The 57671-nt window shown below is 71.2% G+C and carries 48 protein-coding genes and 2 tRNA genes (1 of these 50 only partly in view); 41 read left to right on the forward strand and 9 right to left on the reverse strand.

The features are described from left to right. The first annotated feature begins 363 nt into the window (after positions 1–363). Positions 364–1515 (forward strand): acyltransferase family protein, encoded by a 1152-nt coding sequence (locus ACFVYK_RS03410; protein WP_389767965.1) that lies wholly within the window; start codon positions 364–366, stop codon positions 1513–1515. Positions 1516–1623: 108 nt separating this feature from the next. On the opposite strand, the gene ACFVYK_RS03415 is transcribed toward ACFVYK_RS03410, so the two are convergent. Then, on the reverse strand, positions 1624–2223 hold the full coding sequence (locus tag ACFVYK_RS03415) for an acyltransferase (RefSeq protein ID WP_389767967.1): 600 nt from the start codon (positions 2221–2223) through the stop codon (positions 1624–1626). A 136-nt stretch (positions 2224–2359) separates the two neighbouring features. Between ACFVYK_RS03415 and ACFVYK_RS03420 the strand changes: the two genes are divergently transcribed. From ACFVYK_RS03420 to ACFVYK_RS03450, 7 genes are all read left to right on the forward strand, one after another. Further along, positions 2360–2593: a hypothetical protein gene (locus ACFVYK_RS03420; protein ID WP_389767969.1), complete on the forward strand. Its 234-nt coding sequence runs from the start codon at positions 2360–2362 to the stop codon at positions 2591–2593. A 255-nt stretch (positions 2594–2848) separates the two neighbouring features. Continuing rightward, positions 2849–3169, forward strand: a complete 321-nt coding sequence (rplU, locus tag ACFVYK_RS03425) for a 50S ribosomal protein L21 (RefSeq protein WP_007381993.1) — start codon at positions 2849–2851, stop codon at positions 3167–3169. A 14-nt stretch (positions 3170–3183) separates the two neighbouring features. After that, positions 3184–3438, forward strand: coding sequence for a 50S ribosomal protein L27 (gene rpmA, locus ACFVYK_RS03430; protein WP_003990207.1), 255 nt, complete (start codon positions 3184–3186; stop codon positions 3436–3438). Positions 3439–3622: 184 nt separating this feature from the next. Next, positions 3623–5059, forward strand: coding sequence for a GTPase ObgE (obgE, locus tag ACFVYK_RS03435; RefSeq protein WP_389767971.1), 1437 nt, complete (start codon positions 3623–3625; stop codon positions 5057–5059). Between the two features lie 731 nt (positions 5060–5790). Beyond that, positions 5791–7290 carry an SDR family NAD(P)-dependent oxidoreductase gene (locus ACFVYK_RS03440; protein ID WP_389767973.1) on the forward strand — a complete coding sequence of 500 codons (1500 nt, stop codon included), beginning with the start codon at positions 5791–5793 and terminating at the stop codon, positions 7288–7290. 158 nt (positions 7291–7448) lie between these two features. Next, on the forward strand, positions 7449–9551 hold the full coding sequence (locus tag ACFVYK_RS03445; RefSeq protein WP_389767975.1) for a hypothetical protein: 2103 nt from the start codon (positions 7449–7451) through the stop codon (positions 9549–9551). Positions 9552–9729: 178 nt separating this feature from the next. Then, positions 9730–10953 carry a glycosyltransferase family 2 protein gene (locus ACFVYK_RS03450; protein ID WP_389767977.1) on the forward strand — a complete coding sequence of 408 codons (1224 nt, stop codon included), beginning with the start codon at positions 9730–9732 and terminating at the stop codon, positions 10951–10953. Between the two features lie 95 nt (positions 10954–11048). Here ACFVYK_RS03450 and ACFVYK_RS03455 read toward each other — a convergent pair whose 3' ends face one another. Further along, positions 11049–12437, reverse strand: coding sequence for a polysaccharide pyruvyl transferase family protein (locus tag ACFVYK_RS03455; RefSeq protein ID WP_389767979.1), 1389 nt, complete (start codon positions 12435–12437; stop codon positions 11049–11051). Positions 12438–12674: 237 nt separating this feature from the next. Between ACFVYK_RS03455 and proB the strand changes: the two genes are divergently transcribed. From proB to ACFVYK_RS03480, 5 genes are all read left to right on the forward strand, one after another. After that, complete coding sequence (gene proB, locus ACFVYK_RS03460) at positions 12675–13781, forward strand: glutamate 5-kinase (protein ID WP_389768105.1); 1107 nt, start codon at positions 12675–12677, stop codon at positions 13779–13781. Positions 13782–13937: 156 nt separating this feature from the next. Beyond that, positions 13938–14492, forward strand: a complete 555-nt coding sequence (locus ACFVYK_RS03465; protein ID WP_389767981.1) for a hypothetical protein — start codon at positions 13938–13940, stop codon at positions 14490–14492. A 104-nt stretch (positions 14493–14596) separates the two neighbouring features. Then, a complete protein-coding gene (locus ACFVYK_RS03470) occupies positions 14597–15883 on the forward strand; it encodes a glutamate-5-semialdehyde dehydrogenase (RefSeq protein WP_389767983.1) in 1287 nt (428 codons plus the stop codon). A 130-nt stretch (positions 15884–16013) separates the two neighbouring features. Next, a complete protein-coding gene (locus ACFVYK_RS03475; RefSeq protein ID WP_389767985.1) occupies positions 16014–16589 on the forward strand; it encodes a hypothetical protein in 576 nt (191 codons plus the stop codon). Between the two features lie 123 nt (positions 16590–16712). Beyond that, positions 16713–17783 (forward strand): hypothetical protein, encoded by a 1071-nt coding sequence (locus ACFVYK_RS03480; RefSeq protein ID WP_389767987.1) that lies wholly within the window; start codon positions 16713–16715, stop codon positions 17781–17783. Positions 17784–17968: 185 nt separating this feature from the next. Here ACFVYK_RS03480 and ACFVYK_RS03485 read toward each other — a convergent pair whose 3' ends face one another. Then, the gene (locus tag ACFVYK_RS03485) at positions 17969–19120 is read right to left on the reverse strand and encodes a M48 family metallopeptidase (protein ID WP_389767989.1); all 1152 of its coding nucleotides are present in this window, start codon (positions 19118–19120) and stop codon (positions 17969–17971) included. Positions 19121–19257: 137 nt separating this feature from the next. Here ACFVYK_RS03485 and ACFVYK_RS03490 point away from each other — a divergent pair, with 137 nt between their 5' ends. The 7 genes from ACFVYK_RS03490 (at position 19258) to ACFVYK_RS03520 (ending at position 23745) form a co-directional block, all read left to right on the forward strand. Next, positions 19258–19410: a hypothetical protein gene (locus tag ACFVYK_RS03490; RefSeq protein ID WP_389767991.1), complete on the forward strand. Its 153-nt coding sequence runs from the start codon at positions 19258–19260 to the stop codon at positions 19408–19410. A gap of 143 nt (positions 19411–19553) precedes the next feature. Continuing rightward, a complete protein-coding gene (locus ACFVYK_RS03495) occupies positions 19554–19718 on the forward strand; it encodes a hypothetical protein (protein WP_389767993.1) in 165 nt (54 codons plus the stop codon). Between the two features lie 97 nt (positions 19719–19815). Then, positions 19816–20442, forward strand: a complete 627-nt coding sequence (gene nadD / locus ACFVYK_RS03500; protein WP_389767995.1) for a nicotinate-nucleotide adenylyltransferase — start codon at positions 19816–19818, stop codon at positions 20440–20442. 16 nt (positions 20443–20458) lie between these two features. Beyond that, positions 20459–22297: an LCP family protein gene (locus ACFVYK_RS03505; protein ID WP_389767997.1), complete on the forward strand. Its 1839-nt coding sequence runs from the start codon at positions 20459–20461 to the stop codon at positions 22295–22297. A 163-nt stretch (positions 22298–22460) separates the two neighbouring features. Beyond that, positions 22461–22907, forward strand: a complete 447-nt coding sequence (gene rsfS / locus ACFVYK_RS03510; protein WP_389767999.1) for a ribosome silencing factor — start codon at positions 22461–22463, stop codon at positions 22905–22907. Next, positions 22904–23578 (forward strand): histidine phosphatase family protein, encoded by a 675-nt coding sequence (locus tag ACFVYK_RS03515; protein WP_389768001.1) that lies wholly within the window; start codon positions 22904–22906, stop codon positions 23576–23578. The genes rsfS and ACFVYK_RS03515 overlap by 4 nt, the downstream gene beginning before the upstream one ends. Before the next feature lie 94 nt (positions 23579–23672). Continuing rightward, positions 23673–23745 (forward strand) — tRNA-Ala (locus ACFVYK_RS03520). Between the two features lie 103 nt (positions 23746–23848). Here ACFVYK_RS03520 and ACFVYK_RS03525 read toward each other — a convergent pair. Continuing rightward, on the reverse strand, positions 23849–24808 hold the full coding sequence (locus ACFVYK_RS03525) for a helix-turn-helix transcriptional regulator (protein WP_389768003.1): 960 nt from the start codon (positions 24806–24808) through the stop codon (positions 23849–23851). 208 nt (positions 24809–25016) lie between these two features. On the opposite strand from ACFVYK_RS03525, the gene ACFVYK_RS03530 reads away from it, so the two are divergent. From ACFVYK_RS03530 to ACFVYK_RS03545, 4 genes are all read left to right on the forward strand, one after another. Then, entirely contained in the window at positions 25017–26417 is a 1401-nt protein-coding gene (locus tag ACFVYK_RS03530; protein ID WP_389768005.1) for an MFS transporter, read from the forward strand. Positions 26418–26486: 69 nt separating this feature from the next. Beyond that, positions 26487–26660, forward strand: coding sequence for a hypothetical protein (locus ACFVYK_RS03535; protein ID WP_389768007.1), 174 nt, complete (start codon positions 26487–26489; stop codon positions 26658–26660). Between the two features lie 3 nt (positions 26661–26663). Continuing rightward, positions 26664–26897 (forward strand): hypothetical protein, encoded by a 234-nt coding sequence (locus ACFVYK_RS03540; protein ID WP_389768009.1) that lies wholly within the window; start codon positions 26664–26666, stop codon positions 26895–26897. Positions 26898–27057: 160 nt separating this feature from the next. Beyond that, positions 27058–27130: transfer RNA gene (locus ACFVYK_RS03545), tRNA-Ala, on the forward strand. Between the two features lie 181 nt (positions 27131–27311). On the opposite strand, the gene ACFVYK_RS03550 is transcribed toward ACFVYK_RS03545, so the two are convergent. Next, positions 27312–28922: an NADH-ubiquinone oxidoreductase-F iron-sulfur binding region domain-containing protein gene (locus ACFVYK_RS03550; RefSeq protein WP_389768011.1), complete on the reverse strand. Its 1611-nt coding sequence runs from the start codon at positions 28920–28922 to the stop codon at positions 27312–27314. After that, positions 28919–30232, reverse strand: coding sequence for a ferric reductase-like transmembrane domain-containing protein (locus tag ACFVYK_RS03555; protein ID WP_389768013.1), 1314 nt, complete (start codon positions 30230–30232; stop codon positions 28919–28921). Before ACFVYK_RS03555 ends, ACFVYK_RS03550 begins: the two co-directional genes overlap by 4 nt. Before the next feature lie 427 nt (positions 30233–30659). On the opposite strand from ACFVYK_RS03555, the gene leuS reads away from it, so the two are divergent. The 9 genes from leuS to ACFVYK_RS03600 all read left to right on the forward strand — a co-directional run bounded on the left by leuS (position 30660) and on the right by ACFVYK_RS03600 (position 43184). After that, on the forward strand, positions 30660–33539 hold the full coding sequence (leuS, locus tag ACFVYK_RS03560; RefSeq protein ID WP_389768015.1) for a leucine--tRNA ligase: 2880 nt from the start codon (positions 30660–30662) through the stop codon (positions 33537–33539). A 257-nt stretch (positions 33540–33796) separates the two neighbouring features. Beyond that, the gene (locus tag ACFVYK_RS03565; RefSeq protein ID WP_389768017.1) at positions 33797–34534 is read left to right on the forward strand and encodes a hypothetical protein; all 738 of its coding nucleotides are present in this window, start codon (positions 33797–33799) and stop codon (positions 34532–34534) included. Between the two features lie 111 nt (positions 34535–34645). Then, positions 34646–35491 (forward strand): DegV family protein, encoded by an 846-nt coding sequence (locus ACFVYK_RS03570; protein ID WP_389768019.1) that lies wholly within the window; start codon positions 34646–34648, stop codon positions 35489–35491. A 124-nt stretch (positions 35492–35615) separates the two neighbouring features. Continuing rightward, entirely contained in the window at positions 35616–36791 is a 1176-nt protein-coding gene (locus tag ACFVYK_RS03575) for a helix-hairpin-helix domain-containing protein (protein ID WP_389768020.1), read from the forward strand. Further along, positions 36788–39586, forward strand: coding sequence for a ComEC/Rec2 family competence protein (locus tag ACFVYK_RS03580; RefSeq protein WP_389768022.1), 2799 nt, complete (start codon positions 36788–36790; stop codon positions 39584–39586). Before ACFVYK_RS03575 ends, ACFVYK_RS03580 begins: the two co-directional genes overlap by 4 nt. Positions 39587–39944: 358 nt before the next feature. Next, on the forward strand, positions 39945–40832 hold the full coding sequence (locus ACFVYK_RS03585) for an arylamine N-acetyltransferase (protein ID WP_389768107.1): 888 nt from the start codon (positions 39945–39947) through the stop codon (positions 40830–40832). 239 nt (positions 40833–41071) lie between these two features. Next, the gene (locus tag ACFVYK_RS03590; RefSeq protein ID WP_389768024.1) at positions 41072–41317 is read left to right on the forward strand and encodes a hypothetical protein; all 246 of its coding nucleotides are present in this window, start codon (positions 41072–41074) and stop codon (positions 41315–41317) included. Positions 41318–41557: 240 nt separating this feature from the next. After that, positions 41558–42547, forward strand: a complete 990-nt coding sequence (gene holA, locus ACFVYK_RS03595; protein ID WP_389768026.1) for a DNA polymerase III subunit delta — start codon at positions 41558–41560, stop codon at positions 42545–42547. 241 nt (positions 42548–42788) lie between these two features. Continuing rightward, positions 42789–43184, forward strand: a complete 396-nt coding sequence (locus ACFVYK_RS03600; protein WP_389768028.1) for a nuclear transport factor 2 family protein — start codon at positions 42789–42791, stop codon at positions 43182–43184. A 283-nt stretch (positions 43185–43467) separates the two neighbouring features. On the opposite strand, the gene rpsT is transcribed toward ACFVYK_RS03600, so the two are convergent. Beyond that, positions 43468–43734, reverse strand: a complete 267-nt coding sequence (gene rpsT / locus ACFVYK_RS03605) for a 30S ribosomal protein S20 (RefSeq protein ID WP_053750780.1) — start codon at positions 43732–43734, stop codon at positions 43468–43470. Between the two features lie 221 nt (positions 43735–43955). Between rpsT and lepA the strand changes: the two genes are divergently transcribed. The 5 genes from lepA (at position 43956) to hemW (ending at position 52964) form a co-directional block, all read left to right on the forward strand. After that, the gene (gene lepA / locus ACFVYK_RS03610; RefSeq protein ID WP_389768030.1) at positions 43956–45824 is read left to right on the forward strand and encodes a translation elongation factor 4; all 1869 of its coding nucleotides are present in this window, start codon (positions 43956–43958) and stop codon (positions 45822–45824) included. 231 nt (positions 45825–46055) lie between these two features. Further along, entirely contained in the window at positions 46056–47930 is a 1875-nt protein-coding gene (locus ACFVYK_RS03615; RefSeq protein WP_389768032.1) for an AMP-dependent synthetase/ligase, read from the forward strand. A 184-nt stretch (positions 47931–48114) separates the two neighbouring features. After that, complete coding sequence (locus ACFVYK_RS03620) at positions 48115–50298, forward strand: SpoIIE family protein phosphatase (protein ID WP_389768034.1); 2184 nt, start codon at positions 48115–48117, stop codon at positions 50296–50298. 73 nt (positions 50299–50371) lie between these two features. Next, a complete protein-coding gene (locus tag ACFVYK_RS03625; protein WP_389768036.1) occupies positions 50372–51508 on the forward strand; it encodes a Dyp-type peroxidase in 1137 nt (378 codons plus the stop codon). Between the two features lie 223 nt (positions 51509–51731). Continuing rightward, positions 51732–52964 carry a radical SAM family heme chaperone HemW gene (gene hemW, locus ACFVYK_RS03630; protein WP_389768038.1) on the forward strand — a complete coding sequence of 411 codons (1233 nt, stop codon included), beginning with the start codon at positions 51732–51734 and terminating at the stop codon, positions 52962–52964. A gap of 341 nt (positions 52965–53305) precedes the next feature. Here hemW and ACFVYK_RS03635 read toward each other — a convergent pair whose 3' ends face one another. Both ACFVYK_RS03635 and ACFVYK_RS03640 read right to left on the reverse strand, forming a co-directional pair. After that, on the reverse strand, positions 53306–54172 hold the full coding sequence (locus tag ACFVYK_RS03635) for a DUF3097 domain-containing protein (RefSeq protein WP_389768040.1): 867 nt from the start codon (positions 54170–54172) through the stop codon (positions 53306–53308). A gap of 42 nt (positions 54173–54214) precedes the next feature. Beyond that, a complete protein-coding gene (locus ACFVYK_RS03640; RefSeq protein ID WP_389768042.1) occupies positions 54215–54940 on the reverse strand; it encodes an MBL fold metallo-hydrolase in 726 nt (241 codons plus the stop codon). 160 nt (positions 54941–55100) lie between these two features. Here ACFVYK_RS03640 and hrcA point away from each other — a divergent pair, with 160 nt between their 5' ends. From hrcA to ACFVYK_RS03655, 3 genes are all read left to right on the forward strand, one after another. Next, entirely contained in the window at positions 55101–56117 is a 1017-nt protein-coding gene (gene hrcA / locus ACFVYK_RS03645; RefSeq protein ID WP_389768044.1) for a heat-inducible transcriptional repressor HrcA, read from the forward strand. After that, the gene (gene dnaJ, locus ACFVYK_RS03650) at positions 56118–57251 is read left to right on the forward strand and encodes a molecular chaperone DnaJ (RefSeq protein WP_389768046.1); all 1134 of its coding nucleotides are present in this window, start codon (positions 56118–56120) and stop codon (positions 57249–57251) included. 87 nt (positions 57252–57338) lie between these two features. After that, on the forward strand, positions 57339–57671 hold the start of the coding sequence (locus ACFVYK_RS03655; RefSeq protein WP_389768047.1) for a nitronate monooxygenase. It continues 801 nt past the right edge of the window; the window shows 333 of its 1134 coding nt (coding positions 1–333); its start codon is at positions 57339–57341; its stop codon lies beyond the right edge, outside the window.

Consider the following 57671-nt stretch of genomic DNA (forward strand, 5'->3'; position numbering starts at 1 on the left):
TATTTTTTTTTTTTTCGTGTGGGAGCTGGTCTTCCGCTGTTCTTTACATTTGGTGGGGGGGGGGTGCGGCCGCCGGGGGGTGCGGTGGGCGGGGGGGGGGCCCCCAGGGCTCCGGGACCCGTCCGGGAGCCGTGAGCGGCTCGCTCGACGAGTGCGGTGTCACCGCCTCGGCTGCCGGGGCGGTCCGGCCCTGAGCCGCTGCCGTCGCTGCCAGGGGTTGCCCCTGTGGTCCCTCCGGGTCTCCCGTATGCTCGCCGGGCGGACCGGCGCGCCAGAGCGAGCGAGCGGGGATCCGCAAGGGGGCGGGCGCAGGAATCGAGCTGTCGGTCCCACATCCGTACGGACACACAGCGAGGACGACGAATGTCCCAGACCGATGTCAAGGTCTCGGCTCAGCCGGGCGTGCCCGACGCACGCGGTACCGTGCCGCCACCACAGAGCCGGGGCAACCGGCTCTACGCCCTGGACGCCCTGCGCGTGATAGCCGCGCTCTCGGTGTTGATGTTCCACTTCACCGGTGTGGACGCGGCGACCAAGGCGAACTGGGGCGTGAACCCCAAGGCGCTGTTCCCGTCGATCTTCCCGTACACCTCGTACGGCTCCTACGGCGTGCAGCTGTTCTTCATCATCAGCGGCTTCGTCATCTGCCTGTCCGCCTGGAACCGGACGCCGGGCCAGTTCGTGCAGGCCCGTTTCCTGCGGCTCTTCCCCGCCTACTGGTTCTCGGTCGTCGTCGCCGTCCTCGTGTGGAGGGCGCTGCCCGACGGAGCCCGCAAGGCGCCGAGCGTCAGCGAGTCGCTCACCAACCTCACGATGTTCCAGGTGCCGCTCTCGGCCCGCCATCTCGTCGGCGCGTACTGGACGCTGTGGGTGGAGCTGACCTTCTACATGATCTTCCTGGTCGTGCTCTGGAAGGGGCTCGACTACGTCCGCGTCTCCGTCTTCTGCTGGCTGTGGCTGCTGGCGAGCATCCTGGTCCAGCAGGAGCACGTTCCGCTGCTCGGTGTGTTCGCCCAGCCGCTCAACACCGCGCTGTTCGTGTCCGGCATCGCGATGTACCTGATGTACCGCTTCGGCCCGGATCTCAAACTGTGGGGGCTGCTGGGCGCGAGCTGGCTGGTGATGCAGAGCGACCTCGTCCAGCACGCCGATCACCTGCGCCACGACAAGGGCATGGACCGCCAGCCGTACGTCGCCCTCGCCCTGGTCACCGTGTTCTACCTGCTGGTGCTCGCGGTCGCGCTGCACAAGCTCGACCGGATCGGCTGGAAGTGGCTGTCCACGGCGGGCGCGCTGGTCTATCCGCTGTACCTGCTCCACGAGGAGCTGGGCTGGGCGATGATCCGCACCCTGTACGGGCACGTCGGGGCGTGGCCCACGCTGGGCATCACCACGGTCGCGCTGATCGTGCTGGCGTGGCTCGTCCACCGGTTCGTCGAGAAGCCGACCCAGCGATGGCTGCGCGGCCGCCTGGACCAGGAGGCCCGCAGGCGCACGGCGGCAGCCGAGGGATGAGAACGGCGATCCCCGGGCCGGACGGCTGACCGGTCCCGCTCGGCTCGGGCGGCGCTGCCGGGACGAGAGGCGCTCGGCCGGACTTCCCGGCCGAGCGTTCCGCGTGGACTAAGCGCGCTCGGTGAGCACGCCGTCCTTCTCGTCGTGGAGGGCGCCGGTCTGCGGGCACTCCCACACGCCCGGCTCGCCCTCGCGCTCGATCAGGCGGACACCGGCCCGGCCGACCCAGCCGATGCGGCGGGCCGGGACGCCGACGACCAGGCCGAAGTCCGGGACGTCCTTGGTGACCACCGCGCCGGCGGCGACCATGGCCCAGCGGCCGATGGCGATCGGCGCGACGCACACCGAGCGGGCGCCGATCGAGGCGCCGTCGGCGATCTTCACGCCGACGGCCTCCCAGTCGCCGCCGCGCTTCTGCTTGCCGTCGGGGTCCACGGAACGCGGGTTGTGGTCGTTGGTGAGCACCACGGCGGGGCCGATGAAGACACCGTCACCGAGCTCGGCCGGTTCGTAGACGAGCGCGTAGTTCTGCAGCTTGCAGTTGTCGCCCATCCGCACACCGGAGCCGACGTACGCCCCGCGGCCGATCACGCAGCCCTCACCGAGGCGGGCGCCGTCACGGATCTGCGCGAGGTCCCAGACGCTGCTGCCGGCGCCGATCTCGGCGCTCTCGTCGACCTGCGCACTGGGCTGGACCCTGTAGTTCACTTCTTCGCCTTCCGCGTGTCTGGCATCACCCGGCGAGCATACGGGCCCGGGGTCCGCGGGCTCCGGGGCGGCCTTTCCACCGGTGACGCGGGAGATCGGACGTGACCTGGGCGCGACGCGGAGGCAGGAGACGGCGATGACCATTCCGGAGGAACTTCGCAGCGCTCTGCGTGACTTCAGGGCGGTGCGTGCTCGGAAGCCGCCCGGATCCGCAGGTGCCGCGGATCCGGTCGACTGGCACGAGGCGATGGCGGCCGCTCTGGACACCCTGGCGGCACACCTGGTCCACGAGTCCGACCGGATCCGGGCGAGGGACTCCGCGACCGGACACAGGGAGGAAGCGGCAAGGCTCAGGCGTCCGCAGGCCTGAGTCCTTCCCCTGAGTCCTTCCCCTGAGTCCTTCCCCGGGAGTCGGGCCCGGTGCGGTGCCCACGGGGCCCGGTTTGACCCCTCAAGCCGGGCCCCGTAGCCTGGTCCCTCGGCGTGTCGGTTGACGTGCCACATCTCCGTAAACCCTCTTCCTCCCGGGTACCGGTACCTAGGTGGCCGGGAGAGGCCGTCCGTGTTCGTTCCCGGGCGGCTGGACTGCGGGGATGCCGTCCCAGAGCGAGAGAGTGAGATCCGCGTGTACGCCATCGTGCGCAGCGGTGGTCGCCAGCACAAGGTTGCTGTCGGCGACATCGTTGAGGTTGACAAGATTTCCACTGCCAAGGTTGGCGACACGGTCGAGCTCTCGACCCTGCTCGTTGTCGACGGCGACGCTGTGACCAGCGACCCGTGGGTGCTGGCCGGCATCAAGGTCCAGGCCGAGGTCGTGGACCACCACAAGGGTGTGAAGATCGACATCCTTCGTTACAAGAACAAGACCGGCTACCGCCGTCGTCAGGGCCACCGCCAGCAGTACACGGCGATCAAGGTCACTGAGATCCCCGCGGCTGCGAAGTAAGGGACTGAGGAGACATGGCACACAAGAAGGGCGCATCGTCCACCCGGAACGGTCGCGACTCCAATGCCCAGCGGCTCGGCGTGAAGCGCTTCGGCGGTCAGGTCGTCAACGCGGGTGAGATCCTGGTCCGCCAGCGCGGCACGCACTTCCACCCCGGCGCGGGCGTCGGCCGTGGCGGCGACGACACGCTGTTCGCCCTCGAGGCCGGTTCGGTGCAGTTCGGCACCCACCGTGGCCGCAAGGTCGTGAACATCGTCCCGGTTGCCTGAATCAGCTCCATCTGATTCACGGCTCACACCGAACGTTTCGCGAGGCGGACCTCACTTCCCTGGTGGGAAGGCGGGTCCGCCTTTCGCGTGTTACAGCAGTAGACAGAGCAGTAATTAGCAGTAGTCAGCAGCAGTTCACCGCAAGAGCTCGACCCTGACTTTTCGTAGTGCTGGAGGCACCCAGATGACCACCTTCGTGGACCGCGTCGAACTGCATGTCGCCGCGGGTAACGGGGGCCACGGCTGTGCCTCCGTCCACCGTGAGAAGTTCAAACCGCTCGGCGGCCCCGACGGGGGCAACGGCGGCCGTGGCGGCGATGTGATCCTGGTCGTCGACCAGTCGGTCACCACGCTCCTCGACTACCACCACAAGCCCCACCGCAGCGCCACCAACGGCAAGCCCGGCGAGGGCGGCAACCGGTCCGGCAAGGACGGCCAGGACCTGATCCTGCCGGTCCCGGACGGCACGGTGGTCCAGGACAAGGCCGGCAACGTGCTGGCGGACCTGGTCGGCCACGGCACCTCCTACGTCGCCGCCCAGGGCGGCCGTGGCGGCCTCGGCAACGCGGCGCTGGCCTCGGCCCGCCGCAAGGCGCCCGGCTTCGCGCTGCTCGGCGAGCCCGGCGGCCTCCAGGACATCGTCCTGGAGCTGAAGACGGTCGCGGACGTGGCTCTCGTCGGCTACCCGAGCGCCGGAAAGTCCTCGCTGATCTCGGTCCTGTCCGCCGCCAAGCCGAAGATCGCGGACTACCCGTTCACGACCCTCGTCCCGAACCTGGGCGTGGTGACGGCCGGTTCCACGGTCTACACCATCGCCGACGTGCCGGGGCTGATCCCGGGCGCGAGCCAGGGCAAGGGGCTGGGCCTGGAGTTCCTGCGCCACGTCGAGCGCTGCAGCGTCCTCGTGCACGTGCTGGACACCGCGACCCTGGAGTCCGAGCGCGACCCGCTCAGCGACCTCGACATCATCGAGGAGGAGCTGAAGCAGTACGGCGGCCTCGGCAACCGGCCGCGGCTCGTGGTGCTGAACAAGATCGACGTGCCGGACGGCAAGGACCTCGCCGAGATGGTCCGCCCGGACCTGGAGGCACGCGGCTACCGCGTCTTCGAGGTGTCCGCGGTCGCCCACATGGGGCTGAAGGAACTGTCCTTCGCCGTCGCCGAGATGGTGGCCGCGGCGCGCGCGGCCCGGCCCAAGGAGGAGGCGACCCGGGTCGTCATCCGTCCCAAGGCGGTCGACGACACCGGTTTCACCGTCACGCTGGAGGAGGACGGTCTCTTCCGCGTCCGGGGCGAGAAGCCCGAACGCTGGGTGCGCCAGACCGACTTCAACAACGACGAGGCCGTCGGCTACCTCGCCGACCGGCTCAACCGTCTCGGTGTGGAGGACGCGTTGATGAAGGCGGGCGCCCGCGGCGGCGACGGCGTCGCGATCGGCCCCGAGGACAACGCGGTCGTCTTCGACTGGGAGCCGTCGGTCACGGCCGGCGCGGAGATGCTCGGCCGCCGGGGCGAGGACCACCGCTTCGAGGCCCCGCGTCCCGCGACCCAGCGGCGGCGCGACAAGCAGGCCGAACGCGACGAGGCGGCCGAGGAGTTCGAGGGCTTCGAGCCCTTCTGATCCCTTCCCGCACCCGAACACCGACGAGGCAGGTCCCCGACCCCGGGGGCCTGCCTCGCCCGTTCCCGGCACCCGTTCGGCCGCATCCCCCCGTCTCATCCCCGCCCCATGTCTCTCTCAGCGTCTTTTAAGGAAGCTCTCTTACCGTTCGTGGACGAGGGAGGCGACCGGAAAGGGCGAAGGCGCTCCGGCTGGAGGACGACGGAAAGAACTGCGAGCAGAGCCGAACGCGCAGCAGGAAAACACCACGAGGAAATCCGCGCCATTGCCCTTCCGGCGGTCCGCATTTCGGGCCGGTTCGCGACGGGGTGGCCCGCGGATGAAGAACGCGTGCAGTCCTGACACCCCGGACGTGAAGATCTCGCCCCTTCCCGCCGACCGGGTCGAGGCCGCCGCGGCCCGGCCGGGACCGGCGGTCCCCGACGCCCCGGGGGCGTCCGGGAGGGCACGGGAAGGGCCGGCGGCGGCCCTCGCGGCGTCGGCGCCCGTCCAGGACCGTTAGAGTCACACCCGTCACCCTCGGCCTCGGCAATGCGTTACTTCCTGTGGAGTAACTCACAGGAATTTTCAGGGCATCCGCGGGAAGTCACGCCGATGCCTCGACAATCGTCAGCGCCCCAAGGTGAATGCCGGGTGGCGTGCACATTTGCGGCGAACGGCGCTCACCTTGCATCGCGGTAACCGCAAGTGGGACCATTTCCTCGTCCCTGTCGCCCCAAGGTAGGTCCCCTGTGTCCCAGCACATAGCCAAGCCCCGCACCACCGCAGTGATCCTGGCCGGTGGCACCGGCCAGCGCGTGGGTCTGTCGATCCCCAAGCAGTTGCTGAAGATCGCCGGCAAGGCAGTCATCGAGCACACGCTGACCACCTTCGAGAAGGCGGACTCGGTCGACGACATCATCGTGCTGATGGCGCCCGGCTATGTCCCCGACGTCGAGAAGATCGTGGCCAAGGCCGGGTTCGAGAAGGTCCGGGCGATCATCGAGGGCGGCTCCACGCGGAACGAGACCACCGAGCGCGCCATCGCCGCCCTGGGCGAGGGGCTGGCCGACGGCGAGGACCTCAACGTCCTCTTCCACGACGCCGTGCGCCCGCTGCTCTCGCGCCGCGTCATCGACGACTGCGTCACCGCCCTGGAGCGCTACCAGGCCGTCGACGTGGCCATTCCGTCCGCGGACACCATCATCGTCACGCGCACGCACGGCGAGGACGGCGAGTTCATCACCGAGATCCCGGACCGCTCCCGGCTGCGCCGCGGGCAGACCCCGCAGGCGTTCAAGCTGTCCACCATCCGGCGGGCCTACGAGGTGGCGGCGGGCGACCCCAACTTCCAGGCCACCGACGACTGCACGGTCGTCCTGCGCTATCTGCCGGACGTGCCGATCCACGTCGTGGCGGGCGACGAGTACAACATGAAGGTGACTCAGCCCGTCGACGTCTTCATCGCCGACAAGCTCTTCCAGCTGGCCTCCTCCGCCACCCCCGAGCAGAACGGCGAGGAGGTCTACCGCGAGCTGCTGACCGGCAAGACGGTCGTCGTCTTCGGCGGCTCGTACGGCATCGGCAAGGACATCGCCGAACTCGCCGAGTCCTACGGGGCCACGGTCTACGCCCTGGGCCGCTCCACCACCGGCACGCACGTGGAGAACCCGGAGGAGGTCGACGACGCCCTGTCCAAGGCCTACAGCGAGACCGGGCGCATCGACTACGTCGTCAACACCGCCGGGGTGCTGCGCATCGGCAAACTGGCCGAGACCGACAACGCGACCATCGAGGAAGCGCTGAAGGTCAACTATCTGGCGCCGGTGCAGATCGCACGTTCGGCTTACAAGTACCTGGCGGAGACCAAGGGCCAATTGCTGCTGTACACCTCCAGCAGTTACACCCGCGGCCGAGCCGAGTACAGCCTGTACTCCTCGACCAAGGCCGCCATGGTGAACCTCACCCAGGCCCTCTCCGACGAGTGGGCCGGCGACGGTATCCGGGTGAACTGCGTCAATCCCGAGCGCACGGCGACACCCATGCGGACCAAGGCCTTCGGGCAGGAACCGGCGGGCAGTCTGCTGTCGTCCGAGGCGGTCGCCCGCACCTCCCTCGACGTGCTGCTTTCCGAGCTCACCGGCCACGTCATCGACGTCCGGCAGCAGGACCCGACGGCCGCCGCCGGCAAGGCCTCCGGCTTCGAGCAGGCCCTGGCCGGGGTGCTGGATCGACAGGACGGCGTGGCATAATCGAGGCTAAATAGCCATCGAATTTTCAGGCCTCTGTGGCTTCCGGTTTACGGAGAATTCACAGAGGCCTGACTCCGTAAAATTCCCGAAACCTTCAAAAAGGATTTTCCGGACTTTCAGGTACCTATGACCGGCCCCCTCCCAGAGCAGGTTTCTCCGTGATATCCACCGCCATTCGCGTAGCCCGGGTGGGCAGCGCGGCCGAACTGGTCGCAGCGGTCCTCATGATGCTGGGCTACCCCGGCCTCATGGCGGCCGCTCTCGTCCCGAGCGCTCCCGCCTTCGCCGTCGCGGCCGCCGTGACGTACCTGGCGGACCTCTATCTCCACCGCAGGCGCAGTCGCCTGATCGACCTGCTGTCCAAGGTGCGAGCCGGTGCGTCCACCCGGTTCCTGGTCCGCGAGCTGCTGCTGATCCTGCTGCTGGCCCGACTCGACCTCTCGCAGGAGCCGGTCTTCTACGCGGCCATCGCGTGCTTCACGGTGTTCTTCGGCCTGCAGGCGCCGCACGGCGCGCTGGTCACCCTGATCGGCAAGCGCCGCCAGATGCCGATCGCGACCAGGAACGTCGACCTGGCCTCCCGGCTGCGCATCCCGGACGCCCCGCCGCGTCCGCTGCTGAGCCGCGCCACCGAGAAGATGCTCCACCTCGACCTCGCGGCCGTCGTGGGCCTGCTCGTCTGCGCGATGGCCGACTCGGCGGCCCTGGGCTTCGCCGGCATCGCCGTCACCCTGGGCCTGGGGGCGCTGTACGTCGTCGCGCTGGTGCCGCACCTGCGGGCCAGGCGGCTCCCGCCGAAGGCGCCCGGGGTGCTGGCCGCCGTCAGCGCCTGGCTGCGCGAGTACCGGCCCGAGACGGTCCTGTACTTCTCCGGCTCCGACGACTCCGCCTACCAGGTCAACATGTGGCTGGAGACCATGGAGCAGATGGAGGCCCGGCCGCTGGTGATCCTGCGTGAGCGTGCCGTCCTGGAGAAGATGGCGCCCACGTCGGTCCCGGTCATCTGCGTGCCCGGGGGGGTGCACCTGATGAACCTGGACCTGACCACCGTGCGGGTCGCGTTGTACTGCGCGAACGTCGGCAAGAACATCCACCTGCTCCGCGTGCCGACCATGAAGCACGTCTTCATCGGCCACGGCGACAGCGACAAGGCCGCCAGCGTCAACCCGTTCAGCAAGGTCTACGACGAGGTGTGGGTCGCCGGCCGGGCGGGCCGCGACCGCTACGCCATCGCCGACGTCGGCATCCGTGACGAGGACATCGTGGAGGTCGGCCGCCCGCAGCTGGCGTCCATCAGGCCGGGCGACGGCATGCCCGCGGACCGCGTCCCCACGGTGCTGTACGCGCCCACCTGGGAGGGCTGGGACGACAACCCGGGCAACACCTCGCTGCTGCTGGCCGGCGAGAACATCGTGAAGAAGCTGGTCGCGGCCGAGCCCCCGGTCCGCGTCCTGTACAAGCCGCACCCGTTCACCGGCACCCGCAGCGCCAAGGCGGGCGCCGCGCACCGGCGGATCACGGCCCTGATCAAGAAGGCCGCCGCCCAGCGCGCGAGCGACCCGCGCTTCACCGCGGACCCGGCCGCCCAGGCCCGGGCCAAGGCCGAGCTGACCCGGCTCCAGACCCGCCTGGACGGGCTCTCGCTCGCCTTCGACGAACGCGCCGACGAGGCCGTGACCAGCCGCGACGGCATCGTCGACGTCCGCAAGCACGAGGAGGCCGCCCGGCTGCGCGCCGAGTGGAACGAGACCTACTGGCGCTCGTTCCCCTCCTACGAGCACCGGGTGATCACCGGCGCCGCACCGCGTCTGTACGACTGCTTCAACGCCTCCGAGGCGATGGTCTCCGACATCTCCAGCGTGGTGTCCGACTTCATCGCGAGCGGCAAGCCCTACGCGGTCACGGACTCGGCCGAGCTGGGCGCGGAGGAGTTCAGGCGGCAGAACACCGCGGTGCGCGCCGCGGTGATCCTCGGCAACGACGCCGCGGAGCTCGACCGGCTGCTGGCCGCCGTGCGCGACCCGGCCGGCGACCCGCTGGCCGAGGGCCGCAAGGAGCTGCGGGAGTACCTGCTCGGATCGGACGAGCCCTCCTCGCGCCAACGGTTCGACACGGCGGTCAGGGACCTCGCGCTGAAGGCCGAGGCGCGCAACGTCGGCCAGGCGACCCTCGCCGTCGCCCCGGACGACATGCCGGCGGGCGAGACGGACGGTGAGACGGGCGGCGAGGCCGAACGGCCCAGAGACGTCACGACGGCCTGAGCCGCGTGTCGCCACAGGCCGGGTCCCCGGAGAGAACGCTCCGGGGACCCGGCCTGTGGTGCATCCTGTGATGTGGAACACGTGTTGCGACCGAGGCAACCCGTCCTGTTCACCCGCCGTCTATCGGGTGTCCAAAGCATTTCTGTGTCGGGAGACCGTTGCGTGATGAGAGGGAACAGTGACCGTTGCGCAGCCTGACGTCACGGTGGTCATCGGGGCGTACGAAGCGATGCCGTATCTGGTCGAGTGCCTGGCGTCGGTCGAGGCGCAGACCCTGGACCCGGCGCGCATCGAGGTCATAGCCGTCGACGACGGATCCCAGGACGGCACCGGCGAGTGCCTGGAGGAGTTCGCCGCCCGCGTCCCCATGGACGTCACGGTGATCCGCCAGGACAACTCGGGCGGCCCCAGCGGTCCGCGCAACGTCGGTCTGTCCAAGGCCACCGGGCGCTACGTCTTCTTCCTCGACGCCGACGACCGGCTGGGCGCCGAGGCCCTGGAGCGCATGGTGGCCATGGCCGACCGCAACGGCACGGACGTGGTCCTCGGCCGGGTCGAGGGCATCAATCGCAAGCCGCCCAAGTCGATGTGGGGCGAGACGCTCGAGCGGACGGACGTCTACTCGTCCAACATCAAGTTCACGCTCAGCGCGCAGAAGCTGTTCCGCCGGGAGTTCCTGGAGCGGCACGGCATGCGGTTCGACGAGTCGCTGTGGACCGGCGAGGACGCGCTGTTCACGATGGAGGCGTACCTGCGGGCCGACGGCGTCTCGGTGGTCGCCGACTACACCTGCTACTACCTGGTGGGCCGCACCGACGGCAAGCATGTGACCAAGAGCGGCAGCTACACCCTGCGCTTCGACTCCGCGCGCGCTCTCATGGGCCTGCTGGAGCGGCTGGTCCCGCCCGGCCCCAAGCGTGACGTGCTCATGGTCCGCCCGTTCCTCGTCACCGTGCTGCCGCAGTTCGGGCCCGTCTTCCTCAGGAACGACGAGGAGATCCGGCGCACCAAGATGGAGCTGGCCAAGCCGCTGATGGACGCCTACTGGAACGAAGGGGTCGCCCAGCGGCTCCTGGTCCACGAGCGGCTGCGCCTGGAGCTGGTGGCCCGCGGGCGCTCCGACCTCCTCGTGGACGTCCTGGAGTTCATCCAGGCGAAGACCAGGCCGGAGCCCGTCCTGAAGAAGCGCGGCACCCAGCTCTATCTGGCCTACCCGCACTACGGCTCCCCGACGGCCGGCGTCCCCGACCGGATCTACCTGGCCGAGCCGCGTGAGGCGAAGGCGTACCCCGGATGGCGCAAGAACCCCACCGAGGCCTTCCTGCGCGGATTCGTCCGCAAGGTCCGGCGCAAGCTGCGCCGCATGCGCCGCCCGGCGCGTCCGGGCGGCACGGCGGCCTGAGGAACCGGCGGCCGGACCTTCGGACGGCCCGCCGCCCGTGGGGCCGGCCGGCTTGGTGGCGGGCCGGACTCCGGCGGGCGGGGCCGTCCTGGGTGCTACTTGGCCGGCTTCAGGGCGCGGCGCAGGGGGCCGCCCACGGCGCGCCTGGCGCGGCGGTAGATGGAGGGTGCGGGAAGGCCCGCGACGGGCTTCGCGCCCGTCCGGCTCCTGGCCAGTTCCCGCTTCAACTGGGCGTTGTGCGAGTCCAGTTCGGCGATGCGCTGTTGCAGCCAGCCGAACCGGCTGGTCAGTGAGGGCAGATCGGCGTCGTTCCAGGGGCGCACGCCCGGCGGGAAGGGCAGCGAGCGCAGGCGTTCGTCGAAGGCCGCCCCGCCGTCGCCGTGGGTGAAGGTGTTCCGCAGCCCGTTCTCGTCCAGGAACGCCGTGAACCGGTCGAAGCGTTCCTTGTGGTTGCCGGTGAGCGCGCTGAAATCGGACTCCTCGTACAACTCGGCCGGGTCGAGGTTCGCGGGGACCTCGCTGAGCAGCCGGTGCGGTATGTCGAAGTAGCGGCACAGTTCCAGCGTCCGGGAATCGAATGCCAGTACGGTGGCCGGTGTTCCGGCCAGGAGTGCTGCGATGTTGCCGTGGATGCGCGAACCGAACGAGTAGTCGAATGCGCTCAGGTCGTCGATCCAGGTGGACGGGTCGACGTACACCCGGACCTTGTCCTCCCGGTACATCGGATGGTCCGGGTGCGTCGGCATCTGCGTCATCCGGCCGGCCGGGGAGTCCACGTCCCGCCAGTGCAGCTGCCGCGCGTCGGTGAGGTTCTGGCCTATGTAGCGCAGGTTCGGGTAGTTCGCGTGGGCGTGGGCGATGATCCGGTGCAGACCGCCGCTGCGCACCGCGGCGTGGGAGCCGTTCACGGCGATCCGCGACCCGGCCGTCAGCGCCGGCGTCTTCTTCACCACGGGGAGTCGGTCGCCGTGCAGGAACATCGAGGGACAGCCGATGACCTCGACGTCCCGGAAGCCCATGTCGTTGAGGTACTTCTCGGTGAACTCGCCCCGCACGCCGATGGAGGCGCTGTGATCCAGCACGGCCGAGCAGAAGGCCCGCACGCTGGGCTCGATGGCCTTCAGCCGTTCCGGAATCTGGCCCAGGGGAGCCTGGGCGCCGACTCCCAGCACCACGACCGGGATCCTCAGCTTGCCGATGAGCCGGGTCAGCCGCTGCAGGGACGGCTCGAAGGTCGGCCGGAAGGCGTTGGCCAGGGGCACGACGAAGGCGTCGTACTCCTCGTTGATGCGGGCCGCCGCGCTCAGGTCGGTCCGCATGCCGTTCGAGACGACCTCGACGTCCGGAGTCTGCAGGATCTTGTGGGCGGCGTCGCTGAAGATCAGGTTGCCGGCGTTGGTGGCGATCACGTCGCGGTGGAGGGCTTCTTCCACGGGAACGACGTCGAAGGGGCTCTTCCCCGATCGGAGGAGTATGCGCTTCACAGGCGAACTGTAGGTCACGCAAACTTCAAAATAAATTTGTCTTCTCTTCAAATTTCATGGGGAACGGATAGCACCTCTTTGCCGTACGCAAACAGTGATCACATGGTTACGCGCATGCGTCCGTCCGGGCAGTGAAACCCCTGCGCGGCCCGGGGCCCCGTTCGCGTAGATTGCCGGGAAGGCAGCCGTGGACCTAGGCGAGGAGCGCAGAACAAGGTGGCAGGGGCAAGGCAGGCCGTGGGCGAGGCCCGCAGGATCGTCGTCAAGGTCGGCTCCTCGTCGCTGACCACCGCCTCCGGCGGCCTGGACGCCGACCGGGTCGACGCGCTCGTCGACGTCCTCGCCAAGAGCCGCAGCGGAGGCGAGAAGGAGGTCGTCCTCGTCTCGTCCGGCGCGATCGCCGCCGGACTCGCCCCGCTGGGCCTGCGCCGCCGCCCCAAGGACCTGGCCCGTCAGCAGGCCGCCGCCAGCGTCGGTCAGGGGCTGCTGGTGGCCCGCTACACCGCATCCTTCGCCCGCTACGGCGTCCGCGTCGGGCAGGTGCTGCTCACCAGCGACGACATGAGCCGGCGCGCCCACCACCGCAACGCCTCCCGCACCCTGGACAAGCTGCTCGCGATGGGCGCGTTCCCGGTCGTCAACGAGAACGACACCGTCGCCACCGACGAGATCCGCTTCGGCGACAACGACCGGCTCGCCGCCCTCGTCGCCCACCTCGTCCACGCCGACCTGCTGGTCCTGCTGTCCGACGTCGACGGCGTCTACGACGGCGACCCCAGCAGGCCGGGCACCTCGCGCATCGCCGAGGTCCGGGCCCCGGAGGACCTGGCCCACGTCGAGATCGGCAGCGCCGGCAAGGCGGGCGTCGGAACCGGCGGCATGCTCACCAAGGTCGAGGCCGCCCGGATCGCGGCGGCCGCCGGCATCCCCGTGGTCCTCACCAGCGCCGTCCACGCGGCCGAAGCCTTCGCCGGCGGGGACACCGGCACCTTCTTCCATGCCACCGGCAAGCGCTCGGCCGACCGGCTGCTGTGGCTGCAGCACGCGTCCACCCCGCAGGGGTCGCTGACGCTGGACGACGGCGCGGTGCGCGCGGTCGTCGAACGGCGCACCTCGCTGCTGCCCGCCGGGATCGCCTCCGTCGAAGGCGAGTTCAGCGCGGGCGACCCGGTGGAGCTGCGCGACGCCCGGGGGCACGCGGTGGCCCGCGGACTCGTCAACTTCGACGCCAAGGAGATCCCCCAGCTGATCGGGCGGTCGACGCGGGAGCTGGCGCGGGAACTCGGCGCGGAGTACGAGCGCGAGGTCGTCCACCGGGACGACCTGGTGATCCTGCACCCGTAAACCCGCTCGAACGGACCGTACCGGTGGGGGACGTTCCCTGAAACCGCCCCACGGAGCCGTGCGGCCTGCTCAACTTTGTCTCAGGGACAATCCGCGGGAGCTCGGTGAGCGAGCGCGGTACACGATCCGCACGAGCGCCGCGTGAAGGAGGCCGTCGTGAGACGAGTGCGCCCTGGGGCGGCAGCGGCCCGTGGGAGTACCGGCGGGACCGGTGCGACGGCGTCGCGCACGGCGGGCGGGGCGTCGTCGCGCACCGCGGGCGCGCCGTCGCGTCCGCCGGGCGAGGAGCGCGCCCTGACCAGCGTGGCGGCCGGCGAGACCTACCGGGCCCGGGAGGTCGCCGAGTCTACGGGCGGGCAGCCCGTGGACGTCCCCCGGCTGTGGCACGTGACCCTGAGCGTCTCCGGCGAACAGGCCCCGCTGAAGGAGGTCCGGCGCGCTCTCGAACAGCTCGCCCACGACCATCCCTTCCTCCTGACCAGCAGATACGCGGGCGACCACGCCGAGATCCGGTACTGGGAGGAGGCCCGCGACCTGCACGACGCGGCCGCCGTCGCGCTGCGGCTGTGGGGCGAGCACCGCCAGACCGCCGGGCTTCCGCCCTGGGAGATCGTCGGCTTGGAGGTCATCGACCGCCAGACCTACCACCAGCGCATCGCCGAGGGGTACGGCCCGGCGCCGGCGACCCCGGTGGGCGTCCACCCGTACTGACTCGTCACCGCAAGGCGGACTCGGCAGGTGTGCGCGTGTCCGGGCACGTCTCGGCGGGTGAAACGAGCGGTGAACCGGCCGGTGCGGCGCACTACCCTTTGCTTATGACCACGCTCTCGCCGTACGACTCCATGTCCCCGGTCACCCGCGCCGCCTACCGCGCCAAGGCGGCCGCCGCCGATCTCGCGCCGCTGCCGCGTGCCGTGAAGGACGACGCGCTGCTCGCCATCGCGGACGCGCTGGAGGTCCGGACGAGCGAGATCGTCGAGGCCAACGCGAAGGACATCGCGAAGGCACGCGAGGCGGGCACCAGCGAGGCGATCGTCGACCGGCTGACCCTCACCCCCGAGCGGGTGCGGGCCATCGCCTCGGACGTGCGGGACGTCGTCGCGCTGCCCGACCCGGTCGGTGAGGTCGTCCGCGGCTCCACCCTCCCCAACGGGATCGACCTGCGTCAGGTCCGCGTCCCGCTCGGCGTCGTCGGCATCATCTACGAGGCCCGTCCCAACGTCACCGTGGACGCCGCCGCCCTCTGCCTGAAGTCGGGCAACGCCGTCCTGCTGCGCGGCTCGTCCTCCGCCTACGAGTCGAACACGGCCCTCGTCCGGGTGCTCCGCGACGCCGTCGGCGGGGCCGGGCTGCCCGCCGACGCCGTGCAGTTGGTGCCGGGAGAGGGGCGGGAGAGCGTCGGCGAGCTGATGCGTGCCCGCGGACTGGTCGACGTCCTCATCCCGCGCGGCGGCGCGTCGCTCATCCGGACCGTCGTCACGCAGTCCACCGTCCCGGTCATCGAGACCGGCACCGGCAACTGTCACGTCTACGTCGATGCCCACGCCGACCTGGACATGGCCATCGACATCCTGATCAACTCCAAGGCGCACCGGGTCAGCGTCTGCAACGCCGCCGAGACCCTCCTGGTCCACCAGGCCATCGCCCCCGAGTTCCTGCCCCGCGCGCTCGACGCCCTCGCCGAGGCGGGCGTGACGGTCCACGCCGACGAGCGGGTCCTGGCCTACGCCAAGGACTCCAAGGCGACCGTCGTGGAGGCGACCCCGGAGGACTGGGAGACGGAGTACCTCTCCTACGACATCGCCGCCGCCGTCGTCGACTCGCTGGACAAGGCCGTCGAGCACATCCGGCTGTGGACCTCCGGTCACACCGAGGCGATCGTCACCACCTCGCAGCAGGCGGCCCGCCGGTTCACCCAGTTGGTCGACTCCACCACGGTGGCCGTGAACGCCTCCACCCGTTTCACCGACGGCGGTCAGTTCGGCTTCGGCGCGGAGATCGGCATCTCCACCCAGAAGCTGCACGCCCGGGGCCCGATGGGCCTGCCGGAACTGACCAGCACCAAGTACATCGTCACCGGCGACGGGCACGTACGGCGCTGACAGCGGCCGTCGCACCCTGCCGCACGAAGGCGGACGGGCCGGTTGTCGACGGCCGTGAGAGGCGTCTCATCCGGTGGACGAATTTCCCTGTCGTCTGCCCAAATCGACCCCCCAGGTCTACTCTGGATCCGTGCCGGAGGACGTGGGGGGTTTGCCGTTCCCTGACGGCTGGGATCCCGACGACGATCACGACCGCGGGGTGTCGGACGAAGAGTTCGCCGCCGTGGTCTTCGACGAGGCCTTCGTGCAGGCGGCCGTGGTGCACGAGCCGACCGCCGTCGAGCGCCTCCTGGCCGCCGCGGAGGCGAGAGCCAAGGCCTCCGAGGCCGAGGCCCGCCGGGCCCGCGCCAGAGGCGACCGCTACGACGACCCCTACGGGGCCGGCGGTTTCGGCCATGATCCGAACCTCGACGAGTTGGACGACGCCGACCTCCCCGAAGCCTGGGAACGCCGCTACGGCGCTCCCGGCGCCTACGGCAAGCAGATCCGCTGGCACCGCGCGGTGGCCTGGATGCTCGCCCTCGTGATGGGCATCGGCATGGTCGCACTGGCCTTCGCCGCGGTCTACCGGGGCTCGTCCTCGGGCAGCCGGGACCAGGTGCCGCCGCCCGCCACCACCGGCCTCGAACAGGGGAGCGTGCCGCCCCCGTCCGCGTCCGCCGACTACTCCCGGCCACCCGTCCCGGCGGTCCCTCGCACCCCCTGAACGCCTGTGCGACGCAGTGTCGTGCGAAGACCCCGCCGACAGGGGCAAAGCTGGTGAGTACCTGTCATAAGTTGTGGTGCGGCCGGGCGTTTACCTGAGCTCCGCGCGACCTACTCTGAAAGTATGGCCGGGCCTGGAGACCCACCGGAGGGGACACCCGAAGGCACTTCCGGAGGTAGCGAGGACGAGTACCGATCCGTCGTCTTCGACGAATCGTTCGTCCGCGCTGCCCGTATCCAGGAGTCGTCCGCCCAGGAACGCCTGACCGACCACGCGCCCGCCGTCCGCCGTCGTCCTGCTCTGCGCCGGGGACTGTCCCGGCAGGTGCTGATCCTGGTCCTGCTGGTCGCCGTGGCCTTCGGCACGGCCGTCTACATGGGCCTGCGCAGCCCGTACCAGAACCCGGCGGCGCTCCGGCCCGTCGAGCCCCTGCGGATGACCGTCATCCCGCTCTCCCCGCAGGGCGTCGTGCCCGGGGCGGCCGCCGCCGAGTCGCTGTTCGCGCACAGCCCCGCCGCGCAGTTCCGCTTCGGCGCCGAGGGCATCCCGCTGCCCGCCTCCCGGAGGACCGCGCACTTCTCCGACGGCCAGGTGGTCACCGCCCTGACCACGGCCAAGGACTACATCGTGCACTCCTCCCTCTACCCGGAGGTGCTCACCGGGCAGCAGGTGCGGCCCGTGCGCGCGCTGGTCGACGCCGACCAGCTCGACCAGTTCGACGAGAGCTTCAGCCGTCCGAGCGCCGACGGGCGGCACGCTCCGACCGGCTGGCTGGTCCGCTTCGACCCGGCCCGGGTCGAGCTGGCCGACCCCAAGATCCGCGTCCAGGGCACCCTGCAGGCCGCCGAGACCGACTCCTCGACCCTGGAGGTGACCGCCGACCACACCTTCGTCTACGCGCTGCGCCCCACCGGCGCGAAGACGGGCGCCGCGGCCTCCCTCTTCACCGTCCGCCGCGAGCTGCACTTCCGATTCGACCGCGGCGACCTGCGCACCCACCAGGTCCAGCTGGCCGTGTCCTACGTCCAGGCCGGGCCCCTCTCCTGCGCCGAGGACTCCACGAGCCGTCTGCGCCCCCTGCTCGCCGGCGAGACCGCGAAGACGGGCGGCCCGGCCGGCACGGACCCCTACGCGACCGACGGCACGACCGCGCTCTGCGGCACCCTGGCGACCAGCGCCCAACCCCAGGTGTGATCGCAGCCAGGCGTCTACGCGGCCGATGTGGGAGCCGGAGCCGGAGCCGGAATCGATGTGGGATGGGGAGCCGGAATCAGGATCGGTCGTCCGTCACCGGTGGCTGGCGGCCGCCGGTGGGTCGGCGGTCGGCGGGGTGGCGGGCGGGTGTCGCTCCGGTCTCCGCAGCCGGGACCGCGCCGCCCTCAGTTCGCGTCGCGCGGGGGCGTGTCCTTCGGCCCGTCCGTGCCGTCGGCGCCGTCCGGGCCCTCCGAACCGTTGCGCGGCGACCGGTCGTCCGACGGAGCCGGGCCGGTGAATCCGCCGAAGCCGCGCCGCACCCTGCCGCCCAGGTCGCCCGCCCCGCCGGCTATGTTGCTGACCAGCTTCATGAGGGGGTCCTTGGAACCCTTCACGCTGGTCGCGTAGTGGGCGGCCGATTCGCGGAAGGAGTCCGTGACCGAGGTGTTCTTGTCCTCGTCGCGCCGCGGGTAGTGACCGTCCATGATCCGCTGGTGGTCACGGGACTCCGCCCACTTCTTCAGTTCGGCCGCGCGCACGGTGGAGAAGGGGTGGGTGCGGGGCAGCACGTTGAGGATCTTCAGCACCGAGTCACGCAGGTCGCCGGAGGCCTCGTACTCCTCCGCCTGCTGCAGGAACGCGTCCACGTTCATCTCGTGCAGATGGTTGCCGCCGGCGATCTTCATCAGACCGCGCATCGAGGCTTTGAGGTCCTGGCCGACGAGCAGACCCGCGCGGTCGGCGGACAGCTCCGACTTGCGGAACCACTCGCGCAGCGCCGTCACGATCGCCATGATCGCGAGGTTGCCCAGCGGGATCCAGGCGACCCGGATCGCCAGGTTGGTCAGGAACAGCAGGATCGTGCGGTACACGGCGTGGCCGGACAGGGCGTGGCCCACCTCGTGGCCGACGACCGCGCGCATCTCCTCCTCGTCGAGCAGCTCGACGAGCCCGGTGGTGACGACGATGATCGGCTCGTCCAGGCCGATGCACATGGCGTTGGGCTGCGGGTCCTGGTTGACGTACATGGGCGGGACCTTCTCCAGGTCCAGGATGTAGCAGGCGTCCCGCAGCATGTCGTTGAGGTGCGCGAACTGCTGGTCGGAGACCCGCACCGAGTCGGACAGGAACAGCAGCCTCAAGCTCCGCTCGGGCAGCAGCCCGCTGAGGGCCTTGAACACCGTGTCGAAGCCGCTCAGCTTGCGCAGCGCCACCAGCGCGGAGCGGTCCGCCGGGTGCTCGTACGCACGCGAGGAGATTCCCGGGAAGCGCCTGCGCTGCCTGCTCGGCACCTTCTCGTGACCGGCGTCGTGGTGCTCGTGGCCTTCGTCGGACATGTCTTCCCCCATGTGCGTCTGTGTGGCCTTTACCTGACCCTTTACGGACCCTTGTGCGGCCCTTTGCGCCCCCGAAGCAGAGCCCACCCTAGGCGGAGTTACCTTGGACGGGCACTACACCTAAGGAGTCCCGCCCCATGGAGCACCACCCCGCAGCCGCCTGGCTCACCGAAGCCGCCCAGCAGCAGGGGGCGGGAAATCTGCTCCGTGTCGTACTGATCGTGATGATTCTGGGCTGTGTGCTCACCGCGTGGTTCTTGTTGCGGGGCTACAAGCGGAAGGACGACTGAGCCGTCGCGAAGGTTCCCGATGGCGGAGTCGGCGTGATCGCCGCCGACCCTCACGCTTACCATGGGCCGACGTCTTTTCCCGCCTTCCCCCACTCTCGGCCCCGGTCGAGCGGGGGACCTCCATCGGATAGGTCCTGCCGAAGATGAGCCTTCACAGCGCCGCTGCCCAGTTGGTCACCCTCGCCGCCGAGGGCGGGGAGCACGGTGGCAACCACGAGAGCCTGAGCCCCCTGGTCACCGGCGGCAGCGCGTTCCTCGTCCTGCTGCTCCTGCTGTGGATCACCACCCGCTTCAACCGCGACCGCTGAGCCGACAGGTGTTCACCGACGGGGAGTCCGGCATAGCGGGACGCTCCGGACGACCGCGGGCCGGAGCCCGCGGACCGGGCCGGTAGGGTCTGCACGCATGGGAGAGCAGGACATGCCTACCGGCCCGCGGAACCCGGGCAAGCGCCGCCTCGGCGTCATGGGCGGAACGTTCGATCCGATCCACCACGGACACCTCGTGGCGGCCAGTGAGGTCGCCGCGCAGTTCCACCTGGACGAGGTCGTGTTCGTCCCGACCGGGCAGCCTTGGCAGAAGACCCACCGCAGCGTCTCCCCGGCCGAGGACCGCTACCTGATGACGGTCATCGCGACCGCCGAGAACCCGCAGTTCTCGGTCAGCCGCATCGACATCGACCGCGGCGGCCCCACCTACACCGTGGACACCCTCCGTGACCTGCGGGCCCTCAACCCCGACACGGACCTCTTCTTCATCACCGGCGCCGACGCCCTGGGCCAGATCCTTACCTGGCGGGACAGCGAGGAGCTGTTCGCCCTCTCGCACTTCATCGGCGTCACCCGGCCCGGGCACAACCTCAGGGACCCGGGCCTGCCCGAGGGCGGCGTCTCGCTCGTCGAGGTCCCCGCGCTCGCCATCTCCTCGACGGACTGCCGTGCGAGAGTCGCCAAGGGCGACCCCGTCTGGTACCTGGTGCCCGACGGAGTCGTGCGCTACATCGACAAGCGCGAGCTGTACCGCGGCGAGTGAGCCGAGAGGGGTGCCGGTGAACGACCGATACGACGCGGGGTACGGGGACGACCAGTACGAACTCGTCGGCTACGACGAGTACGGCCAGCCCGTCTACCGACAGGTCCCGCCCCAGCAGGCGCCGCAGCAGTCCTACGACTACGGGCACCAGGGTCAGCAAGGACAGCAGGGCCGGCGAGAGCAGCAGGGGTACGACTACGGCTACGACCCCTATGCCGCGGGCGGGCAGCAGCAGACGCCCGCCTACGACCCGTACGACACCGGCCGACAGCCGACCACGCCGGGCTACGACACCGGACGACAGCCGGCCGCCCCGGGCTACGACACGGACCGGCCGGGCCCCGGCGGGTACGACCCCTACGGCTCCGCCACGCAGGTCTCGTACGACCCCTACGGGCAGACCGCCGCCAGCGGACAGCAGCCCCGGATCGAACAGTCCCGGGTCGCCGAACAGACCGCCTACATCCCCCAGCAGGCCGGTCCCGTCGAGACCGGGGCGGCCGAGACGGACCGCGACGCCGACGACCCGACGTCCGGCGCACGCGGTACGTCCGACGCTCCCGCAGGACAGCAACGGGATTACCGCACCGAGCAGTTCGCGTTCGTGGAGGAGCAGGGCGGTGACTCCGAGGACGTCATCGACTGGCTGAACTTCACCGAGAACCGCACCGAGCGCCGCGAGGAGGCCAAGCGCCGCGCCCGCAGCCGCGTCGTCGCCCTCGCCGTGGCACTGGCGCTGGTCGCGGTCGGCGGCGTGGGCTACCTCGGGTACGTCGGCAAACTGCCCGGGCTGTCGTCGTCCTCGGACTCGGACGCCAAGACCACGACCGCCGGCGCCCAGAAGCGTGACGTGGTCGTCGTCCACCTGCACAACACCACGGGAGGCGGCACCTCCACGGTGCTCCTCGTCGACAACGCCACCACCAAGCAGGCCACCACCGTCCTGCTGCCCAACTCCCTCGTCCTCACGAACGACGACGGCGCCACGACGACCCTCGCCAAGTCCGTCGACGACGACGGCTCCGCCGGGACGCGCGAAGCGCTGGACACGGTGCTCGGGACCAGCATCCAGGGCACCTGGCGGCTCGACACTCCCTATCTGCAGAACCTCGTCGACCTCGTCGGCAACATCGAGGTCGACACCGACGCGGCCGTGCCCGACCCGGCCGCCAAGAAGGGCCAGGCCCCGCTCGTCGCCAAGGGCGAGAACCAGACGCTCAGCGGCAAGATGGCCGTCGCCTACGCCACCTACCGCGCGTCGGGAGAGGCCCAGAACGCCCAGCTGCAGCGGTTCGGCCAGGTCATGCAGGGCGTGTTGCGCAAGGTGTCCTCCGACGCGCAGGGCGCGACCGTCACCGTCCAGACCCTGGCCCAGATCCTCGATCCGTCCCTGACGGACAAGGACCTCGGCGCCTTCCTCGCCAAGCTCGCCGACCTCGCCAAGGGCGGCGACTACAAGACCGCGCTGCTGCCGGTCCAGAACGACGGCACGCTCAGCGCCGAGGCCAGTGCGAGCGTCGTCAAGGACGTCCTCGGCGGCACCGCGAAGAGCCCCGACAAGGACGCGGCCGTCAGCGTCTCGGTGCAGAACGCCAGCGGCGCCAAGGCCAACACCGAGGACGCGCGCGTGGTCCTCCTCAACGGCGGCTTCACCTTCCTGGAAGCAGGCAGCGCCTCCGGCACGAAGACCGCCTCCCGCGTGCTCTACGCCGACCCCGCCGAGAAGGAGAACGCCTCCGAGGTGGCCAAGACGCTGGGTCTGGACGCCGACGCCGTGAAGAAGGGCGCCGTCTCCGGGAACGCCGACGTCGCGGTCGTCCTGGGCGAGGACTACAAGCCCTCCGCGACCGGGTGAGCCGTCCGGTCGCCCGGGTGGTCCGCGCGTCCTGCGGCGGAGGCGGAGGCGACCGCGGGGGCCGGTCGGAGGTGTCCCCGCGTGATCCCGCGCATCACGTGGGGCCGCGTCGGCGGTCCGTGAGACCCTTGAGGACAAGTGCCCACCGACGGAAAGCCATGTAGTGACCGCCACTGACCGCTCCATCGAGCTCATCCAGACCGCCGCCCAGGCGGCAGCCGACAAGCTCGCGCACGACATCATCGCCTACGACGTCAGCGACGTGCTGTCGATCACGGACGCCTTCCTGGTGGCCTCCGCCCCCAACGACCGTCAGGTCAAGTCGATCGTCGACGAGATCGAGGAGCGCCTCCACAAGGAGCTCGGGGCCAAGCCGGTACGCCGTGAGGGCGACCGCGACGCCCGCTGGATCCTGCTCGACTACGTCGACATCGTCGTCCACGTCCAGCACAGCGAGGAGCGTGTCTTCTACGCCCTCGAGCGGCTGTGGAAGGACTGCCCCGAGCTGGAACTGCCCGACGACGCCAAGGCGACCCGCGGCAAGGCCCAGGAGCACGCCAAACTGCAGGCCGAGGAGGACGCCGACGCCGGATTCGGGGAGCTGCGGTGACTGCCCGCGCGCAGACCGCCGCGTCCCGTGAACCGGGGCGCGGCCGCCGCGTCATCCTCTGGCGGCACGGCCAGACCGCCTGGAACGTGGAGCGCCGCTTCCAGGGCACGACGGACGTCGAGCTGACCGAGACCGGCGCGGCCCAGGCCCGCCGCGCCGCCCGGCTGCTGGCCTCCCTCCAGCCCGACGCGATCGTCGCCTCGGACCTGTCCCGGGCCGCGAACACGGCTGCCGAACTCGCCGCTCTCACCGGCCTGCCCGTCAGCTACGACGAGGCCCTGCGCGAGACGTACGCGGGCTCCTGGCAGGGGCTGACGCACGAGGAGATCATCGCCCGTCACGGCGAGCAGTACACCGCGTGGAAGCGCGGTGAGCCGGTCCGCCGCGGCGGCGGCGAACTGGAGACCGAGGTGGCCGACCGGGCCGCCCCGGTCGTGCTGCGGCACGCCGAGAAGCTGCCCGACGACGGCACGCTCGTCGTCGTCAGTCACGGCGGCACCATCCGCACCACCATCGGTCGCCTCCTCGGCCTGGACGCGCACAACTGGGAGAGCCTCGGCGGTCTCTCCAACTGCTGCTGGTCGGTCCTCGGCGAGGGCGCGCGGGGCTGGCGTCTGCTGGAGCACAACGCCGGCACCCTGCCCGAACCCGTGCTCGGCGACGACGACTGAACGGCCGCTTCGGCCGGCGGGGCCGGATTTCACTTTCCGGCAGGTCGCAGGCTAAAGTTCTTCTTGTTCGCACCGCCGAGCGGGAAGAACGCAAGGGGCTATAGCTCAGTTGGTAGAGCGCCTGCATGGCATGCAGGAGGTCAGGAGTTCAATTCTCCTTAGCTCCACAGATTGATCGGTTGGATCAGTCGGTCGACACTCTGTTGAGTTGTCAAAGATCGATGGAATCAGCGGGAACCGGTCGAGATCGCCTCACGAAGATCCCGTCCCTCAGGGGGCGGGATCTTTTGTCGTCTCCTTCCACAGCAGGGCCGTGAGCCGCACCGTCTCCTCGTCGTCCGGCGTGTAGACGACGATCCGGCACTCCGGCATCCCGTTGATCGACAGTGACGTGGACGTCATCCGCAGCACGCCCGCCTCGTGCCGGAAGACCTTCACGCGACTGCCGGGCTCCGAGACGTCACCGGACGCCCAGAGCCGTGCGAACAGGGGACTGGCCTGCGCCAGCCCGCATATGAAGTCCTCCCAGGCCGGCTCGCCGGCATGCAGTCCGTACGACGCCCGCAGGGTCGCCACCATCACCGGCAGCTCCTTGTCCCGGAGGAGCAGCGGGCAGTCCTCCTCCCGCAGGGTGAACAGTCGCCACAGGACGTTCGCCGGCCCCCTGGAGGGCAGCTCGGCCGCCGGAGCGACGAACAGAGCCGCGAACAGAGCGCGGTAGACGGAGTTGGCGGCCAGGACGTCGTAACGCGAGTTGTAGACCACCGCCGGGAGGGGCGCCAGGGCGTCGATGATGCCCTGGACCTCCGGACCCACGCTCTGCACCAGGGCTTCGGGCGCGGACACGCAGGGCACCTCCGCCAGGTGGTACAGGTGCTCCCGCTCCGGCGGGTCGAGCCGCAGGGTGCGCGCCACGGCGTCCAGGACCTGCGCGGAGGCGTTGATCGGCCGACCCTGCTCCAGCCACGTGTACCAGGTGACGCCCACCCCCGAGAGCTGGGCCACCTCCTCGCGCCGCAGTCCCGGTGTGCGCCGCCGTAGCCCGGGCGGCATCCCGACATCGCCCGGCGTCACCCGGGCGCGCCTGCTGCGCAGGAAGGCGGCCAGCTCGGGCCGGCGCCGATGCGTCCTGCGCGGGCCGGGCACGGTCCGCGGCGCTTCCCCGGCGGCTCCGGTCGCCGCCCTCGTCGTCCCCGTTCCTGTCCGTGTCCCCATCGTCACGTCCCCCATGGTCGATCCCCCGTCCGGTCTCTGCCAGGTGCTGTCAGTACCAGCATCGACGGGCTCTCGGCACCCGTACCGGATCCTCGTCACGCTCGACGGCATGACGACGACATCCGGGACGAGCCCGGTCCCCGCGCCCGTTCCACCCGTTTCACCGCCTGCCGCCAGTAAAGACCCCGGCACTGACAATCGGCCCCGGCGGCTGCTGGCGGTCGTGCTCGCAGCCCAGTTCATGGCACTGCTCGACGTCTTCATCGTGAACGTCGCGGCCCCCACGATCGGTTCCGACCTGAACGCCTCCGGCGCGGAACTCCAACTGGTCGTCGCCGGCTACGCCATCACCTATTCCGTACTGCTGATCACCGGCGCTCGCCTCGGCGACCGGTTCGGACACGGACGGGTCCATCTCGCCGGGCTCGCCCTCTTCACGGCCGCTTCGCTGGCTTGCGGGCTGGCCGGGGGCAGCACTGAGCTGATCGCGTTCCGGCTGGTGCAGGGCGCCGGGTCGGCGGTGATGATCCCGCAGGTGCTCAGCCTGATCCAGCGCACGTTCACCGGGGAGGCCCGGGTGCGGGCGCTGGGCGTCTACTCGGCGGTCATCGCCGTCGGCGCGGCGGCCGGGCAGGTGGCCGGCGGCGTTCTGGTCAGCGCCGACCTGCTGGGCGCGGGCTGGCGTCCGGTGTTCCTCGTCAACGTGCCGGTGGGCCTGGTCCTGCTGGTCGTCGGCAGGCGCGTCCTGCCGCGGGGCGGGGGCGTGGGAGAGGCCGTGGGACCGGACGCGGCGGCGCGCGGGGCGCGCGAAGGGGCGCGCGGGGCCGATTGGCCCGGTCTCGTGCTTCTGGGTGCGGCCGTGTCGCTGGTCACGGTGCCGCTGGTGCTCGGGCAGGACGAGGGATGGCCGTGGTGGTCCTGGCTGTCCATGGCCGTCGGCGCGCTCGCGTTCGTCGCGTTCTGCGGTTACGAGGCGCGGCTGGCCCGGCGCGGCGGGGCCCCGCTGATCGCCCCTCGCGTGCTGCGCCACCCGGGAATGGGTTTGGCCGTCCTGCGGGTCATGGTCGTGATGGCGGTCAACGGCGGCTTCCTGTTCGTGCTGACCCTGCACGTCCAGGGCGGCCTCGGCTACAGCGCCTTGCGCGCCGGCCTGACCTTCGCGCCGACCGCGGTCGTGTTCGGGATGGTCGGGCTCACCTGGCGCCGGTGGCCCGCGCCCTGGCGGCGGTCGCCGGCCACGGTCGGGTTCGCGCTCACCGCGCTGTCGGTGACCGGTGTGGGGCTGGCCTTCGAAGGCGGTGACCACGGGGGCGTGTGGCCGTGCGTCGCGTACGCCGGTGTGGGCGCCGGGCTCGCGCTCGCCTTCAGCCCGACGCTGACCGGGGCGCTGGCGGCGGTGCGGCCCGAGGACGCCGCGGACGCCAGCGGGCTGCTGGCCACGGTCACCCAGCTCGGGCAGCTGATCGGCGTGGCGGTCTTCGGCACACTGTTCTACAACCGGCTTGAGTCACTTGGGGCCCCGGCGGCGTATACCTCTGCGGAAGCGCTTCTCACATGCATGTTCGCGCTCGCTACGACAGCCGTCCTCGGTGCCGTGTCCGGACTGGTACTGAGGCGTCGCTGACCGTATTGGTCCGGCCGTGGCAGAATCAAACGGCCGGAAGGGGGCGCGGCCCGACGGGAGGGAGTAGCGATGCCTGCGAGCATCCTCGGAGAGGGCGGCCACCTCTCCGAAGTGGCGTTGACACGGGACAAGGCCACCCGCCTCAGCTGCCCCTCCTGCGGTTCCGGTCATGTGGCCCTGGTGCTCGGCGACAACGGCGGGACGTCCTACGTGTGCACGGCCTGCGGCCACAGCTGGAGCTGATCGATGGGTGCACACAGGCGAAAGTGCGACTGGTGCGGCAGCGGCACCCCGATCGTCCGTGACATGGAGCCGGTCAACCCCGACTTCCAGTACTGGTGCGAGGAATGCGCGCGGGCGCTGATCATAAAGGGCGACCCGATCGAGACGTACCGCGAACTGGAGGGCGAGCCGATCTACGGGCGGCTCCTGGAAGAGCACTGCACGCTCAAGCGGTTCTATTCGTTCGTCACCGCTTGACGTCGGCCGACTTCTTGACGCCGCCCGACCTCGCATATCCGGCGAAAGCGGACAGGGCGGAAACGATTTGGTGGTCCACCCCCCGTACCGGTAATGTTGGCGTCGCCGCCAGGGAAACCCGGCGACACGGTCGATATGCGGCTTCGCCGCTCGACCACGAGGGGCTATAGCTCAGTTGGTAGAGCGCCTGCATGGCATGCAGGAGGTCAGGAGTTCAATTCTCCTTAGCTCCACAGCAGATCCCGCCGGATCGAACACGATCCGGCGGGATCTTTTTGCGTTCAGAGGCCGTTGAGGCCGTCGGGAATGTTGTCGGGGACGGTCGTCGAACGAGCGGGGGCCGCCTGATCACAGGCGGCCCCTTGTCGTCTCGTCGTCCGCGGCTCGGCGCCGTACTGGGCGGCGTCGTACAGCTCAGCGCCCCAGGGCGCGGCGGCCGCGACCCTGGGAGAGGACCGGCAGGTTGCGGGCGGGCGCCTGCGCGCGCGTGTCCTCCTCGATGCGCAGGGCCAGCGCCGGGCAGCGACGCACCGCGCGTAGAGCTTTGGCCTCGGCGTACTGCGGCACCTTGGCCTGGGCCACGGTCGGGAAGCCGTCGGCGCCGAGTTGGAACACCTCCGGGAGGATGTCGGCGCACAGGCCGTGCCCGCGGCAGAGCGTCCAGTCCACGAAGATCTTCTGACGGCTGGAGCCGCTGTCCTCCGCCGCGCTGCCGCTCGTGATGCCCGCCGGGGCCGTACCGGCCTCGAAGAGCGGCAGAACGCCCTCCACGGGCCGTCCGCAGCCGTTGCCGAGGACATGGGCGGCCAGGTCGTCGGTGAACGCCTTGATGGTCGACTCGAGGAACATCGCGGAGCCGTCCGGGTGGGAGCACGCACCGCGCCGCTTGACGTTCTTGGCGACCTGCTTGAGCGCCTCGAGGGCGGCCGGGCCGCCGCCGTTGAGGATGTCCTCCATGCCGCGCGCGGCGGCCGGCAGACCGAGGTAGCAGGGACCGCACTGGCCCGCGCTCTCGTCGGCCAGCCACTGCGCCACCCGCAACGACTCGCCCAGCGGACAGGTCTCCTGGCTGATCGGCAGGATCGCGCCGGCGCCGAGGGCACCGCCCACCGCGTCCAGGGAGTTGCGGGAGACGATCGCCTCGTTGACCGTGGCCGCGTCGATCCACTTGCCGTGGTAACCGCCGGTCAGCACGCCCTGGGGCACCGGCGGGGCGCCGGCGAGCTGAAGGACGTAACGCAGCGGGACGCCCGTGGGGACCTCGATCACCATCGGGCGGGCGACCGCGCCGGAGACCGTCAGCATGACGGTCCCCGGCTCGTCGTACAGGCCGGTGTTTCCGTAGCGCTCGGGGCCGATGCGGGCCGCGATGGCCAGCTGCGCGAACGTCTCGGCGTTGGACAGCAGGGTGGGCGCGCCGCCGACGCCGTTCTGCGAGGCGCTGACCTTGCGGCCGGGCGGGATCGGCGGACCGCCGTCGATGGAGCGGATCAGCGACGCGGCGGCGCCGGTGACCATGCGGATCGGGTTGCGCTGGACGAACGCCTTGAGCGCCGATCGGCGCCCGTTGCTGAGGCCGCGCTCGGCGAGCGCGGCCTCCATGGAGCGCTGGGTGGATTCGCGGGTGACCCCCACCACGAGCGTGCGGGCTCCCAGCGCCTCCGCGACCAGCAGCGCGCCGTCCAGGATGAGGTGCGGGGCACGGTTGATGAGCACCGTGTCCTTGCGGCAGGCCGGCTCGTCCTCGCTGCCGTTGACGACGACGACCGGCCGGACGCCGCGCTTGATCGCCGCCTCCGCGACCGAGCGCAGCTTTTTGTGGAAGGGGAAGCCCGCGCCGCCGCGGCCCTTCAGGTTGATGTTCTCGGAGAGCTTCGCGAGAGCCTCTCCGCCCAGGGGTTCGAGCGGCCCGTGCACCTTGAGGTGCATGGGCAGGTCGAGTCTTTCGACAAGGTCGAAGCCCGACGTGAGCTGCGGAAGGCCGACCACGCGGACTTCTGGGACGTCGGGCAGGGCCTCGTTCACCTATAGCCTCCGGAAGGCGTGTTCCAAGGTTCGCCCGAACCCGGTGCGTCGAACGACGCGCCGGGCGATGGTTCACTGGCGGGACCGCTGTTGTACGTGTCGTTCTGGTTGTACGCGCCGTAGGCCTGATTCGTCTCACCGGTGTCGTACACGTCACGTGCGCCGTACCCGCCGGCGCCCGGATTGCCATAGACCGGGATGTTGAATCCCGTGTCCTGGAGGGGGTCGTAGGCGGACGGCGGAGCCTCGCCGACCGGCGGCGGGGACGGGACCGGCCAACTGCCCGAGGTGCTGCCGCCGTTGTCGACGCGCGGAATCGCCTCTGTGGCCTGCTGCAGGTCGAAGGGCATGCCCATGCGTGCCGTCTGGTCGGCCACGTAGGGCGGCTGCTGACCGCGCGGCGGCGTGTTGACGGCGCGGTAGGCGGCCGCGAAGCCGTTGGCGGGCTCGGGCGTGGCCGGCGTGTCGTACAGCGGCGACGACGGGGGTGCCATCCGCGTGGAGCTCATGGTGTCGGTCAGCGGCGAGCGGCCGGAGCGGCCCTCGTAGCCGGGCAGCGCGGACGATCCGGTCTCCGACACGCGCGCGCGTGACGCCTCCAGACCGTCCATGGCGGAGCGGTCCTGCGTGCCCAGAACGGCGGTGATCCGGTCGGCGACCTTGCGCTTGAACGGGCGCGGGGCGGCGCGCAGGGCGAGGGCGGCCATGACGCCGACCAGGCAGAGCTCGTAGGAGATCATGAAGAACGGCTTGGCGGCGCGCCCTGCGAACAGGCCGTGGATGAGGGCCGCGCACAGCGCCGGATAGGCCAGCATGTGCATCGCGCGCCAGCGGGCGGCGACCTCGGCCGGTGCGGCGAACTGGTTGCGCAGGGCGCCGGTGATGCCCACGAAGATCATGAGCAGCGCGGCCAGGGAGCCGAGGCCGATGAGCCCGGCGCTGCCCTTGACGCCCAGGCTGAAGGGGATCAGCGCGGCGATCAGGACGGTGTGCTCCAGCGCCAGCTTGACCGTGATGTGCACCACGAGGAAGGCGATCGAGCCCACGGCGGTCACGCGGTGGACGCCCTGCGCGAGGATCCGCTGACGCGTGTTGAGGATGAGCCGGTCCTGGGCGACGAGACCCCAGATGACCGAGCAGGTCAGGCATACCAGAGACAGGACGCCCGCACCGAAGTTGAGGAAGGCCTGCATCTGGTCGCCGCCGACCAGCACGACCACGGGTATGAGGACCAGGACGACAGCCGTCGCCAACCCGTAGACCGACCGGCCGGGCTTGGGGAGCGAGCTGTAACTAGAACGAGGGTTCATGGGGGCAACTCCGAGCAGTTTCGGGAAAGCGGTCCCGCTGCCGAACTCTAAGTGGCTCCATACCGATGGGTACGAGGTTTGAGTTATTGCGTTGTTATGAAACGACAATGTGGCTGGCGCGATGTCCTATAGCAGCTGTTACGCGAAGTAACCTTTGACTCTGGTTCAGCTCTGACCCCCCGTTCTGGGCTCCGCAACGTTGTCGCGACCATGCATACGTAAGTTCGTCGCGGCCTGCTCAAGGCCTGCGGTACCCTAGCGCCATGCGTGCTGTACGCCTTCTGCTTAGCGAGCCGCGCTGATCAGTCCCGACCGCCGGTGAACGGACGGTCCGGAATCGGCGCGGCGTCCCCTCCTGTGCGAGGGGATTTTTCGTTTCCTGGACGACAAGCCGCTGGCAGAGACGATCGATGGAGCTTTGAGGACCATGAGCGAGACGAACCCCGCTGCCGCCGCCGTCGCGGCAGAGGCCGCGCCGCACCGCTACACGGCTGCCATGGCCGCCGAGATCGAGGCACGCTGGCAGGACTTCTGGGACGCCGAGGGCACCTACGCGGCGCCGAACCCCAAGGGCGACCTGGCCGGCGACCCCGAGCTGGTCGCACGGCCCAAGAAGTTCATCATGGACATGTTCCCGTACCCCTCCGGTGCGGGCCTGCACGTCGGCCACCCGCTGGGCTACATCGCGACCGACGTGTACGCGCGCTTCCAGCGCATGACCGGCCACAACGTGCTGCACACCCTGGGCTTCGACGCCTTCGGCCTGCCCGCCGAGCAGTACGCCGTGCAGACCGGCACGCATCCGCGCGTGTCCACCGAGGCCAACATCGAGAACATGAAGGTCCAGCTGCGCCGGCTGGGGCTGGGGTACGACAAGCGCCGGTCGTTCGCCACGATCGACCCGGAGTACTACAAGTGGACGCAGTGGATCTTCCTGCAGATCTTCAACTCCTGGTACGACGCCGAGGCCGACAAGGCCCGTCCCATCGCCGAGCTGGTCGCCCGGTTCGAGTCCGGTGAGCTTGCCGTACCGGGGCACACACGCGCGTGGGGGGAACTGTCCGCCGCCGAGCGCGCCGACGTCCTGAGCGACTTCCGCCTGGCCTACGCCTCCGACGCGCCGGTCAACTGGTGTCCCGGGCTGGGCACCGTGCTGGCCAACGAGGAGGTCACCGCCGACGGCCGCTCCGAGCGCGGCAACTTCCCCGTCTTCAAGGCCAAGCTGCGCCAGTGGAACATGCGCATCACCGCCTACGCGGACCGTCTGCTGGACGACCTGGACGCCCTGGACTGGCCCGAGGCCATCAAGCTGCAGCAGCGCAACTGGATCGGCCGCTCCGAGGGCGCCCGCGTCGACTTCCCCGTGGACGGCGAGCAGATCACGGTCTTCACCACGCGCCCGGACACCCTGTTCGGTGCGACCTACATGGTGCTGGCCCCCGAGCACCCCCTGGTCGACAAGTTCACCCCGGACGCCTGGCCCGAGGGCACCCACGACGTGTGGACCGGCGGTCACGCGACGCCGGGCGAGGCCGTCGCCGCGTACCGCGCGCAGGCCGCCTCGAAGTCCGACGTCGAGCGCCAGGCCGAGGCCAAGGACAAGACCGGTGTCTTCACCGGCGTGTACGCGACCAACCCGGTCAACGGGGAGCAGGTCCCCTTCTTCATCGCCGACTACGTCCTGATGGGCTACGGCACCGGCGCGATCATGGCCGTCCCGGCTCACGACACACGCGACTTCGCTTTCGCGCGCGCCTTCGAGCTGCCCATCGTGTGCGTGGTGGAGCCCACCGACGGCCGCGGCACGGACACCTCGACGTGGGACGACGCCTTCGCCTCCTACGACGCGAAGATCATCAACTCTTCCCACGGCGACATCTCGCTGGACGGCCTGGGCGTGGTCGAGGCCAAGGCGCGCATCACCCAGTGGCTGGAGCGCGAGGGCATCGGCGAGGGCACCGTCAACTTCCGGCTGCGCGACTGGCTGTTCAGCCGGCAGCGCTACTGGGGCGAGCCCTTCCCGATCGTCTACGACGAGGACGGCGTCGCCCACCCGCTGCCCGAGTCGATGCTGCCCCTGAAGCTGCCCGAGGTCGAGGACTACTCGCCGCGCACCTTCGACCCGGACGACGCGAACACGTCCCCGGAGACGCCGCTGTCGCGCAACGAAAACTGGGTGAACGTCACCCTGGACCTGGGCGACGGTCCCAAGAAGTACCGCCGCGAGACCAACACCATGCCCAACTGGGCGGGCTCCTGCTGGTACGAGCTGCGCTACCTGGACCCGCACAACAGCGAGCGGCTGGTCGACCCCGAGATCGAGCAGTACTGGATGGGCCCCCGCGAAGGCCGGCCGCACGGCGGCGTCGACCTGTACGTGGGCGGCGCCGAGCACGCCGTACTGCACCTGCTGTACGCGCGCTTCTGGTCCAAGGTGCTGTTCGACCTGGGGCACGTCTCCTCCGTGGAGCCCTTCCACAAGCTGTTCAACCAGGGCATGATCCAGGCCTACGTCTACCGCGACGCCCGGGGCATCGCCGTGCCGGCCGCCGAGGTGGAGGAGCGCGACGGCGCCTACTACCACCAGGGCGAGAAGGTCTCCCGGCTGCTGGGCAAGATGGGCAAGTCCCTGAAGAACGCGGTCACTCCGGACGAGATCTGCGCCGAGTACGGAGCCGACACGCTGCGCCTGTACGAGATGGCGATGGGCCCGCTGGACGTCTCGCGGCCGTGGGACACCCGCGCGGTCGTCGGCCAGTACCGGCTGCTGCAGCGGCTGTGGCGCAACATCGTCGACGAGGCCACCGGCGAGGTGACCGTGGTCGACGCCGAGCCCGACGAGGACACCCTGCGCGCCCTGCACAAGGCGATCGACGGCGTGCGCCAGGACCTGGAGGGCCTGCGCTTCAACACCGCCATCGCCAAGATCACCGAGCTGAACAACCACCTGACGAAGGCGGGCGGCGCCCTGCCGCGCACGGTCGCCGAGGATCTGGTGCTGCTGGTCGCCCCGCTGGCCCCGCACATCGCCGAGGAGCTGTGGCGTCGCCTGGGCCACACCGACTCGGTGGTCCACCAGGACCTGCCGGTCGCCGACCCGGCGTACGTCGCGGACGAGAGCGTGACCTGCGTCGTGCAGATCAAGGGCAAGGTCAAGGCGCGCCTGGAGGTGTCCCCGGCCATCTCCGACGACGAACTGGAGAAGATCGCGCTGGCCGACGAGGCCGTCGTGAACGCTCTGGGCGGGGCCGGCATCCGCAAGGTGATCGTGCGGGCGCCGAAGCTGGTGAACATCGTTCCGGCCTGAGGTCGCCGCGGCTTTTGAGGCTGCCGGGACTTACGTGACTCCTGAGGTTTCTGAGACCTCAGGAGTCCTGGGCGCCTGAAGGCGTCGGAGGTGGCGGGCGCGTCTCTGGGGCCGCCCGGGGCCGCCCCCTAGGGGTTCGGTGCGGGCAGGTTCGGGGTTCTTCTGGAACTCCGGGCCTGCCCGTCTCGTTTACCGTGTGAAGTGCGGCCCGCCGTCTGCGGCGCCGGAGGTGCCCTGGCAGGCCGGAGGAGGAGCTGGTGGAAGCAGTGATCACGATCGTCGCCCTGCTCTTCGTGCTCTTCGTGGCGCTGGGCGTCTACGCCACGGTGAAGGTCATCGGCGCCGCCAAGCGGGGTGTCGACCGCACCATCACCCAGGCTCGGCGCACGGTGGAGGACCACACCCTGCGGGCCAAATCCTTCGCCCAGCTCGGACCGGCCGGTGAGATCGCCCAGCTGCGGCTCGCCCTGCGTACGTCCATGCGGGCCACCCAGGACGCACTGCACGCGGGCGCCGCCGAGGACGAGTCGCTCAAGGAGTCCCTCGGTCTGTTCCAACGGCTCAGCGCACACGGGCAGGAACTGGACGCCGAGCTCAAGCGCCTCGAGACCGAGCCCGACCGGGCCGCGCTCGCCCAGCGCCTGCCCTCGCTGCGGGACCGCACCGAGCGCATCACGTCGTCGGCGGACTCACTGCGCTGGGCCGCCCGTGACCGCGCCCGCCGCTTCGCCGAGGACGACCTCGACTCCCTCAGCACCCAGATAGACGTCGAAGCCGGCGCCCTGCGGCACTGGACCACGCCTGACTCCTCCCCGGCCCCGCCGCCCCCGTGGCCCGAGGCGCCGGCCGCCGACGCGGCGACACAAGGGCAGACCTGGCCGGAGACCCCCGGCGCACGCACCGTGGACGAGCCGACCCGGCCCGCCATCACCCCTGTGGCACCGCGCCCCACCTACCCCTGGCAGAAGAAGCCGCGCCCCGAGAACACCACCTGACAAGACCCGGGTTTCGGTGTCGCCAGGCGTGGTAATTGATTCGGTCAAGGGCGGACCGGCTGCGAGGGGCCGGGCTGCCGTGTGGAGGCTACGCCAGGTAACCTCCAGGTCATGTCCCGCCATGTCGCTATCGTCACGGATTCAACGGCCTATCTGCCGCAGCGGACGATGGAGCGCCACGGCATCACCGCAGTGCCGTTGACCGTGGTCCTCGGCGACCAGGCTCTTGAAGAGGGCAACGAGATCTCGACCCGCTCCCTCGCCCTGGCACTGCAGAAGCGACGCCCCGTCACCACCTCGCGCCCCAGCCCCCAGGTCTTCGCCGAGACCTACCGCAAGGTCGCCGAGTCCGGGGCCACCGGCATCGTCTCCCTCCATCTCTCCGCTGATCTGTCCGGCACGTACGACGCGGCCGTCGTCGCGGCGCGGGAGGCGCCCGTGCCGGTGCGGGTGGTCGACACCGGCATGGTGGCGATGGCGCTCGGTTTCTGCGCGCTCGCGGCCGCCGAAACCGCCGAGACCGGCGGCACGGTCGACGAAGCGGTCACCGCGGCGGAGAAGCGGGCCGGCGGCACGTCCGCCTACTTCTACGTCGACACCCTCGACTACTTGCGCCGTGGCGGTCGCATCGGCGCCGCACAGGCCCTGTTGGGCTCCGCGCTGGCCGTGAAGCCGCTGCTCCAGCTGGTGGGGGGCCGCATCGAGCTCCTGGAGAAGGTGCGCACGGCGTCGAGGGCGATCGCCCGCCTGGAGGAGATCGGCGCCGACCGGGCCGGCAACGTGCCCGTCGACATCGCTGTGCACCATCTCGCCGCTCCCGACCGGGCGTCCGCGCTCGCGGCCCGTCTGCGGGCCCGCGTGCCCGCACTCGTCGACCTGCATGTGAGCGAGGTCGGAGCGGTGATCGGGGCGCACACAGGACCGGGATTGCTGGGAGTCGTGGTCTCACCGAGGTGAGATCCTCGCTCACCTGCCTGCCTTCCTCACTCGTGCGAGTGGTCGAGTTATCCACAACCGGATGGTTTTCCCCGGGAATTGAGCAAGATCATCGCGGTTCGGTGAAGTGTCCCATCCTCGTCGCATGGCACTTCGATCACGCTCACGCGATACGAACGCGACCAGCGGCCCCGGCCGGTCTCCCGGCTCCGACGGCCGCTCGGGCCGCCACGTCCCACGACGCCGTTCACCTGGCGGCAGCCCCGGCGGACACCGTCACAGTCATGCCTCGGCGGAGGAGAACCGTCGCCGTGCCGAGGCGCTGTTCGCCGAACGGGCCCGGCTGCAAGGAGACATGCCGCGGGGGCCGCAGTCCGAGCGCGAAGGGCTCGCGGGAGGTCCCTACAACGATGGCGATACCGATGCTGATGCCGGTGGCGGTGGACCTGCTGCCGGTGCCGGTGCGGGTGCCGGTGCGGGTGCGGGTGCGGGTGCGGGTGCGGGTGTCGGTGTCGGCGGTGGCGGGGGCCATAACCAGGTCGATGGCGGGACTCGCGGAGGTGTGGCAGCTCCGGGGCTGGGGTTGTGGCGGGAGCGGGCGGGGCTTGCTCTGCGGGAGCGGATGCCGGTGTGGTTGCAGGCGCGCTGCGGGCTGGAACGCAGGAGCGTGCTCGCGCTCACGGTGCTGTTGGCAGCCGCCGCTGTCCTCGCCGTTCAGCACTTCTGGGTCGGCCGCCCCCAGCCGGTGCGGGCGCCGGAGGTGGTGCGGGCCGCGGCTCCCTATGGCACAGGCAGTCAGAACCCGACGACCGAGCCGCCCGGTTCCACGGGACCACCGGGCCCTGGGGGCACCGCCGGGACCGAGATCGTGGTGGACGTCAGCGGCAAGGTGCGCAAGCCCGGCATCCATCGTCTCCCGGCTGGTTCACGTGTGGTCGACGCGCTGGGCGCGGCCGGCGGTGTGCGACCGGGGACCAACACCGACGGTCTCAACCGCGCGCGCTTCCTCGTCGACGGAGAGCAGGTCGTCGTCGGCGGGCCCGCACCGGGCGGAGTCTCCGGAGGCGGGGCGGGCGCGGTGGGGGGAGCGCCGGGTTCCGCCGGTGCCGGTCCGGGAACAGGACCCGCGGCTCCGGTGTCCCTCAACACGGCCACCGTGGACCAACTGGACACACTGCCCGGTGTGGGGCCCGTGTTGGCGCAGCACATCGTGGACTTCCGGGCGCAGCACGGCGGTTTTCGCTCGGTGGACGAACTGCGCGAGGTCAACGGCATCGGCGAGCGACGCTTCGCCGATCTGCGAAATCTGGTGCGGCCATGAGGACCGAGGACGGGGCGGCGATCGCCGGGGTGCGGGCCGCGCTCGGCTCCGGTGCCCGTCGGACCGTGCACACCACATCCGGCAAGCGACTCGGCGACGCCCACCCGCGTCGGGAAGGCCCGTTGGATCTACGGCTCGTGCCACCAGCGCTCGCGGCGTGGGGGACCGCCGCGTTGACGCTGGGTGCGTCGCCGGAGCTGGTGGGCGGCATCGTGATCGTCAGCCTGCTGACCGGTGCGCTGCTTCTGGTGAGCCGGCGGCGCGGAGCGGGGGACGGCGGGCTGTCCGGAGCGGGTGACGGCGGGCTGGGAGCGGGTGACGGCGGGATGGGCGACGGTGTCGGCGACGCAAGTGGTGTGAGCCGGTGGGCGGGCTCGGCTGCCGTTGGCCGGAAGGCCTGGCCCCGCGTCACCGTAGCCGCCTCACTGCTCTGCGTGGCCGCAGCTGCCGCGTCGGCCGGGCTGCACGGGGCCGACCTGCGGCGGGGGCCGGTTCCGGCACTGGCGCGGGAGTACGCGACCGTCACCGCCGAGGTCGAGATCACGTCCGACCCACGGCTCGCCCGGCCCAGAGTCAGAGGCGACCATCTGACTCCGGACTCCCTTCTGATCGAAGCGGAGGTGCACAGCGTCGAGGGACCTGATCGGACGAAGGTGGCGACGCGGGCTCCGGTGCTGGTGATCGTGGATGTGCGCTCAAGCCGGAACAAATCGGGCTCGCGCCCGGGGTTCGCTGTCAGGAACCGGACAGGGGGTGCCGACGGGAAGGGGGAGCACGGCCTGGCCGGAGCTGAGGCCGGACCCGGAGCTGGTGGCGGTGGCGGTGCCGGCGGCGGGTGGGGTGCCGGGGGAAAGGCAGGGGCGTCGTGGCTCGGGCTGCTGCCGTCGACCCGGGTGCGGGTGACCGGGCGGCTGGTGCTGCCCTTGGCCGGCGGGGACCGGTTCGCGGCTGTCCTGCGGTTGCGGAACCATGCCGAGCCGGTGACGGTGGGGGAACCGACGGCCGTGCAGCGGTGGGCGGGGCGGCTGCGGGCGGGGCTGCGGTCGGCGACCGACGACTTGCCTGCGGACGCGCGGGCGTTGTTGCCGGGGCTGGTCGTCGGGGACACCTCGCGCATCACGCCCGAGCTGGACGAGGCCTTCAAGGACACAGATCTGGCCCACACCCTCGCCGTCTCCGGAAGCAACCTCACGATCATCCTCGCCTTGCTCCTCGGTCCGCCGGGTCTGGCCCAGCAGGTCGAGCGGCGCGGCCTGGCGCCTCGGCTGGGCGTCCCCCTACGGACGACCGCGTTGCTGGGCGGAGCGCTCACGCTCGCGTTCGTCGTCGTGTGCCGTCCCGACCCCAGCGTGCTGCGTGCCGCGGCCTGTGGAGCGATCGTGCTGCTCGCCCTGGTGACCGGTCGCCGCAGATCCCTCATGCCGGCACTCGCGACGGCGGTTCTGCTGCTCGTGCTCTACGACCCCTGGCTGGCCCGGAGTTACGGATTCCTGCTGTCCGTCCTGGCCACCGGTGCGCTGTTGACGCTGGCGCCGAGGTGGAGTGCCGCGTTGCGCCGGCGCCGGGTGCCGCCGCGGCTCGCGGAGGCGCTGGCGGCGGCGGGAGCGGCCCAGGCCCTGTGCGCCCCGGTCGTCGCGGTGCTGTCGGCACGGGTGAGTCTGGTGGCGGTGCCCTGCAATCTCCTGGTGGAGTTCGCGGTCGCGCCGGCGACGGTGTTGGGCTTCGCGGTGCTGGCGACGGCGCCCATGTCGATGCCGCTGGCCAAGGCGCTTGCCTGGCCGGCGAGTTGGCCGGCCGGGTGGATCGCGGATGTCGCACGGGCCGGGGCCTCCTTGCCCGGCGGAGGTGTGGACTGGCCGGGAAGCTGGGGCGGGGCCCTGTTGCTGGCACTCGCCACGGCAGCGGCGGTGCTGCTCGGGCGACGGCTGCTGAGGCACCCGTGGCTTTGCGGGCTCTGCGGGGCGTTGCTGGTGCTCGTGGTGGTGCAGCCGCCGCCGCTGACCAGGGTGCTCACGGGCTGGCCGCCGCCGGGCTGGCGACTGGCGATGTGCGATGTGGGCCAGGGCGACGCGACCGTCCTCGCGGCCGGCGAGGGCGCGGGCGTGGTGGTGGACGCCGGACCGGACCCCAAGCTGGTCGACCAGTGCCTGCGCGCTCTGGGCGTCACCCGGGTGCCGCTCGTCGTGCTCACCCATTTCCACGCCGATCATGTGGCCGGGCTGCCGGGGGTGCTGCGTGGCCGGCCGGTGGGCGCGATCGAGACGACGGGGTTCGAGGACCCCCCGGAGCAGGTGGAGTTCGTGAGGAAGGAGGCCCGGGCGCGCGACGTTCCGGTGATGCGGGCGGTGGCCGGGGAGCGTCGAAGGGCCGGTCCTCTCGACTGGGAGGTGCTGTGGCCGCCACCGAGTCCGGCGCCGGAAGCGGACGGGCCGAACGACGCGAGCGTGACTTTGCTCGTGCGCTCGGCGGGCCTGCGGATGCTGTTGCTCGGAGATCTCGAACCCCCGGCCCAGCAGGCACTGTTGCGATCACCGGCGGCGGCGTCGGTGCGCGGAGTGGATGTGCTCAAGGTGGCGCACCACGGCTCGGCCTACCAGGACCCCGGTCTCATACGACTCGTCGCGCCACGGTTGGCGCTGATCTCGTGCGGCGTGGGCAACCCGTACGGGCACCCGGCGCCCAGCACGGTCGCGGCGCTGCGTGCGGGAGGCGCGGTCGTGCTGCGGACGGACCGGGACGGGGCGCTGGCGGTCGTCGCGGACGGGGGCGGGGACATACGGGTGGCGCGAGACTGAGGACATGGATCCCGCACAGGCCGACCATGAGACGCCCGAACCCTCCGACCAGCACGCTGCCCCCGTCTCCCAGCCGTCTGTCCCCCAGCCGTCTGTCACCCATCCACCCGTCCCCCCTCCACCCGCCTCGCAGCCACCCGCCTCCCAGCCACCTGCCTCGCAGCCACCCGTCTCCCGGCCGCCCGTCAGCAAGCAACCCACCTCGCAGCCACTCGTCCCCTATCCACCCGCCTCGCAGCAACCCGCCTCCCAGCCACCCGTCTCCCATCCGTTGGGGGCCCGGCCGTTTGACACGCGACCCTCGGCTTCCTCGCCCGGGGGTGATCGGTCCGAAGCGGGTCCGGGACTCGACGCTCGCCTGGTCGAGGCCTACCTGCAACGCCTCGGCATCGATGCGCACAGTCCCGCGCCCGGCGCGGATTCCTCCTCCGTCTCCGCACCCGGCTCTGCTCTCGCGCCCACGATCGATCTGCTGCGAGAGCTGCACCTGCGACATCTGCGGGCGGTGCCCTTCGAGAACCTGTCGGTCCATCTCGGCGAGGAGATCGCGCTGGACGAGAGGCGGTTGGCGGCGAAGGTCGTCGAGGCGCACAGGGGAGGGTTCTGTTACGAGCTGAACGGGGCGTTCGGGGCGCTGCTCGCGGCGCTGGGCTTCGAGGTGACGTTGCTGGCGGCTCGGGTGTACGGGGAGGAGGGACGGCTCGGCATCCCTTACGACCATCTCGCGCTGCTGGTGGGGACCGTGGACGCGGGGGAGTGGCTGGCGGACGTCGGGTTCGGGGCCCACAGTCACTACCCGCTGCAGTGGGGGCAGAGTGGTGAACAGCCGGATCCGGGCGGGGTCTTCAGGATCGTCGAGGCGGCTCCGTACGAGGCGGAGGCGGGGAAGGGGGTCGTCCCGGTGGCAGCAGGCGATCGGGATGTGGTGCTGAACGGTGCGCGGGTGTACCGACTGGAGACGCGTCCCCGGGTGCTGCGGGACTTCGTCGCCGGAGCCTGGTGGCACAGCACGTCGCCGGAGTCGCATTTCACGAGGTCGCTGATCTGCTCGCGGGTCGCAGAGGACGGAGGGCGGATCACGCTCAGCGGGCGTCGGCTGAAGGTGACGGGCCCCGACGGGATCAGCCGGGCGGAGGAACTGGGGGATGAGGAGGTTCTGACGGCCTATCGGGAGCGGTTCGGCATCGGCTTGGAACGGGTGCCGAGGGTGCGGGCGGTGGGCCGGACGCGGGGATCGCAGGAGTAGCGGGGGTGGGCCGGACGCGGGGATCGCGGGAGTAGCGGGGGCGGTCCGGACGCGGGGATCGCGGGAGTAGCGGGGGTGGGCCGGACGCGGGGATCGCGGGAGTAACGGGGGTGGGCCGGGGGTCAGGGGCAGGCGTTCGGCGCGTTGAAACTGCGGCGCCCGGTCGGCGGCCGGATGTCTGCCACGGGTTTTCCGGACCTGAGGCGCGGTTCGTCTCGCGCATGCCGGAAAATGGCTCTGTGAGCGATGTGCGACATGTGCTGGTACTGCCTGACCGCGAGGCCGCGGAGGCCGTGGCCCAGGCGCTGGGGGAGCGGTTCGCGGTGAGCGAGGAGCCGCGGATAGTCCGGGACGCCCTGGCCGGGGAGGACGACGCGGAGGACGCGCAGTGGCTCGTCCTGCTGCAGGACGAGGAGCAGCGGCTCGACGTGGGAGCGCTGGACGGGTTCGCGGCGGAGTGGGAGGGGTGGCGCGAGGATCCCTAGCCTCTCCGTAACGCCCCCCCCGGGCCGCTCGCCCGGCCACCGCACCGCACCTCCGCGCCGCCTGCCGCTCCGGCGGTTCGCGCTGCTTTCGCCGTTGCCTTCGCTCCCGCGGTTCGCGCCGCTTCCGCCGTTTGCCTCGCTTCCGCGGTTTCCGCGGCTGGCTGGGGAGACCGGGGAGACCTGGGTGGCAGGGGCTTGGGGCGGGGTGGGTTGTCAGTGCGGCGTGGGATGCTTTCGGGGATGGCCAGGAAGACTGCGAATGACGACCCTCTCGCCTCGGTGACGCTTGCCGTGGGCCAGGAGGACCTGCTGCTCGACCGTGCCGTGCAGGAGGTGGTGGCCGCCGCCCGGGCCGCCGACGCCGACACGGACGTACGGGACCTGAGTTCGGACCAGCTGCAGCCCGGCACGCTCGCCGAGCTGACCAGCCCCTCGCTCTTCGCTGAACGCAAGGTCGTGGTCGTACGCAACGCGCACGACCTGTCCGCCGACACGGTCAAGGACGTCAAGGCGTACCTCGGGGCGCCCGCCGAGGAGATCACGCTCGTGCTGCTGCACGCGGGCGGGGCCAAGGGCAAGGGGTTGCTGGACGCCGCGCGCAAGGCGGGCGCGCGGGAGGTGGCCTGCCCGAAGATGACCAAGCCGGCGGACCGGCTGGCCTTCGTCCGACAGGAGTTCCGGGCGACCGGGAGGTCGGCGACGCCCGAGGCGTGCCAGGCACTGGTCGACGCCATCGGCAGCGATCTGCGGGAGCTGGCGTCGGCCGTGTCCCAGCTGGTCGCCGACGTCGAGGGGACCATCGACGAGGCCGTGGTCGGGCGGTACTACACCGGGCGGGCCGAAGCGTCGAGCTTCACCGTCGCCGATCGGGCGGTGGAAGGACGGGCCGCCGAGGCGCTGGAGGCGCTGCGCTGGTCGCTGGCCACCGGCGTCGCGCCCGTGCTGATCACCAGCGCGCTCGCTCAGGGCGTGCGGGCCATCGGCAAGCTGTCCTCGGCGCGCGGCGGCCGTCCCGCCGACCTCGCGCGGGAGCTCGGCATGCCGCCCTGGAAGATCGACCGGGTGAGACAGCAGATGCGCGGCTGGACGCCGGACGGGGTGGCCGTCGCGCTGCGGGCGGTGGCCGAGGCGGACGCCGGGGTGAAGGGCGGGGGCGACGATCCCGAGTACGCCCTGGAGAAGGCGGTCGTGACCATCGCGCGGGCCGCCCGCTCCGGCGGACGCGGCTAGAGCCTGTCGTTCGGGGCGGTTCCCACCCCCGTGCCGATCCCCTCTGCTGATCCCTGCAATCAATCCCTGCATCAATCCCTGCATCGATCCCTGCATCGATCCCTGCATCGAGGCCTTCGCCGGTTCTGCTCAGCCTTCGCCGATTCCGCGCTGATCCACTGGCCCTGCCCGCGCAGGGGAGGAGAATCGGAATCGGACGTACCAGCCGCACGTCGCCGGCTAGGGAAAGGTGGCGATCGACATGGCTGAACACCCGCACGTGGCCCTGATCCGCAAGGGGTACGACGCTTTCTCCCGTGGGGACATGGACGCCCTGCGCGACATGATGACGGGCGACTGCACACACCATGTGCCCGGTTCCCACCCGCTCTCCGGGGACTTCAAGGGCCTCGACGCGATCACCGACATGTACGGCAGACTCTTCGCGGAGACGGCCGGGACGATGCGCGTCGAGTTGCGCAACGTGCTGGTCGACGGCCGAGGGCACGCCGTCGCGATGCACTGCTCCACAGCCGACCGCAAGGGCAGGCACCTGGAGGAGGACGGGTGCATCGTCTTCCGGATCGTCGGCGACAAGATCACCGATCTCGACGAGTGCGTGCAGGACATCGACATGAGCAACGACTTCTGGTCGTGAGGCCGGCCCGGCAGTGAGGCCGGATTCACCGGTGTCGCATGTCGCACAAAGCGGGTCGCATATAGCGAGTCGCACATAGCGGGTCGCGAGTCGCGACCATGCCGAAGGCCCCGGCTCGCGCCCTGGGGAAGGGCGGGGTGCCGGGGCCTGCGAGACAAGCTGTTCAAGCTGGTGAGCCCATACCCGCGTGGCGAACGCAGGCCGCGTACGGGCTCGGGGTGCCGGACGGGAGCGGATGAGAGGGCCCGCTCTGGTCCCTCCGGCGGTCAGATCAGTTGAGGGTTCAGCCCTTGAGGGTCGCGACCTTCGAAGCAAGCGCCGACTTCTTGTTGGCGGCCTGGTTCTTGTGGATGACGCCCTTCGAGACGGCCTTGTCGAGCTGACGCGCGGCAGCGCGCTGGTACTCGGTGGCCTTCTCGACGTCACCCGCGGCAGCGGCCTCGCGGGCCTTGCGGATCGCGGTCTTCAGGGAGGACTTGACGGCCTTGTTGCGCAGCCGGGCCTTCTCGTTGGTCTTGATCCGCTTGATCTGGGACTTGATGTTCGCCACGAATGAGCCTTTGCAGGTTCAGGCGCGGGGCCGTGAAGGTCCCGTGCCAGGTGATTTTCTGAGGTGTGCCTCGTGCTGAGAGGGCATGAGACACAGCTGCCCAGACTACCAGTGGTGCCGCGAGTGGCCCAAACCGGTCCCCGGTCGCCGCCCATGGGACCATGGAGCCTACGTATCGATCCGACCCGAGGCATAAGGCGCCTCAAGAGACAGGACCCTGCGTGCCCGCGACCCCTAAGACTGCGCCCGAGCCGAGCCGTACCGCCCCGGCTCTGATCCGCAATTTCTGCATCATCGCGCACATCGACCACGGCAAGTCCACGCTCGCCGACCGGATGCTCCAGCTGACCGGCGTGGTCGAGCAGCGGCAGATGCGTGCTCAGTACCTCGACCGGATGGACATCGAGCGCGAGCGCGGCATCACGATCAAGTCCCAGGCCGTGCGTCTGCCCTGGGCCCCGACTCAGGATCCGGGCAACACGCACATCCTCAACATGATCGACACCCCGGGGCACGTCGACTTCACCTACGAGGTCTCGCGGTCGCTCGCCGCCTGTGAGGGGACCGTCCTCCTCGTCGACGCCGCCCAGGGCATCGAGGCCCAGACCCTCGCCAACCTGTACCTGGCGATGGAGAACGACCTCACGATCATCCCCGTGCTGAACAAGATCGACCTGCCGGCCGCGCAGCCGGAGAAGTTCGCGGAGGAGCTCGCCAACCTGGTCGGCTGCGACCCGGACGACGTCCTGCGGGTGTCGGCCAAGACCGGTCTCGGCGTCGACGCGCTGCTCGACAGGGTCGTCAAGGAGATCCCGGCGCCGGTCGGCGTCGCCGACGCTCCCGCCCGCGCGATGATCTTCGACTCGGTCTACGACTCCTACCGCGGCGTCGTGACGTACGTCCGCGTCATCGACGGCCAGCTCAACAAGCGTGAGCGCATCCGCATGATGTCGACGAACGCCACGCACGAGCTGCTGGAGATCGGCACCAACTCGCCCGAGATGCTCTCCGCGGACGGCCTCGGCGTGGGCGAGGTGGGCTATCTGATCACCGGTGTGAAGGATGTGCGCCAGTCCAAGGTCGGTGACACCATCACCACCCTGCACAAGGGGGCGACCCAGGCTCTCGGCGGTTACAAGGACCCGAAGCCGATGGTCTTCTCGGGTCTGTATCCGCTGGACGGCTCCGACTACCCCGAACTGCGCGACGCCCTCGACAAGCTGCAGCTCAACGACGCCGCGCTGGTCTACGAGCCGGAGACCTCCGCGGCCCTCGGCTTCGGTTTCCGCGTCGGCTTCCTCGGCCTGCTGCACCTCGACGTGATCCGTGAGCGGCTGGAGCGCGAGTTCGGCCTCGACCTCATCGCCACCGCGCCGAACGTGGTCTACCGGGTGGTCATGGAGGACGGCTCCGAGCACGTCGTCACCAATCCGAGCGAGTTCCCCGAGGGCAAGATCTCGGAGGTGTACGAGCCGGTCGTGCGCGCCACCATCCTGGCGCCGAGCGAGTTCATCGGCTCGATCATGGAGCTGTGCCAGACCCGGCGCGGTGTGCTGCTCGGCATGGACTACCTCTCCGAGGACCGCGTCGAGATCCGCTACACGCTCCCCCTCGCGGAGATCGTCTTCGACTTCTTCGACCAGCTGAAGTCCAAGACCCGCGGCTACGCCTCGCTCGACTACGAGCCCACCGGCGAGCAGACCTCCAGCCTGGTCAAGGTCGACATCCTGCTGCACGGCGACAAGGTCGACGCCTTCTCCGCGATCACCCACAAGGACGCCGCGTACGCCTACGGTGTGCGGCTGGTCGCCAAGTTGCGCGAGCTCATCCCGCGGCAGGCCTTCGAGGTGCCCATCCAGGCGGCCGTCGGCTCCCGGGTCATCGCCCGCGAGACCATCCGCGCCATCCGCAAGGACGTGCTCGCCAAGTGCTACGGCGGTGACATCTCCCGGAAGCGCAAGCTGCTGGAGAAGCAGAAGGAAGGCAAGAAGCGGATGAAGATGGTGGGTTCCGTGGAGGTTCCGCAGGAAGCCTTCATCGCCGTCCTGAGCAGCGACGACAGCGCGGGGTCGGGCAAGGGCAAGAAATAACCCTCTCGGCGCAGGATTCCAGGGCCCGTCGTGCGTGAGCGCGACGGGCCCTGGCCCTGTATTCAGGAGAAAGTGACTGGCCGGAGCCTCTTACGCGTCGGCCGGTCGCCCTCTACTCTGATCCCTGCTCGGTAGTTACTCGTGAGTTAAACAACAGCCGCCGTCAACAGCAGCCGCGTCGAACGACGCCGCAACGAGCCAGCCGCACCGTCGCGGGTCCCGGAGGATGTCGTGAGCGACACACAGGCACTGATCGAGAACCGTCCGCCGTCCGTCGCGGGCCTCTTCCTGGAGCGCGTGGCGGCCACACCCGACGCGGAGGCCTACCGGTACCCGGTGCCGGCGGCGTCCGGCGAGGGCCCCGACGACTGGAAGGCGCTGAGCTGGGCGCAGGCCGCCGAGCGGGTCTACGCGATCGCGGCCGGCCTCATCGAACTGGGGGTGCGGGCCGAGCAGCGGGTGGCGCTCGCCGCCTCCACCCGGATCGAGTGGATCCTCGCCGACCTCGGCATCATGTGCGCGGGGGCGGCCACGACCACGGTCTACCCGCAGACCAACGCCGAGGAGTCGGCGTTCATCCTCTCGGACTCCGAGAGCCGGGTGCTGATCGCCGAGAACGCGGCCCAGCTCGCCAAGGCGATCGAGAAGCGCGCCGAGCTGCCCGATCTCACCCATGTGGTCGTGATCGACCCGGCCGGTGTGGAGACCGCCGACTGGATCCTCACCCTCGACGAGCTGGAGAAGCGCGGCGCGGCCCGGCTGGAGAAGGAGCCCGGGCTGATCAAGGACCGCGTCGCCGCGATCACCTCCGACCAGCTCGCCACCCTCATCTACACCTCCGGCACCACCGGCCGCCCCAAGGGCGTGCGCCTGCCGCACGACAACTGGTCGTACATGGCGAAGGCGATCGCCGCGACGGGTCTGATCAGCGGCGAAGACGTCCAGTACCTGTGGCTGCCGCTCGCGCACGTCTTCGGCAAGGTCCTCACCTCCGGCCAGATCGAGGTCGGGCACGTCACGGCCGTCGACGGCCGGGTCGACAAGATCATCGAGAATCTGCCGGTCGTCCGGCCGACGTACATGGCCGCCGTGCCGCGCATCTTCGAGAAGGTCTACAACGGCGTCGCCGCCAAGGCCCGCGCCGGCGGCGGAGCAAAGTACAAGATCTTCCAGTGGGCCGCCGGGGTCTCCCGCGAGTACGCCAAGGCCGCGCAGGACAACTTCCGTCGCACCGGCAACATGGCCGTCCCGTTCGGGCTGGGCGCCAAGCACAAGGTGGCCGACGCGCTGGTCTTCGCCAAGATCCGCGAGGCGTTCGGCGGCAACCTGCGCGCCTGCGTCTCCGGGTCCGCCGCCCTCGCACCGGAGATCGGCTACTTCTTCGCCGGCGCCGGCATCCACATCCTGGAGGGCTACGGCCTGACGGAGTCCTCGGCCGCCTCCTTCGTCAACCCCGGCGAGGCCTACCGCACCGGCACGGTCGGCAAGCCGCTGCCCGGCACGGAGGTGCGCATCGCCGACGACGGCGAGATCCTGCTGCGCGGCCCGGGGATCATGGAGGGCTACCACGGGCTCCCCGAGAAGACCGCCGAGGTCCTGGAGGCCGACGGCTGGTTCCACACCGGCGACATCGGCGAGCTCTCGCCCGACGGGTACCTGCGCATCACCGACCGCAAGAAGGACCTGATCAAAACGTCCGGCGGCAAGTACATCGCGCCCGCCGAGGTCGAGGGTCAGTTCAAGGCGGTGTGCCCGTACGTCTCCAACATCCTGGTGCACGGCGCAGACCGGAACTTCTGCACGGCGCTCATCGCCCTGGACGAGCCGTCGATCCTCGACTGGGCGAAGGACAACGGACTGGCCGGGAAGTCGTACGAAGAGGTCGTCGCCGCCCCTGCGACGGTCGAGCTCGTCGACGGCTACGTCCGCCAGCTCAACGAGGGCCTGCAGCGCTGGCAGACCATCAAGAAGTTCCGGCTGCTGCCCCGCGACCTCGACGTCGAGCACGGCGAGATCACACCGAGCCTGAAGCTGAAGCGGCCGGTGGTGGAGCGGGAGTACAAGCACCTGATCGACGAGATGTACGCCGGATCGCGCGAGGCGTGACCCGGGGGGCGCGGGGCGGGGTCCGAACGCTCGGATTCCGCCCCTCAACCGTCCGTCATCGAACAGGTGCGGACACCCGCGCGGCACGCTTCCCGTCCCGGACGGTCCACTTCGGTAACCCAGCGCTCATGACCGGGATCGGTCTGTCACCCTGAGGGCATCCGAACCGTCCGGGGAGCTGCGCATGGGGGCCATTCCGACGCAACGGGAGACCGTCTCCCGGTCCGGCGGCGCGCCCGCGTACGCGCCGGGGCTCCCGTGCACCCGTGCCGCCCTGGCGGGCAGCCCCCTCGCCCCGGGCGCCGCCCGCGATCTGGTGCGCGCCGCGCTCACGGAGTGGGCGGGCCCTGGCCGGCCGCTCGCGGAGGAGCTCGGCGAGCGCCTCGCCCAGGACGCGATACTCGTCGTCAGCGAGCTCGTGACCAACGCCGTCGTGCACGCCGGCACCGATGTGGAGCTGGTGTGCCGGCTGGAGGAGGCGTCCGGCCGTCCCGACGGCTGCCCGGCGGTCGTCGTCGAGGTCTGCGACCATCACCCCTCCAGCACCCCACACGACGGCGTCGGCGAGACGCCGTGCGAGATCCCCGAGTACGGCCGTGGCCTGCGCCTGGTCGCCACGCTCGCCGACGCCTGGGGGGTGACGTACCGCAGGGGGACGAAGACGGTCTGGGCGCGCCTGCTGCCGACCGTCGAGTCCCATGACTGCGACCTCGGCTCCGATCTCGACCGCGATCTCGGCCTGAGTCCGGATCCAGGCCTGGGTCCGGATCCAGGCCTGGGTCCGGATCCAGGCCTGAGTCCGGGTTCCGGCCTGAGTCCGGGTTCCGGCCTGAGTCCGGGTTCCGGCCTGAGTCCGGATCCCGGCCTGGGCCCGGACCCGGATCTCGTCGTCGGCCTCCGCCGTGACCCGACCTCGGACCGTGACCCCGGCCCGGCTCTCGACGGGGACGAGCGCGGCCGCGCCGGGCCCGGACGCGACCGCCGCCCCGACCTCGACGGCCGCGAGAACCCGCACCCGGCCGCCGCCGCGGGCCGGTCGACGGTCCCCGCCCCCGCGGCGCGGCCGGTCGCTCAAGGAGAGCGGGACTGGCTCAACCGCGGCGCCCTCTCCTTCCTCGCCGAGGCGTCCGACCTGTTGGCCGGGCAGCTCGACGAGGACCTGGTGGCCGCGCTGGCCGGCCAGTTGCTCGTGCCGCGGGTCGCCGACTGGTGCGCGGTGTGGCTGGAGGACGAGGTCAGCGGGCGCGGCGAGTGGGCCGGCGGCCCGGGGCCGCGGCTGGCCCGGGTCTGGCACGGCAGCGAGAACCGCATCGAGGAGTTGCGCCGGACGCTGGAGAAGGACCCGCCGTGTCCGCCCGACGGCGGCCCGCGCTCGGGGCCCGAGCCGTTCCCCTGGCCCGGCGCGGCGCTCGGCCAGCACGGCGCGTCGCTCGCCTACCGGCTGATCGCCGGCGGCCGTCCGCTGGGCACGCTGGTGATCGGGCGGGCCGGACCGTTCGCCTTCCCCGACGAGGTCACCGGGCTCGTCGAGGACCTCGGCCGCCGGGTGGCGCTGGCCATCGGGGCCGCCCGCCAGTACGCCCGGCAGGCCACCATCAGCGCTGTCCTGCAGCGCGGGCTGCTGCCCGGCGCGGTCGCCGAGATCCCCGGCGTGCGCAGCGCCGTCGTCTACGAGCCGCGCGAGCAGGGCGGACCGAGCGGCGACTTCTACGACCTGTTCCCGGCGGGGGACGGCCGCTGGTGCTTCGCGGTGGGCGACGTGCAGGGCAAGGGGCCGGAGGCGGCCGTCGTCATCGGCCTGGCCCGGCCCTGGCTGCGGCTGCTGGCCCGCGAGGGCTACGGCGTCGCCGACGTCCTGGACCGTCTCAACCAGCTGCTCCTGGACGACGCGACCGAGGCCGCCGACGCCGCCGCCCGGGCGTTCGTCGGGCCCGTCGCACCGGGCGAGGGCCCGCAGACCCGCTTCCTCTCCCTCCTCTACGGCGAACTGGCCCCCTTCGAGGGCGGCGTCCGCTGCACCTTCGCCTCCGCCGGGCACCCGCTGCCGCTGCTGCTCGGCCCGGACGGCTCGGTCGCCACGGCCGGGCACCCGCAGACCCTGCTGGGCGTCATCGAGGACGTCGCCTACACCTGCGACAGCCTGCGGCTGCGGCCCGGCGACACCCTGCTGTGCGTGACGGACGGCGTCACCGAACGGCGGTCGGGCCTACGCCAGTTCGACGACGAGGCAGGGCTCGCCGCCGCGCTGGCGGGCTGCGTCGGTCTCGACGCGGACCTGATCGCGGAGCGGATCCGCTGCCTGGTCCACGCCTTCGGCGAGCAACCGCCGGAGGACGACCTGGCCCTGCTGGTGCTCCAGGCGGAGTAGCGGGGGCCCGGGCTGCGCCGGGGACGCGCGGGGGAAGCGGGGGGCCGGGCCCGGCGGATGTATCGTCCGGTTCGTGCCGAAGGCAACGAATGTCCCCATCGACGCCCCTCCGCGTCGACGCGTCCTGATCGCCGGCGCGGGAATCGGGCTGACCGTGACCGCCTGTACCCGGGCGGCCGGCCCGCCGCAGCGGGGCGCACCCGGTCCGGGCCATGGCTCCGGCCGTCCCGCCGCCGTCCGCCAGGCCGGCGTGACGACGCCGCGGCAGGCCACCGCGCTGCTCCTGGCCTACGACCTCGATCCCGACGTGCGCGGCGCGGCCGGCGCACGGGCGCTGCGGCAGGTGCTGGCGGACTGGACCGACGCGCTCGCCGAGACCCGGGAGCCGGACGGCTTCGCCGAGGCGCGGCTCACCGCCACGGTCGGCGTCGGACCCCGGCTGCCCGCCCGCCTCGGCGTCACCGCCCCCGCGGCCCTGCGCGAGCTGCCCGCGTTCCCCGGCGACCGTCTCGACCCCGCCCGCTGTGGCGGCGACGTGCTCGTGCAGCTGTGCGCCGACGACTCCGACGCCGCCGAGGAGACCGCCGAGTCCCTCACCCGGCTGGCCGGGGAGACCCTGCGCCCGCGCTGGCGGCAGGCAGGCTTCCTGCCGCCGTCCCCGGACGGCGGCGGCACCCCGCGCGACCTGCTCGGCTTCAGGAACGGCAGCGCCGACCCGAGTCCGCAGGAGTGCGAGCGCTGGGTCTGGTCCGGCGACGCCACCTACCTCGTCGTACGGCGCGTCCACCTGCGGCTGGAGGACTTCGCGCGGCTCGCCGTGCACCGCCAGGAGGAGATCATCGGCCGGCGCCGCTCGACCGGCGGCCCGCTGCCCGGCGGCCCCGAGCACGCCGACGTCGACGTCTTCGCGAAGTCCCCGTCAGGCCGGTACCTCACCCCGGCGCGTTCCCACGTCGGCGTGGTCAGCCACCGGCACGACGGCGGAGCCCGGATGCTGCGCCGCAGCTACTCCTACGCCGACGGCCCCACCGACCAGGGCCTGCTGTTCCTCGCCTTCCTGCGGGACCCGGCGCTGTTCACCCGGGTGCAGCGGCGGATGGCGTCACGCGACGAGCTGAGCGGGTTCACCGAGACCCGGGGCTCGGCGCTGGCGTACGTCCTGCCGGGGGCGCGCCCGGGACGGCCGCTGGGCGCGGAACTGCTGGCCTGAGAGCGCGGCCCCGGGGGCCCGTCCCGTGAGGGGGCCACGTCCCGGCCGCGGGCCGTCGGGGAAGGGAACGCCGGGGCTCGCGGACCGGCTCGGACGGGGACCGGTGCGCCGCGGACCGGCTCGGACGTGCACTGGTGCGCCGCGGACCGGCTCGGACGTGCACCGATGCGCCGCGGACCGGCTCGGACGGGGATCGGTGCGGACGTACGGGACAATGGACGACATGCCTTCCGCACTTCCCGACGGCGAGCCGGTCCCCGACGACGGCGCGCTCCCGGCGCACGCGCTCGCCGGCGCCGCCGACCGCCCCCTCGGGTTCTATCTGCACGTCCCGTACTGCGCGACCCGCTGCGGGTACTGCGACTTCAACACCTACACCGCGACCGAGCTGCGCGGCACCGGCGGGGTCCTCGCCTCGCGCGAGAACTACGCGGACACCCTGATCGACGAGATCCGGCTGGCCCGCAAGGTCCTCGGCGACGACCCGCGCGAGGTCCGCACGGTCTTCATCGGCGGCGGCACGCCGACCCTGCTGGGCGCGTCCGACCTGGTGCGCATGCTGGGCGCGATCCGCGACGAGTTCGGGCTGGCGGCGGACGCGGAGGTGACGACGGAGGCGAACCCGGAGTCCGTGGACCCGGCGTACCTGGCGACGCTGCGCGCGGGCGGCTTCAACCGGGTCTCCTTCGGCATGCAGAGCGCCCGGCAGCACGTGCTGAAGGTCCTCGACCGCACGCACACGCCGGGACGCCCCGAGGCGTGCGTGGCGGAGGCGCGGGCCGCGGGCTTCGACCATGTCAACCTCGACCTGATCTACGGCACCCCGGGCGAGTCGGACGACGACTGGCGGGCGTCCCTGGACGCGGCGCTCGGCGCGGGTCCCGACCATGTCTCGGCCTACGCCCTGATCGTCGAGGAGGGCACGCAGCTCGCCCGCCGCATCCGTCGCGGCGAGGTGCCGATGACGGACGACGACGTCCACGCGGACCGTTATCTGATCGCCGACGAGGTGATGTCGGCGGCGGGCTACGACTGGTACGAGGTCTCCAACTGGGCCGCCACGGAAGCGGGCCGCTGCCTGCACAACGAGCTGTACTGGCGCGGCGCCGACTGGTGGGGCGCCGGGCCGGGGGCGCACTCGCACGTCGGCGGGGTGCGCTGGTGGAACGTCAAGCATCCCGGTGCGTACGCGGCGGCCCTCGCGGGCGGGCGCTCGCCGGGCGCCGGACGGGAGGTGCTCTCGGACGAGGACCGACGGGTCGAGCGGATCCTCCTGGAGCTGCGGCTGCGGGAGGGGGCGCCGCTGGCTCTGCTGCGGCCGGAGGGGCTCGCGGCGTCCCGCCGTGCGCTCGGCGAGGGGCTTCTCCAGCGGGGCGCGTACGACGAGGGGCGGGCGGTGCTGACGCTGCGCGGCCGGCTGCTGGCCGACGCGGTGGTCCGGGACCTCGTGGACTAGACCCGGTTCTCGCGGTGGTCTTGGTTCTCACAGTGGTCCCGGTGGTCCCAGCGGGTCCCGGCGGTCCTGGTGGTCACAGTGGTCCCGGCGGTCCCGGCGGTCCCAGCGGGTCCCGGAGGTCACAGTGATCCCGGAGGTCCCGGTGGTCCCGGTGGTTCCGGTGGTTCCGGTTCTCGCGGTGGTCCCGGTGGCGCCGGGATTTCGTGGCCCGGAGCCCGTCTTCGCCGTGGGCCGGGGCCTCGTGGACCGCGTCCGGGTTCCTCGGTCCGTCGAGCGCCGAGTGGCGCCCGGTAGCGCCCGGTGGCGGGCGTTGGCGGGCGGTGGAAGCGGCGCCCCCGTCCTCACGCGGCCGGAGCGGTGACGAAGTCGATCAGTTCTTCCACCCGGCCCAGCAGTTCCGGCTCCAGGTCCTTGTAGGAGTCCACCCGCTTCAGGATCGCCTGCCACACCGCACCCGTGTTCTCCGACGGCCAGCCCAGGGCCCGGCACACCCCCGTCTTCCAGTCCTGGCCGTGCGGCACGCGCGGCCAGGACTCGATGCCCAGGGACGCCGGCTTCACGGCCTCCCAGACGTCGATGTAGGGGTGGCCGACGACCAGGGCGTGCTCGCTGCTCACCGAGCGGGCGATGCGCCACTCCTTGGTGCCGGGCACGAGGTGGTCCACCAGGACCCCGAGCCGCGCGTCCGGCCCCGGGGCGAACTCCGCGACGATGGACGGCAGGTCGTCGACGCCCCCCAGGTACTCCACGACGACGCCCTCGACGCGCAGGTCGTCGCCCCACACCTTCTCGACCAGCTCGGCGTCGTGCCGGCCCTCCACGTAGATGCGTCCGGCGCGGGCGACACGGGCGCGGGCGCCGGGGACGGCGACCGAGCCGGAGGCGGTGCGGGAGGGACGCGCCGGTCCCGAGGCCGGTCTGACGAGCGTGACCGTCCGGCCCTCCAGCAGGAAGCCCCCCGGTTCCAGCGGGAACACCCGGTGCTTGCCGAAGCGGTCCTCCAGGGTCACCGTGCCCGCCTCGCAGCGGATCACCGCGCCGCAGAACCCGGTGCCGGGCTCCTCCACCACCAGGCCCGGGTCCGCCGGGACCTCCGGGACGGGCTTCGGCTTCTTCCAGGGCGGGGTCAGGTCGGCGGAATACCTGCGCGGGCGCGGGCCCGAGGGGCCCTCGCTGGAAGGGCGGTGGCGGGAGACGGGTGGGCGCATTCGGATGACGATAGGAGAAGTCGCGGGGCGGCGGGAACACGGTCAGCGCGACACGCCGAAACGGGCCGCCAGCGCGTCGCGTTGCGCCCGCACGAACGCGGCGTCCACCGCCGCACCGTGGCCGGGCACGTACACCGCGTCCTCGCCGCCGAGGTCCAGCAGACGGTCGAGGGCGGCGGGCCAGCGGGCGGGGACGGCGTCGGGGCCGGCCTGCGGCTCGCCGGACTCCTCGACGAGGTCGCCGCAGAACACCACCTCCGGCGAGCCGGGGGCGCCGGGGACCAGCACCGCGAGGTCATGGGCGGTGTGGGCGGGGCCGACGTTGGCCAGCAGGACCTGACGGCCGTCGCCCAGGTCCAGGGTCCACTCGCCGCAGACCGGATGGCGGGGGCGGACGAGCGTGTCCACGGCCGCCGTCGCCGCCGTCTCGTCGAGGCCGTTGCGCACCGCGTCCGCCCGCAGCTCCTCGCCCGGCACCGCGTCCGAGCCCACCGCCCCGAAGACCTCCGCCCCCGCGAACGCCGCCGCACCGAACACATGGTCGAAATGGGGGTGGGTGAGCGCGAGATGAGTCACACGCGCGCCGGTCAGTTCCTCGGCCTGCGTCCGCAGCCGCGCCCCCTCGGCCAGGCTGGATCCCGCGTCGACCATCAGCACCGCGCCCGCCCCGACGACCAGTCCCGCCGTGCAGTCCCAGCCCGGCAGCCGCACCCGTCCGACCCCCGCCGCCAGCCGCTCCCATCCGAGCTCTTCCCAAGTCACCGTCATACCGCGACGCTAGCTGGACAACGGTCCAGGAGAGGCCGTCCTTGCCCTGGGTGTACCCCACAGCCGTACACTGGGCCGGGGAACGCTGGCACTCGGGTAGGAAGAGTGCCAGGCGAGACGCCCAGGGGACTGGGGGACGAGATCTTGGAGGTGCGCGCGGATGCTGAGTGAACGCAGGCTCCAGGTGCTGCGCGCCATCGTCCAGGACTACGTCGGCACCGAGGAGCCCGTGGGGTCGAAGGCGCTCACCGAGCGTCACAACCTCGGCGTGTCCCCGGCGACGGTCCGCAACGACATGGCCGCCCTGGAGGACGAGGGGTACATCGCCCAGCCGCACACCAGCGCCGGGCGCATCCCCACGGACAAGGGCTACCGGCTGTTCGTCGACAAGCTGGCCGGCGTCAAGCCCATGACCGGCCCGGAGCGGCGGGCCATCCAGAACTTCCTCGACGGCGCCGTCGACCTCGACGACGTCGTGGCCCGCACGGTACGGCTGCTCGCGCAGCTCACCCGGCAGGTCGCCGTGGTGCAGTACCCGTCCCTGACCCGTTCGACCGTGCGGCACGTGGAGCTTCTCTCGCTCGCGCCCGCGCGCCTGATGCTCGTGCTGATCACGGACACCGGGCGGGTCGAGCAGCGGATGGTGGACTGCCCGGCGCCCTTCGGGGAGTCCTCGGTGGCGGATCTGCGCGCGCGGCTCAACAGCCGGGTCGCGAGCCGCCGGTTCGCCGACGTGCCGCGTCTGGTGGAGGATCTGCCGGACGCCTTCGAGGCCGAGGACCGCGGCACGGTCACGACGGTGCTCTCCACCCTGCTGGAGACGCTCGTCGAGGAGAACGAGGAGCGGTTGATGATCGGCGGCACCGCCAATCTCACTCGCTTCGGACATGACTTTCCCCTCACCATCCGGCCCGTCCTGGAGGCCTTGGAGGAGCAGGTCGTGCTCCTCAAGCTCCTTGGCGAGGCGGGGGATTCGGGCATGACCGTACGCATCGGTCACGAGATCGCCCACGAGGGGCTCAACTCCACTTCTGTGGTGTCGGTCGGCTACGGTTCGGGCAGCGAGGCAGTCGCCAAACTGGGCGTGGTCGGACCGACCCGCATGGATTACCCGGGAACGATGGGAGCGGTACGAGCGGTGGCACGGTACGTCGGACAGATCCTGGCGGAGTCGTAAGTGGCCACGGACTACTACGCCGTTCTCGGCGTGCGCCGCGATGCGTCGCAGGAAGAGATCAAGAAGGCCTTCCGGCGGCTCGCGCGCGAGCTGCACCCGGACGTCAACCCGGATCCGAAGACCCAGGAGCGGTTCAAGGAGATCAACGCCGCTTACGAGGTGTTGTCGGACCCGCAGAAGAAGCAGGTCTACGACCTCGGCGGCGATCCGCTGTCCCAGTCGGGCGGCGGCGCCGGCGGCTTCGGGGCCGGCGGCTTCGGGAACTTCTCGGACATCATGGACGCGTTCTTCGGGACGGCGTCGCAGCGCGGGCCGCGTTCGCGCACCCGGCGCGGCCAGGACGCGATGATCCGGCTGGAGATCGACCTCGAAGAGGCCGCCTTCGGCACCACCAAGGACATCCAGGTCGACACGGCCGTCGTCTGCACCACCTGCAGCGGCGAGGGCGCGGCGCCGGGGACCACGGCCCAGACGTGTGACATGTGCCGCGGCCGCGGCGAGGTGTCGCAGGTGACGCGGTCCTTCCTCGGCCAGGTCATGACCTCGCGGCCGTGCCCGCAGTGCCAGGGCTTCGGCACCGTCGTCCCGACCCCGTGCCCCGAGTGCGCGGGCGACGGCCGGGTGCGCTCGCGGCGCACGCTGACGGTGAAGATCCCGGCCGGCGTCGACAACGGCACCCGCATCCAGCTGGCGGGCGAGGGCGAGGTCGGCCCCGGCGGCGGCCCGGCCGGCGACCTGTACGTGGAGATCCACGAGCTGCCGCACGCGCAGTTCCAGCGCCGCGGCGACGACCTGCACTGCACGGTGACCCTCCCGATGACGGCGGCGTCCCTCGGCACGAAGGTGCCGCTGGAGACGCTGGACGGTCTGGAGGAGGTCGACATCCGGCCCGGCACCCAGTCCGGCCAGTCGATCCCGCTGCACAGCCGGGGCGTCACGCATCTGCGGGGCGGCGGCCGGGGCGACCTCATCGTGCACGTCGAGGTGCAGACGCCGACGAAGCTGGACCCAGAGCAGGAACGGCTGCTGCGCGAGCTGTCCAAGCTGCGGGGCGAGGAGCGGCCCACGGGCCAGTTCCAGCCCGGCCAGCAGGGACTGTTCTCACGGCTGAAGGACGCGTTCAACGGGCGCTGAGCGGAGCCGGGGCCGCCCCCGGTTCGCGCGCGGGCAGGGCGGAAGGGCCGATTCGGACTTGTTCGGAGGACGTGACAACATGCCGTCATGTCCTCCGCGCTGACCGATCTCTTCCCGCACCCGATCGTGCAGGCCCCCATGGCGGGCGGCGTCTCCCTCCCGCGGCTCGCCGCCGCCGTGGCCGAGGCCGGCGGGCTCGGTTTCCTCGCGGCCGGGTACAAGACGGCCGACGGCCTGTACCAGGAGATCAAGCAGCTGCGGAGCCTCACGACCCGTCCCTTCGGCGTGAACCTGTTCCTGCCGCAGCCGGACCACTCCGGCGCGGGCGCCGGCATCGCCGGAGCGGCCGGCGCCACGCCGCCCGCCGCGGGCGCCGTGGAGGTCTACGCCCACCAGCTCGCCGGTGAGGCCGCCTGGTAC

Source organism: Streptomyces sp. NPDC058291, assembly GCF_042880855.1.
Classification (GTDB): domain Bacteria; phylum Actinomycetota; class Actinomycetes; order Streptomycetales; family Streptomycetaceae; genus Streptomyces.

Coding starts and splice junctions, on each gene's coding strand:
- ACFVYK_RS03635 (WP_389768040.1), bottom strand. CDS start 54,172: ATGCGCCCACCCGTCTCCCGCCACCGCCCTTCCAGCGAGGGCCCCTCG.
- ACFVYK_RS03410 (WP_389767965.1), top strand. CDS start 364: ATGTCCCAGACCGATGTCAAGGTCTCGGCTCAGCCGGGCGTGCCCGAC.
- leuS (WP_389768015.1), top strand. CDS start 30,660: ATGAGCGAGACGAACCCCGCTGCCGCCGCCGTCGCGGCAGAGGCCGCG.
- ACFVYK_RS03480 (WP_389767987.1), top strand. CDS start 16,713: ATGGCCGGGCCTGGAGACCCACCGGAGGGGACACCCGAAGGCACTTCC.
- ACFVYK_RS03525 (WP_389768003.1), bottom strand. CDS start 24,808: ATGGGGGACGTGACGATGGGGACACGGACAGGAACGGGGACGACGAGG.
- ACFVYK_RS03575 (WP_389768020.1), top strand. CDS start 35,616: ATGGCACTTCGATCACGCTCACGCGATACGAACGCGACCAGCGGCCCC.
- ACFVYK_RS03495 (WP_389767993.1), top strand. CDS start 19,554: ATGAGCCTTCACAGCGCCGCTGCCCAGTTGGTCACCCTCGCCGCCGAG.
- ACFVYK_RS03620 (WP_389768034.1), top strand. CDS start 48,115: ATGGGGGCCATTCCGACGCAACGGGAGACCGTCTCCCGGTCCGGCGGC.
- obgE (WP_389767971.1), top strand. CDS start 3,623: ATGACCACCTTCGTGGACCGCGTCGAACTGCATGTCGCCGCGGGTAAC.
- ACFVYK_RS03485 (WP_389767989.1), bottom strand. CDS start 19,120: ATGTCCGACGAAGGCCACGAGCACCACGACGCCGGTCACGAGAAGGTG.
- ACFVYK_RS03420 (WP_389767969.1), top strand. CDS start 2,360: ATGACCATTCCGGAGGAACTTCGCAGCGCTCTGCGTGACTTCAGGGCG.
- ACFVYK_RS03470 (WP_389767983.1), top strand. CDS start 14,597: ATGACCACGCTCTCGCCGTACGACTCCATGTCCCCGGTCACCCGCGCC.
- ACFVYK_RS03490 (WP_389767991.1), top strand. CDS start 19,258: ATGGAGCACCACCCCGCAGCCGCCTGGCTCACCGAAGCCGCCCAGCAG.
- hemW (WP_389768038.1), top strand. CDS start 51,732: ATGCCTTCCGCACTTCCCGACGGCGAGCCGGTCCCCGACGACGGCGCG.
- rpmA (WP_003990207.1), top strand. CDS start 3,184: ATGGCACACAAGAAGGGCGCATCGTCCACCCGGAACGGTCGCGACTCC.
- ACFVYK_RS03535 (WP_389768007.1), top strand. CDS start 26,487: ATGCCTGCGAGCATCCTCGGAGAGGGCGGCCACCTCTCCGAAGTGGCG.
- ACFVYK_RS03540 (WP_389768009.1), top strand. CDS start 26,664: ATGGGTGCACACAGGCGAAAGTGCGACTGGTGCGGCAGCGGCACCCCG.
- nadD (WP_389767995.1), top strand. CDS start 19,816: ATGGGAGAGCAGGACATGCCTACCGGCCCGCGGAACCCGGGCAAGCGC.
- ACFVYK_RS03555 (WP_389768013.1), bottom strand. CDS start 30,232: ATGAACCCTCGTTCTAGTTACAGCTCGCTCCCCAAGCCCGGCCGGTCG.
- holA (WP_389768026.1), top strand. CDS start 41,558: ATGGCCAGGAAGACTGCGAATGACGACCCTCTCGCCTCGGTGACGCTT.
- ACFVYK_RS03580 (WP_389768022.1), top strand. CDS start 36,788: ATGAGGACCGAGGACGGGGCGGCGATCGCCGGGGTGCGGGCCGCGCTC.
- hrcA (WP_389768044.1), top strand. CDS start 55,101: ATGCTGAGTGAACGCAGGCTCCAGGTGCTGCGCGCCATCGTCCAGGAC.
- ACFVYK_RS03570 (WP_389768019.1), top strand. CDS start 34,646: ATGTCCCGCCATGTCGCTATCGTCACGGATTCAACGGCCTATCTGCCG.
- ACFVYK_RS03600 (WP_389768028.1), top strand. CDS start 42,789: ATGGCTGAACACCCGCACGTGGCCCTGATCCGCAAGGGGTACGACGCT.
- ACFVYK_RS03640 (WP_389768042.1), bottom strand. CDS start 54,940: ATGACGGTGACTTGGGAAGAGCTCGGATGGGAGCGGCTGGCGGCGGGG.